General features: G+C 60.8%; 55 protein-coding genes, 1 tRNA gene and 2 riboswitches (1 of these 58 running past the window's edge). Of the genes, 33 read left to right on the top strand and 23 right to left on the bottom strand.

Annotated features, from left to right (window positions below; genetic code table 11):
• Together GFJ39_RS08595 and GFJ39_RS08590 are read left to right on the top strand one after the other, a co-directional pair.
• Positions 1-870: part of a TonB-dependent receptor coding region (locus tag GFJ39_RS08595; RefSeq protein WP_153430943.1), annotated on the top strand (this coding region is incomplete at its 5' end). The annotated region extends 636 nt beyond the left edge of the window; the window shows 870 of its 1,506 annotated nt.
• Positions 867-2,042 carry a histidine-type phosphatase gene (locus tag GFJ39_RS08590; RefSeq protein ID WP_325062891.1) on the top strand — a complete coding sequence of 392 codons (1,176 nt, stop codon included), beginning with the start codon at positions 867-869 and terminating at the stop codon, positions 2,040-2,042. The genes GFJ39_RS08595 and GFJ39_RS08590, both read left to right, overlap by 4 nt.
• A 78-nt stretch (positions 2,043-2,120) precedes the next feature.
• Here the strand turns inward: GFJ39_RS08590 and GFJ39_RS08585 are convergent, their stop codons facing one another.
• The 3 genes from GFJ39_RS08585 to GFJ39_RS08575 form a co-directional block, all read right to left on the bottom strand.
• Complete coding sequence (locus GFJ39_RS08585; RefSeq protein WP_011252638.1) at positions 2,121-2,513, bottom strand: DUF3597 domain-containing protein; 393 nt, start codon at positions 2,511-2,513, stop codon at positions 2,121-2,123.
• Between the two features lie 76 nt (positions 2,514-2,589).
• Complete coding sequence (gene ahcY, locus GFJ39_RS08580) at positions 2,590-3,885, bottom strand: adenosylhomocysteinase (RefSeq protein WP_153430941.1); 1,296 nt, start codon at positions 3,883-3,885, stop codon at positions 2,590-2,592.
• Positions 3,886-3,979: 94 nt separating this feature from the next.
• Entirely contained in the window at positions 3,980-4,357 is a 378-nt protein-coding gene (locus GFJ39_RS08575) for a hypothetical protein (RefSeq protein ID WP_153430940.1), read from the bottom strand.
• A 241-nt stretch (positions 4,358-4,598) separates the two neighbouring features.
• Between GFJ39_RS08575 and GFJ39_RS08570 the strand changes: the two genes are divergently transcribed.
• Positions 4,599-5,663 (top strand): transporter, encoded by a 1,065-nt coding sequence (locus tag GFJ39_RS08570; protein WP_325062890.1) that lies wholly within the window; start codon positions 4,599-4,601, stop codon positions 5,661-5,663.
• A gap of 102 nt (positions 5,664-5,765) precedes the next feature.
• Here the strand turns inward: GFJ39_RS08570 and GFJ39_RS08565 are convergent, their stop codons facing one another.
• From GFJ39_RS08565 to mutY, 3 genes are all read right to left on the bottom strand, one after another.
• Positions 5,766-7,457: an alpha-keto acid decarboxylase family protein gene (locus tag GFJ39_RS08565; RefSeq protein ID WP_153430939.1), complete on the bottom strand. Its 1,692-nt coding sequence runs from the start codon at positions 7,455-7,457 to the stop codon at positions 5,766-5,768.
• Positions 7,458-8,113: 656 nt separating this feature from the next.
• Positions 8,114-8,758 (bottom strand): hypothetical protein, encoded by a 645-nt coding sequence (locus GFJ39_RS08560; protein ID WP_194285326.1) that lies wholly within the window; start codon positions 8,756-8,758, stop codon positions 8,114-8,116.
• A complete protein-coding gene (gene mutY / locus GFJ39_RS08555; RefSeq protein ID WP_325062889.1) occupies positions 8,758-9,816 on the bottom strand; it encodes an A/G-specific adenine glycosylase in 1,059 nt (352 codons plus the stop codon). The genes GFJ39_RS08560 and mutY overlap by 1 nt, the downstream gene beginning before the upstream one ends.
• A 10-nt stretch (positions 9,817-9,826) precedes the next feature.
• On the opposite strand from mutY, the gene GFJ39_RS08550 reads away from it, so the two are divergent.
• Positions 9,827-10,369, top strand: a complete 543-nt coding sequence (locus GFJ39_RS08550; RefSeq protein WP_153430936.1) for a DUF721 domain-containing protein — start codon at positions 9,827-9,829, stop codon at positions 10,367-10,369.
• A gap of 112 nt (positions 10,370-10,481) precedes the next feature.
• The gene (locus GFJ39_RS08540; protein WP_194285325.1) at positions 10,482-11,081 is read left to right on the top strand and encodes a hypothetical protein; all 600 of its coding nucleotides are present in this window, start codon (positions 10,482-10,484) and stop codon (positions 11,079-11,081) included.
• A 66-nt stretch (positions 11,082-11,147) separates the two neighbouring features.
• Here the strand turns inward: GFJ39_RS08540 and serB are convergent, their stop codons facing one another.
• Positions 11,148-12,041 carry a phosphoserine phosphatase SerB gene (gene serB / locus GFJ39_RS08535; protein WP_153430934.1) on the bottom strand — a complete coding sequence of 298 codons (894 nt, stop codon included), beginning with the start codon at positions 12,039-12,041 and terminating at the stop codon, positions 11,148-11,150.
• 41 nt (positions 12,042-12,082) lie between these two features.
• Between serB and miaA the strand changes: the two genes are divergently transcribed.
• The 6 genes from miaA to speE all read left to right on the top strand — a co-directional run bounded on the left by miaA (position 12,083) and on the right by speE (position 18,204).
• A complete protein-coding gene (miaA, locus tag GFJ39_RS08530) occupies positions 12,083-13,075 on the top strand; it encodes a tRNA (adenosine(37)-N6)-dimethylallyltransferase MiaA (protein WP_153430933.1) in 993 nt (330 codons plus the stop codon).
• Between the two features lie 30 nt (positions 13,076-13,105).
• A complete protein-coding gene (ilvB, locus tag GFJ39_RS08525; protein ID WP_325062888.1) occupies positions 13,106-14,899 on the top strand; it encodes a biosynthetic-type acetolactate synthase large subunit in 1,794 nt (597 codons plus the stop codon).
• The gene (gene ilvN / locus GFJ39_RS08520; protein WP_153430932.1) at positions 14,899-15,426 is read left to right on the top strand and encodes an acetolactate synthase small subunit; all 528 of its coding nucleotides are present in this window, start codon (positions 14,899-14,901) and stop codon (positions 15,424-15,426) included. The genes ilvB and ilvN overlap by 1 nt, the downstream gene beginning before the upstream one ends.
• Entirely contained in the window at positions 15,426-16,445 is a 1,020-nt protein-coding gene (ilvC, locus tag GFJ39_RS08515) for a ketol-acid reductoisomerase (protein ID WP_153430931.1), read from the top strand. The genes ilvN and ilvC overlap by 1 nt, the downstream gene beginning before the upstream one ends.
• A gap of 341 nt (positions 16,446-16,786) precedes the next feature.
• A complete protein-coding gene (gene speD / locus GFJ39_RS08510; RefSeq protein WP_153430951.1) occupies positions 16,787-17,266 on the top strand; it encodes an adenosylmethionine decarboxylase in 480 nt (159 codons plus the stop codon).
• A gap of 65 nt (positions 17,267-17,331) precedes the next feature.
• The gene (speE, locus tag GFJ39_RS08505; RefSeq protein ID WP_153430930.1) at positions 17,332-18,204 is read left to right on the top strand and encodes a polyamine aminopropyltransferase; all 873 of its coding nucleotides are present in this window, start codon (positions 17,332-17,334) and stop codon (positions 18,202-18,204) included.
• A 78-nt stretch (positions 18,205-18,282) separates the two neighbouring features.
• Here speE and GFJ39_RS08500 read toward each other — a convergent pair whose 3' ends face one another.
• Positions 18,283-18,564: a putative hemolysin gene (locus GFJ39_RS08500; RefSeq protein ID WP_153430929.1), complete on the bottom strand. Its 282-nt coding sequence runs from the start codon at positions 18,562-18,564 to the stop codon at positions 18,283-18,285.
• Positions 18,565-18,567: 3 nt separating this feature from the next.
• Positions 18,568-18,870, bottom strand: coding sequence for a putative quinol monooxygenase (locus GFJ39_RS08495; RefSeq protein ID WP_153430928.1), 303 nt, complete (start codon positions 18,868-18,870; stop codon positions 18,568-18,570).
• A 91-nt stretch (positions 18,871-18,961) separates the two neighbouring features.
• Positions 18,962-19,051, top strand: a riboswitch (glycine riboswitch).
• A riboswitch (glycine riboswitch) is annotated at positions 19,052-19,128 on the top strand.
• An 82-nt stretch (positions 19,129-19,210) separates the two neighbouring features.
• Here GFJ39_RS08495 and gcvT point away from each other — a divergent pair.
• The 5 genes from gcvT to GFJ39_RS08470 all read left to right on the top strand — a co-directional run bounded on the left by gcvT (position 19,211) and on the right by GFJ39_RS08470 (position 24,475).
• Positions 19,211-20,344 carry a glycine cleavage system aminomethyltransferase GcvT gene (gene gcvT, locus GFJ39_RS08490; protein WP_153430927.1) on the top strand — a complete coding sequence of 378 codons (1,134 nt, stop codon included), beginning with the start codon at positions 19,211-19,213 and terminating at the stop codon, positions 20,342-20,344.
• A gap of 36 nt (positions 20,345-20,380) precedes the next feature.
• Positions 20,381-20,740 carry a glycine cleavage system protein GcvH gene (gcvH, locus tag GFJ39_RS08485; RefSeq protein ID WP_153430926.1) on the top strand — a complete coding sequence of 120 codons (360 nt, stop codon included), beginning with the start codon at positions 20,381-20,383 and terminating at the stop codon, positions 20,738-20,740.
• A gap of 76 nt (positions 20,741-20,816) precedes the next feature.
• Positions 20,817-23,672, top strand: coding sequence for an aminomethyl-transferring glycine dehydrogenase (gcvP, locus tag GFJ39_RS08480; protein WP_153430950.1), 2,856 nt, complete (start codon positions 20,817-20,819; stop codon positions 23,670-23,672).
• Positions 23,673-23,860: 188 nt separating this feature from the next.
• Complete coding sequence (locus GFJ39_RS08475; RefSeq protein ID WP_153430949.1) at positions 23,861-24,172, top strand: putative quinol monooxygenase; 312 nt, start codon at positions 23,861-23,863, stop codon at positions 24,170-24,172.
• A 90-nt stretch (positions 24,173-24,262) separates the two neighbouring features.
• Positions 24,263-24,475, top strand: coding sequence for a heavy-metal-associated domain-containing protein (locus tag GFJ39_RS08470; protein WP_153430925.1), 213 nt, complete (start codon positions 24,263-24,265; stop codon positions 24,473-24,475).
• Positions 24,476-24,499: 24 nt separating this feature from the next.
• Here GFJ39_RS08470 and GFJ39_RS08465 read toward each other — a convergent pair whose 3' ends face one another.
• Complete coding sequence (locus tag GFJ39_RS08465) at positions 24,500-25,129, bottom strand: trimeric intracellular cation channel family protein (RefSeq protein ID WP_153430924.1); 630 nt, start codon at positions 25,127-25,129, stop codon at positions 24,500-24,502.
• Positions 25,130-25,215: 86 nt separating this feature from the next.
• Positions 25,216-26,598 carry a type I glutamate--ammonia ligase gene (glnA, locus tag GFJ39_RS08460; RefSeq protein ID WP_153430948.1) on the bottom strand — a complete coding sequence of 461 codons (1,383 nt, stop codon included), beginning with the start codon at positions 26,596-26,598 and terminating at the stop codon, positions 25,216-25,218.
• 343 nt (positions 26,599-26,941) lie between these two features.
• On the opposite strand from glnA, the gene GFJ39_RS08455 reads away from it, so the two are divergent.
• From GFJ39_RS08455 to GFJ39_RS08440, 4 genes are all read left to right on the top strand, one after another.
• Positions 26,942-27,568 (top strand): HAAS signaling domain-containing protein, encoded by a 627-nt coding sequence (locus GFJ39_RS08455; protein ID WP_153430923.1) that lies wholly within the window; start codon positions 26,942-26,944, stop codon positions 27,566-27,568.
• Positions 27,569-27,687: 119 nt separating this feature from the next.
• Positions 27,688-28,851, top strand: a complete 1,164-nt coding sequence (locus GFJ39_RS08450; protein ID WP_153430922.1) for an aminotransferase — start codon at positions 27,688-27,690, stop codon at positions 28,849-28,851.
• Between the two features lie 76 nt (positions 28,852-28,927).
• Positions 28,928-30,394, top strand: coding sequence for a metalloprotease TldD (tldD, locus tag GFJ39_RS08445; RefSeq protein WP_153430921.1), 1,467 nt, complete (start codon positions 28,928-28,930; stop codon positions 30,392-30,394).
• Between the two features lie 42 nt (positions 30,395-30,436).
• Complete coding sequence (locus GFJ39_RS08440; RefSeq protein WP_153430947.1) at positions 30,437-30,646, top strand: hypothetical protein; 210 nt, start codon at positions 30,437-30,439, stop codon at positions 30,644-30,646.
• Between the two features lie 7 nt (positions 30,647-30,653).
• On the opposite strand, the gene GFJ39_RS08435 is transcribed toward GFJ39_RS08440, so the two are convergent.
• Complete coding sequence (locus GFJ39_RS08435) at positions 30,654-30,959, bottom strand: YggT family protein (RefSeq protein WP_062494118.1); 306 nt, start codon at positions 30,957-30,959, stop codon at positions 30,654-30,656.
• Between the two features lie 142 nt (positions 30,960-31,101).
• Here GFJ39_RS08435 and GFJ39_RS08430 point away from each other — a divergent pair.
• Positions 31,102-31,177, top strand: a tRNA-Ala gene (locus GFJ39_RS08430).
• Positions 31,178-31,323: 146 nt separating this feature from the next.
• Here the strand turns inward: GFJ39_RS08430 and GFJ39_RS08425 are convergent.
• From GFJ39_RS08425 to GFJ39_RS08385, 9 genes are all read right to left on the bottom strand, one after another.
• Complete coding sequence (locus GFJ39_RS08425; protein WP_325062887.1) at positions 31,324-33,615, bottom strand: glycosyltransferase family 2 protein; 2,292 nt, start codon at positions 33,613-33,615, stop codon at positions 31,324-31,326.
• Between the two features lie 517 nt (positions 33,616-34,132).
• Positions 34,133-35,785, bottom strand: coding sequence for an ArnT family glycosyltransferase (locus GFJ39_RS08420; protein ID WP_153430919.1), 1,653 nt, complete (start codon positions 35,783-35,785; stop codon positions 34,133-34,135).
• A gap of 74 nt (positions 35,786-35,859) precedes the next feature.
• Positions 35,860-36,627, bottom strand: a complete 768-nt coding sequence (locus GFJ39_RS08415; RefSeq protein ID WP_153430918.1) for a glycosyltransferase family 2 protein — start codon at positions 36,625-36,627, stop codon at positions 35,860-35,862.
• Between the two features lie 4 nt (positions 36,628-36,631).
• On the bottom strand, positions 36,632-37,132 hold the full coding sequence (locus GFJ39_RS08410) for a F0F1 ATP synthase subunit B family protein (RefSeq protein ID WP_153430917.1): 501 nt from the start codon (positions 37,130-37,132) through the stop codon (positions 36,632-36,634).
• Between the two features lie 10 nt (positions 37,133-37,142).
• Positions 37,143-37,703, bottom strand: coding sequence for a F0F1 ATP synthase subunit B family protein (locus GFJ39_RS08405; RefSeq protein WP_153430916.1), 561 nt, complete (start codon positions 37,701-37,703; stop codon positions 37,143-37,145).
• 8 nt (positions 37,704-37,711) lie between these two features.
• Complete coding sequence (locus tag GFJ39_RS08400; RefSeq protein WP_024717170.1) at positions 37,712-37,939, bottom strand: ATP synthase subunit C family protein; 228 nt, start codon at positions 37,937-37,939, stop codon at positions 37,712-37,714.
• An 83-nt stretch (positions 37,940-38,022) separates the two neighbouring features.
• The gene (locus GFJ39_RS08395; RefSeq protein ID WP_325062892.1) at positions 38,023-38,772 is read right to left on the bottom strand and encodes a F0F1 ATP synthase subunit A; all 750 of its coding nucleotides are present in this window, start codon (positions 38,770-38,772) and stop codon (positions 38,023-38,025) included.
• Positions 38,750-39,118, bottom strand: a complete 369-nt coding sequence (locus GFJ39_RS08390) for an AtpZ/AtpI family protein (protein ID WP_024717171.1) — start codon at positions 39,116-39,118, stop codon at positions 38,750-38,752. Before GFJ39_RS08390 ends, GFJ39_RS08395 begins: the two co-directional genes overlap by 23 nt.
• Positions 39,119-39,262: 144 nt before the next feature.
• Complete coding sequence (locus tag GFJ39_RS08385) at positions 39,263-40,786, bottom strand: TSCPD domain-containing protein (protein WP_153430914.1); 1,524 nt, start codon at positions 40,784-40,786, stop codon at positions 39,263-39,265.
• 198 nt (positions 40,787-40,984) lie between these two features.
• Between GFJ39_RS08385 and mlaD the strand changes: the two genes are divergently transcribed.
• The 6 genes from mlaD to GFJ39_RS08355 are packed head-to-tail and all read left to right on the top strand — an operon-like array spanning position 40,985 to position 45,049.
• The gene (gene mlaD / locus GFJ39_RS08380) at positions 40,985-41,509 is read left to right on the top strand and encodes an outer membrane lipid asymmetry maintenance protein MlaD (protein WP_153430913.1); all 525 of its coding nucleotides are present in this window, start codon (positions 40,985-40,987) and stop codon (positions 41,507-41,509) included.
• A 3-nt stretch (positions 41,510-41,512) separates the two neighbouring features.
• Positions 41,513-41,755, top strand: a complete 243-nt coding sequence (locus GFJ39_RS08375; protein ID WP_153430912.1) for a hypothetical protein — start codon at positions 41,513-41,515, stop codon at positions 41,753-41,755.
• The gene (locus tag GFJ39_RS08370; RefSeq protein WP_228391858.1) at positions 41,752-42,441 is read left to right on the top strand and encodes a DUF2155 domain-containing protein; all 690 of its coding nucleotides are present in this window, start codon (positions 41,752-41,754) and stop codon (positions 42,439-42,441) included. The genes GFJ39_RS08375 and GFJ39_RS08370 overlap by 4 nt, the downstream gene beginning before the upstream one ends.
• Positions 42,442-42,489: 48 nt before the next feature.
• A complete protein-coding gene (gene otsB / locus GFJ39_RS08365) occupies positions 42,490-43,212 on the top strand; it encodes a trehalose-phosphatase (RefSeq protein WP_153430911.1) in 723 nt (240 codons plus the stop codon).
• Positions 43,200-44,543 (top strand): alpha,alpha-trehalose-phosphate synthase (UDP-forming), encoded by a 1,344-nt coding sequence (locus GFJ39_RS08360; RefSeq protein WP_153430910.1) that lies wholly within the window; start codon positions 43,200-43,202, stop codon positions 44,541-44,543. The genes otsB and GFJ39_RS08360 overlap by 13 nt, the downstream gene beginning before the upstream one ends.
• Positions 44,534-45,049, top strand: coding sequence for a disulfide bond formation protein B (locus GFJ39_RS08355; protein WP_325062886.1), 516 nt, complete (start codon positions 44,534-44,536; stop codon positions 45,047-45,049). Before GFJ39_RS08360 ends, GFJ39_RS08355 begins: the two co-directional genes overlap by 10 nt.
• Positions 45,050-45,058: 9 nt before the next feature.
• On the opposite strand, the gene GFJ39_RS08350 is transcribed toward GFJ39_RS08355, so the two are convergent.
• A complete protein-coding gene (locus GFJ39_RS08350) occupies positions 45,059-45,235 on the bottom strand; it encodes a DUF1328 domain-containing protein (protein WP_024717175.1) in 177 nt (58 codons plus the stop codon).
• Between the two features lie 192 nt (positions 45,236-45,427).
• Between GFJ39_RS08350 and GFJ39_RS08345 the strand changes: the two genes are divergently transcribed.
• A complete protein-coding gene (locus GFJ39_RS08345) occupies positions 45,428-47,461 on the top strand; it encodes an NAD(+) synthase (protein WP_153430909.1) in 2,034 nt (677 codons plus the stop codon).
• A 92-nt stretch (positions 47,462-47,553) separates the two neighbouring features.
• Positions 47,554-48,945: an NAD-dependent succinate-semialdehyde dehydrogenase gene (locus GFJ39_RS08340; RefSeq protein ID WP_153430908.1), complete on the top strand. Its 1,392-nt coding sequence runs from the start codon at positions 47,554-47,556 to the stop codon at positions 48,943-48,945.
• A gap of 116 nt (positions 48,946-49,061) precedes the next feature.
• Here GFJ39_RS08340 and GFJ39_RS08335 read toward each other — a convergent pair whose 3' ends face one another.
• A complete protein-coding gene (locus tag GFJ39_RS08335; protein ID WP_228391857.1) occupies positions 49,062-51,329 on the bottom strand; it encodes a glycosyltransferase in 2,268 nt (755 codons plus the stop codon).
• A gap of 258 nt (positions 51,330-51,587) precedes the next feature.
• Between GFJ39_RS08335 and GFJ39_RS14220 the strand changes: the two genes are divergently transcribed.
• The 4 genes from GFJ39_RS14220 to GFJ39_RS08320 form a co-directional block, all read left to right on the top strand.
• Positions 51,588-51,890 (top strand): hypothetical protein, encoded by a 303-nt coding sequence (locus GFJ39_RS14220; protein ID WP_228391856.1) that lies wholly within the window; start codon positions 51,588-51,590, stop codon positions 51,888-51,890.
• Between the two features lie 8 nt (positions 51,891-51,898).
• Entirely contained in the window at positions 51,899-52,162 is a 264-nt protein-coding gene (locus GFJ39_RS08330; protein ID WP_153430907.1) for a hypothetical protein, read from the top strand.
• A 187-nt stretch (positions 52,163-52,349) separates the two neighbouring features.
• Complete coding sequence (locus GFJ39_RS08325) at positions 52,350-53,729, top strand: beta strand repeat-containing protein (protein ID WP_153430906.1); 1,380 nt, start codon at positions 52,350-52,352, stop codon at positions 53,727-53,729.
• Positions 53,730-53,845: 116 nt separating this feature from the next.
• A partial coding sequence (locus tag GFJ39_RS08320) for a glycosyltransferase (protein ID WP_153430905.1) occupies positions 53,846-56,540 on the top strand: 2,695 nt, incomplete at its 3' end.

Here is a 56,540-nt window from a genome sequence, read left to right as displayed (position 1 = left end):
GGTGTAAAATATTCAATGTTTACCAGGGACTATAATGCGGCAATCAACAAATCCACGAAGGTGCCACTAAAAGATACCCAGCATTATGGGTCCTGGCAGCCATCCGTTGCGATCAATCAACGTATTATGAAAAACTGGAGTGCGTACGCGCAGATCGCGCGTGGCTTTCTGGCCCCTCCCATGTCGGTTTTTCAGGTTAAATCGGTTGGGAATGTGAAGCCCGAAACGACGCTGAATTATCAGATCGGGTCGGTTTATCACGGCAAGAACTGGATGTTGTCGTTGGATGGATATTACATCGATTTTTCCAATTATATCGCATCTGCACAGATCAAGGTCGATGGAATCGGGACGACTTCGACATATGTGAACAGCGGTGGCGCGATTTATAGGGGCATCGAGCTTGAGGGACAGTATGTCATCGGATACGGCTTCTCGCTTTACGGCAATTACAGCGTGAATGATGCGCGCTACAAACACAGCACGGTGCGTGTTGCGACGACGCCGGATTCTCTGGCATCGTTCGGCCTGCTTTATGAAAATCCGAAGGGGCCTTATTTTTCGTTGATGGGGAAATATGTCGGGCATCACTGGGGGTTGGACAGCACCACCAATTCGGCTGGTCATACAGTGTTTGAAAACCAGTACAGAATCCACGGCAATGTGACGGCGGATCTGGCTCTGGGCTGGCGTATTCACAACATCGGTGGCTTCATGCGTGATGTGACGCCGAGCCTCAAGATTTCCAACCTCTTTAATAATCGCTCCATCAGCGATTTTGCGGGCAATCAGTCTTATGGTGATGCGCCGCTTTACTGGCGGCTGGCCGGACGGAGTGTGTTCTTCAACATGACGGCGACTTTCCCGTGAAAAAGACGCCTTCTGTCCTTCTGCTGCTCCTGTCCCTGACGGGATGTTCGGACGGTGCCTCTGTGCCGTCGGGGGCAGTTCTGGAAAAAGTCGTGCTTCTGTCGCGGCACGGGATCCGGAGCCCGACGGCATCTGCGACGGTTTTGCGGGAGAAGACCGGTTTCGATTGGCCGGAATGGTCTGTTGCTCCCGGGGAGATGACGCCGCACGGGGCCGTTGCGCTGGCAGCCATGGTTCAGGCTGTCCGAACGCATTATGTGGATCTCGGATTTGATCCGTTACGATCATGTTCCGATGGCGTACGGATCTGGGCGGATGGCGCGGATCATCGGACGCAGCAGACCGGCCAGGTCTGGGCGCGGAATCTGGCGCTGAATTGTCATGTTTCTGCGCAATGGCAGGAGCATGGGCCGGACCCTGTGTTCAATGCCATTGCGGCAGGACGCGCGGTGCCTTCGAAGCAGGATACGGAGCAGGCGTTTGTCTCCATGCTGCCCGTTTCAAAGAGTTCGGACGTTCGGCGTGGTTTGCAGGCTTTGCAGACATTAATGGCGCCCGGCGCGTGTGATGGTGTTGCGCATACGGCGTGGTGTCTGCGCGATGATGCGGTGCTTGAATGGAAGAAAGGCGCGCCGCATCTCTCGGGAGGGGTGGCAAGGGGTGGCATGGCGGCGGAAAATCTGCTGCTGCTGTATTCCGAGGGCTTTGGGATGGATGTTTTCGGGTCTGCGAAAGCGGATGTTCCGGGGCTTCTGAAAGCCGTTCTGCCGGTTCATGAGGCGGAGAGCCGGATGTTGCGGCGTCTGCCTGTTGTGGCTGCGGCGCGTAACGGGGTGATGGCTGAGGGCATTCAGGCGTTTCTGGCGGACCTTCCGGTGACGGAGATTCCGGGTGTGACGGGGTCCACGCGGCTTCTGGTGCTGGCGGGGCATGATACCAATCAGGATGCCGTGGCGGCGATTTTCGGGCTGTCCTGGGCGTTTGAGGATCAGCCGGACAGTACGGCGCCGGATACGGTTCTGGCGTTCGAGCGGTGGCGTTATCCGGACCGGCATGTGGAAGTCAAAGTGCGGATTTTCCATCAGTCGCTTGAGGAACTGCGTGCGGGGCAGGCATCCGGTGTGGAGCGGTCGATGCAGACGCTGGAGCCGGGGAATGCGATCCTTCCCTGAGGTCAGCGTTTCATAAAAAAAGCCCGGCTGTCACCAGCCGGGCTTTTTTTTATGGTGTCCGTGCGGACGGGACGCGGATCAGTGCGTCCAGTCAGCCGGGACCTTGCCGCCATTCTTGGCCAGCTCGGCATAGACCTGCTTGATGAGCCAGACGTTCATCGTCGCGGTGTCGTCCGTGCTGCCCGAATAATGCAGTTCGCCGGCCAGTTCTTTGCGGGACTGGAGCGAGCTGTCGAGACCGAGCAGCTTCAGGAGATCCACGATGGAGGTCTTGTAGTTCAGCGGCTGGCCGGCCTTGGATGCCAGATCGGACAGGACGGCGTCCACGTCCACCGGAGCTGCGGCAGGCGCTGCTGCGGGAGCAGCCGGAGCGGCGGCAGGTGCAGTGGCGGCCGGGGCTGCACTGGTGGACGGCGTTGCGGCTTCGGCATGTCCGAAGATCTTGGACATGATGGTGCTGAAAAGACCCATGGGTGTAACTCCTGTTGGTTAAGGAAATCCGGAAAAGGGCGTCACCGGGGTTTCGCCCTTCCTGATCCGCCTTGTCTTAGTAGCGGTATTCTTCGTGCTTGAACGGACCATTGACGGGAACGTCGATGTAGTCGGCCTGTTTCTGTGACATTTTGGAAAGTTCCGCGCCGACCTTTGCGAGGTGCAGGGCGGCGACTTTCTCGTCCAGAGACTTCGGCAGGGTGTAGACCTTGACTTCGTACTGGCCCGGCTTTGCCGTCCACAGTTCGATCTGCGCCAGGGTCTGGTTGGTGAAGGACGCGGACATCACGAAGGACGGGTGGCCTGTCGCGTTGCCCAGGTTCACCAGACGGCCTTCGGACAGAAGGATGATGCGGCGGTTCGGAGCCAGTTCGATCTCGTCAACCTGCGGCTTGATGTTGTTCCAGCGGTAATTGCGCAAGGCTTCGACCTGGATTTCGCTGTCGAAGTGACCGATGTTGCAGACGATCGCACGGTCCTTCATCTCACGCACATGGTCGATCGTGATGATGTCCACGTTGCCCGTGCAGGTGACGAAGATGTCGCCGCGCGGGGCCGCGTTTTCCATCGTGACGACTTCATAGCCTTCCATGGCGGCCTGAAGGGCGCAGATCGGATCGACTTCGGTCACGAGCACGCGGCAGCCTGCGTTGCGCAGGGAGGCAGCGGAGCCCTTGCCCACGTCACCGTAACCGGCAACCACGGCGACCTTGCCGGCCATCATGACGTCCGTGCCGCGACGGATCGCGTCCACGAGGCTCTCGCGGCAGCCATACAGGTTGTCGAACTTGGACTTGGTGACGCTGTCGTTCACGTTGATGGCCGGAACCTTCAGCGTGCCCTTCTTGGACATTTCCCACAGACGATGCACGCCCGTCGTCGTCTCTTCGGAGATGCCGCGCACGTCCTTGAGCATTTCGGGGTACTTGTCGTGCATCATGATGGTGAGGTCGCCACCATCATCGAGGATCATGTTCGGTGTCCAGCCATCGGGAGCATGGATGGTCTGCTCGATGCACCAGTTGAACTCGTCTTCCGTCAGGCCCTTCCAGGCGAAGACGGGGATACCAGCGGCCGCGATGGCTGCTGCGGCGTGATCCTGCGTGGAGAAGATGTTGCACGAAGACCAGCGGACCGTGGCGCCAAGAGCGATCAGCGTCTCGATCAGCACTGCGGTCTGGATGGTCATGTGCAGACAGCCGGCGATGCGTGCGCCCTTGAGCGGCTGTGAGTCCTTGTACTCTTCGCGAAGAGCCATCAGGCCCGGCATTTCGCCTTCGGCGATGGAGATTTCCTTGCGGCCCCAGTCTGCCAGAGTAATGTCGCGAACCTTGTAATCCTGCGTCGTCATGAAATGGCCCTTGCTGCCCATCTTTGGATGGCTGCCTGTATAAAGGCTTGGCGGACCCGCGGAAAGGGCGGGCCCGGCAATAGGTCCGTGCGTCTTATTGCGGAGATGTGGTCTGCGGCGTCGTGTCGGTCGCAGCAGACGTTTTCCTGTGCGAGCGGTGATGCTTGCCGGAGAGTTTGTGCACGTTCTTCTGGTCTGACGGGACAGGACCGGTTTCGTTCGTGGTGCGGCTCATGGCGCCGGGGGCGGCCGGCGCTGGCTGGTCCGGCTGTTCCGTTATCGTGCGCGGATTGGTCGGCAGACTGTTGTTCGGCTGGCTGATCGTGGAGTTCTGGGCCTTCTGGATGGCCGAAGTCGAGGTCTGCGTCTGGTCGTTGCTGGGTGCGCTGACGGCCTGGGCCATGACGGCCGGAGTGGCGGCGGCAGTGCCCAGCAGAAGGCTGGCAACGAAAAATGACGTGCGGATGGACATGAACATTCCTTTCCGGAGGGGAGTTCCCCTGCGTCAGGGGCTGACTCATCAGGGAGTGTGGGAATAACCGCTGCAACCCGTCGGAGTTGCATCGCGGAGGGCTCTGTTTGCGGAAAGAGGGGTATATTGCGTCGATCTGCGGACCATGCGAGAAGCCGGACTGGATTACTGTCCTATCGTTTCTGTTGAACCTGCATGCCGGTTCTGCCGGTCCTGAACCCCCTGAGAACAGGAGGATGTCGTGTCAGACAGCACTGCCTACAACTTCCCCTTCACGGTTCTGGACCCGGAACATCAGGAAACCGGCGCGCCCGCTTTTGCAAACGGTCTCGTCTGGGCGGTTCATGCCGTGCCGGGGCAGGAGCTGCGCACGCTTGGATCGGCGGAAGTGGAAATGCTTCTGGCGCCGGAGCGGCCGCTTGAGACCGATGGCTGGTACTGGCTGCATTTCGATACGGTACATAGTTCGGCGCGGGGCTATGTCGCGCATCTGCCGGATCTGCCCGAAGACGTCTGCGCCATGCTGGCCGAGACGGAATATGGCATTGCGCTCGAGGCGTTCGGGGATCTGATCTGGGGTGCGCTGCCGGCGTTTGACGATGCCCTGTCCGAAGAAGACCGGGACATCTGCGCCTGGCGTTTTGCGATGCGGCCCGATCTGCTGCTCACGACGCGCCGCAACCCCATTCCGGTTCTGGGCGCGGCGTATCGTTCGCTTAAGCCGGATCAGATTCCGAAGACACCTGCGGGAATCATCGACCGCGCCTTGCGTGAGTTCACGGGGACGGTACGGCGGCAGCTCGGACATCTGGATGACGAGCTGGACCGGGCGGAAGACGTGCTCCTGCTGATCGAGCATCGCTCCGATCTGGGGCATCTGGGTAGCATTGTCGGCAAGGTGCGCCGTCGTGCAACTGAATTGCGGCGGGTGGTGACGCCGATCGATCGTGTTCTGAAAGACGAGGATCTGGATCTTCCGGACTGGGCCGAGGACGAACTTCGGGACAGGGCCGAGCGGCAGGTTCATGCGGCGCTGGACGATCTGATCGCGCTTCAGGACCGTGCGCGGTCTTTGCAGGACGAGCTGGGGTCCAATCAGGCGGAAGAGACCAACCGGCGGCTGTATATCGTCTCGGTCGGAACCACGTTGATGCTGCCTGCGACCTTCGTGACCGGGTTTTTCGGCATGAATACCGGCGGGATGTTTCTGGCGCAGGGGCAGATGGGGACCGTGGAGGCGGGCATTGTCTGTTTCGTCTTCATGACCGTGACGTTTCTGTTCATGAAGATTGCGCGTCTGCTCTGATTTTTCGGTTGAGAGCCTCTTCAGAAGAAAAACCCCCCGTGCCGGGCACGGGGGGGTTTTTTTATGTCACACGGACGATCCGGGAAGGATCAGACGTTCTGTTCAGACGATCTGCGGCTTGCGGGAGTTGGCAGCGGCCACGGCCTTGCCCCATTCCACGAGGGTCTTGGTGCAGTCCGTGCGATCGAGCTTGCATTCGATGAGCGTCGGGCCGCGGGTGTTTTTCTTGGCCTTTGCGATGGCATCGGCGAGTTCAGCACCCGTCGTGGCATGCAGACCAAGACCGTACTTGCCGCTTTCCTTGCCGGGGACGCCCTGATTGAAGCACTGCATCAGAGCCGCGTAGTCCCAGTTCTGGATATAGTTGTACGGGCCGTCATGGATGGCGATTTCGATGACGTAGCCGTGGTTGTTCACCAGGAAAATGATGACCGGCAGTTCGTAGCGGACCATCTGGGCCACTTCCTGCGCCGTCAGCTGGAAGGAACCGTCACCGACCATCAGGACGTGCTTGCGCTCCGGCGACGCGGTGGCGTTGCCGAACATGGACGGAACGGACCAGCCGATGTGACCCCACTGCATTTCCGTCTCGACCTTCGCACCTTCGGGAAGATGCATGCGCATGGCGTTGAACCATGAGTCGCCGGTCTCGGCGAAGAGGGTGGTGTTGCCGTCGACCAGTTCGTTGATCTGGCGGGTCATTTCGTCGTTGGACAGCGGCTTGGCCGGGTCGGCCTTCGGCAGGATGACGGGCTTGTATTCGCCGGTCAGGGCTGCGGACTTCTTCGGGGCTTTCTCGGTCAGGGCCTTGACGAATTCCTTGAGGCGGAAGCCGTCGAAGGTCTTGCCGTTGACGGTGACGCGGTCGGGATCGACCTCGAGAACCTTTGCGCCTTTGATAACGCTCGTCCAACCTTCCGACGAGTAGTCGTTCCAGACCGGAGCCAGAGAGATCACGGCGTCAGCGCCTTCAATGATGGCCTGTGCGCCCGGGCTGCTGACAGAGCCCCAGTACACGCCACGGAAGGCGGGGTGCGTCTCGGGAAAGTAGCTCTTTGCAGCCGCCATGACCGTGACGGGGCAGCCGAGCTTGTCAGCCAGTTCGACCGTTTCCTTGAGGGCTTCGGCTGCGCGCAGCTTGGTGCCGACCAGGATGGCGACCTTGTTGGCCTTGCTGAGGAAGCTCAGGCTTTCGTCCAGAGCGGCCTTCAGGCTGGCTTCGTCCGGACGCGGATGGGCGTGCAGGGACGAGACCGGACCCGGACGGACGCAGGGTGCGGCCGAGATGTTGCAGGCGATTTCGAGATAGGCCGGCTTTTTCTCGCGCAGCATTGTGCGGATGACGTGGTCAATCTTGGCCGGGGCGGTTTCAGCGGATGTGATGCTCTCGGCGGCACAGGTGACGTGCTTCGCCATTTCCCTCTGATAGCTGTATTCCGTCGTGCCGATCGTGTGGTGCAGGACGTGGCCCGAACCGTGATCGTTGGAGTTCGGCGCGCCCGAAATCACGAGGATCGGCAGGTTTTCGGCATAGGCGCCGCCAAGGCCGTTCATGGCGGAGATGGCGCCGACGCTGAAGGTGACAACGGCAGCGGCCGCACCGTTGGCACGGGCGTAACCTTCCGCGGCGAAGGAGCAGTTCAGCTCGTTGCAGTCATAGATCTGCTTTGTGCCGCCCTGTTCGATCAGCTGGTCGAGCAGAACGAGGTTGTAGTCGCCTGCAACGGCGAAATGATGCTTCAGGCCGATCTGTGTCAGTCGTTCGGCAAGATAATGTCCGACAGTATAAGTCATGATTTCAGTACCTCAGGAGCCATAGGGACGGTCAGATGACTGGATGATCTGCCTCGCTGACAGGACCATGCAGTCATCCGACCGAAGGAAGGCGGGTGACAGGTCACGGGTATCCGGAAGGACCGCATAGCCAGTTGGGACAACAGGTGTGCCGGGAAGGGACCTGTCCGGGAAAAGTGTATGAGGCCAACCGAAGTTCGGGGGCAGGTGTCTGGAGCAGGGTGCTGAAAGGTGACGTGCCGTCAGGGGGGTGGAAAAACCGGGAACTTCAGGTGTGCGATTTTCTGTCGTTAAATATCGGGTAGTATAACAGAAGAGACGGCCCGTTCCGTCATGACGGACCCCAGAAGCGGCAAGAAAAGAACCTCTAGATAACATATCTTCCCATGACAGCCGGAAAACAGACCGGCTTCGTATGAAATACCTGCCTGCTCCAGACACGAGAATATTTAGAACAAAAATCCTATCTGTGAAGGACATCAATCAAACATTACAATTAATTGAAAAAACCCTTTCTCATGAGGGGGAATTTAATACAGAAGGATGGCTTTCACGAAACGGATGAGGACCAGAAAGGTCTGGTTCTTTCATTTCAGGTTGGATATATCGTTGCTGCGTCCCGGAGGGCCCTTTCGGGACTGGCCGCGTCTCCGGTTTTACAGTGTTTCCGGTGCCGGAGTCGGGCCTGCCTGGCGATGCACGACAAGAGGGGTCGGTGCGATGTCGATCTGCCATGTCAGGTCGATCGAGGCATTCGTGCCGGGCATGATGTGGCCGATCCGGGTCAGGACGTCGGTGTTCAAGAACAGGGGGAGGTTCCTGTCGCCGAATCTGAGGATCATATTCTCCTGCAATATTGGTGTTGGCAGGACTGTGTTCGTGTCGTCTTCCAGTTTCAGGGCGTCAGGAGTCACGAGCAGGGAGAGGCCCCGCAGCATTTCCAGAGTCAGGGGCAAGAAGGTTTCCCACTCCTTCTGCGCCGGGGAATGGTAATCCACGAAACCGGACCCAAAAGGGACGCTGATCAGGTAGGTCTCAGACTTCGGCAGGAAGAAGGCGACCCGGTTATGGGGCAGCTCCTGCATTTCCATGTCTGGAAAAGCCCGGGGCATGGACACGCGTTTTTCCATGAACGGCCGATAGGGGAACTGGAAGGTTTCCGGGACAATGGCGCAGAGTCCGGGCAGGCGGCCTGGCTGGAAAAGGGTGCGGGTCGGAGCATCTTTCAGCGGATCGTGGTCAAGCATCCAGCCATGCCAGTCCATGAACCACAGGCGCAGTGTCGGGGATGTGTCAGTCATCATGTCTCCGGAGTCTGCCTGGTGAGGGCCAGGCATTTCTTCATGACGCCGGGCAGGGCGGCGCGCTTTGCTGAACGGAACGTGCCGAAAGAGGAATCGATCCCTGCATTATGGCTCTGCGGAAGGCAAGCCTCGTACACCGTGAGGTACAGGGTGAAATGGGTGAAGACATGGCGGATCTCGCCTCTGCGCATCCAGTGGGTCAGGCAGGGGGCGTGGATGAGGGCTTCTTCGTCCGTCCAGGGCGTGCTGCGCCAGTCGGTTCCGGGGAGTTCGTCCATGCTGCCGAGCAGACCGGTGGGGGGGCGTGTGCGCAGGAGGATCTGGCCGTCGTTGTCATGCAGGAGGAAATGCGCACCGTAGCGGATGGGGCGGGCCTGTCTGGGCTGTTTGGCCGGGAGCTGTGCTGCGATGCCGCGGGCATGGGCGATGCAGGATGTCTGCCAGGGGCAGGTCAGGCAGGCAGGACTGCGCGGGGTGCAGATCGTGGCGCCGAGATCGAACAGGGCCTGTGCGAAATCGGAAGGGCGGTTCTGGGCGACAGGATCGTCGTTCAGGAGTGCTGCCTGTTTTGCCAGAAGGGGGCGTGAGGTCGGAAGGGGATCTTCGATGGCGTTCAGGCGGGCGGTGACGCGCTCGACATTGCCGTCCACGGGGACGACGGGGCGTCCGAAGGCGATGGCGGCGATGGCGCGGGCTGTGTAAGCGCCAATTCCGGGAAGGGTCAGCAACTCTGCAACCGTATCGGGGAAACCGCCACGTTCGGAGACGCGTTTCGCACAGGCATGGAGATTGCGGGCACGGGCATAATAGCCAAGGCCGGCCCAGAGGTGCAGGACGTCTTCGAGCGGGGCCGCCGCGAGGTCCTGCACCGTCGGGTAATGCGTGAGGAAGCGCTCGTAATAGGCTATGACGGCTTTGACGGTTGTCTGCTGGAGCATGATTTCGCTCAGCCAGACGGCGTACGGGTCCGGACGATGGCCGGGGAGGCTGCGCCATGGCAGAATGCGGCGGTGGTGGTCGTACCAGCGCAGCAGGGCGGATGCATCAGGAGTCACGGGAACGGATATGACGAAGGATCGCGGTTCGGACAAGCGCCCCACACGAAACACGGCCCGAAAGAAGGCCGCTCCCGAGCCTGATGGCTGGGTGCCGTCAGAACGGAACTGGACACCGCGTCGCTCGGGGGCGAAGCAGATCGGGTCTTTCGTACAGGCATTGACGCAGCCTGTCTTCAAGAAGAAGCCGCCGGTTCTGGCGCGTCTGATGATGGACTGGGCAGATTTTGTCGGACCGCGTCTGGCGAAACAGACCGAGCCGAGACGTCTTTCCGCGGGGACGCTGACGCTGGCCTGTGCGGGGCCGATCGCCATGGAGCTTCAGCATCGGGCGCCCCAGATCATCGAACGTATCAACGTCGCCTGCGGGTTGCGGGGGGAATACGGAATCGAGCGTCTGAAGATTGTTCAGGATCTGGTCGCGTTCGAGCGGCCGACGCCGAAGCGTCCGAAACCGGTGCAGATCGAGGTGCCGGATATCGAGGATGAGGAGCTTCGGCTGGCGCTTGAAAACCTGGGTGGACATCTGGGCGCGCGGCGCCGGAGAAGGTGACGGAAATGTTTCACGTGAAACAAGTTGTTTCGTCATGGGAAAGCCACCTTCTCACGCGATCTGATAATGCCGATATGGGAAAATGATCAGGCTTTCCCACAGGAGACTTGCCATGACCTTTGCACACAGACCCGCTGCCGCACTGATGCTGGCCCTGCTGGCGTCCTCGATTTCTCTTCCTGCCTTTGCCCAGCATGGCGGCGGCGGAGGTGGCGGGCATGGCGGTGGTGGAGGCGGTGGCTTCCATGGCGGCGGTGGCATGGGTGGTGGCGGTTTCCATGGAGGTGGCATGGGGCCCGGCGGCATGGGCGGCGGCGGATTCCGTGGTGGTCCCGGCGGCGGTTATCGTGGTGGCTGGGGAGGCGGTTATGGCGGGGGCCGTCCTGGCTGGGGTTTCCGTGGCGGCGGCTGGGGCGGTGGCTGGGGTGGCCCGCGCTTTGGTGGCTGGGGTTATCCGGGCTGGGGTGGCTGGAACGGCTGGGGCGGTCCAGGCTGGTTCGGTTACGGCTGGGGCATGCCGGGCTGGGGCGGCGGCTGGGGCTGGGGCGGCTGGGGCCTTGGCGTCGGTCTTGGCATGGCGGCCGGAATGGCTGTGGCCTCGCCTTATGGCTATGGCGGCTACAGCGGTTATGGATATGCGCCGGGCTATGCTCCCGGTTATTACGCCGCCCCGTCCTATTCGGGTGTGCCGCCCTACACCTGGGGATACTGATCGAAAAAAGCCGCCGGAGTTCAGGACTTCGGCGGCTTTTTCGTTTCTGGTGCTGCGGATGTCCGGTTAGTCGGTGACAAAGTCCCGCGCGTGATAACCCTGTGCGAAGAGATGCGCGCGCAGGCTGGCGAAGTTGATCTGTGTGGAAATGATGCGGCGGACATTCGGCTTGGCGTGGAAGGCCAGACCGAGGCCGGCACTGGCGAGCATCGGGATGTCGTTGGCGCCGTCGCCTGTCGTCAGTGCCGCACGAAGCTGCACGCCGCGCTCGGCCGTCAGGCGTTCGAGATGGTCGCGTTTGGCGTCGGGGCCGAGGATCGGGCCAGCGAGATGGCCGGTGATTCTGCCGTCTGCGATTTCCAGTTCATTGCCGTAATTCTCGTCGAATCCGCAGAGTTCGGCCACGCGCTGGGTGAACCATGTGAACCCGCCCGATACGAGGGCCGTGCGACCGTTGTGTTTGCGCATGGTCTGCACGAGTTCGCGCGCGCCTTCCGTCAGGGTGACGGACTCCCAGACCTGTTCGAGAACCGAAGCCGGTTTTCCGGCCAGAAGGGCCACGCGCTGTTCGAGCGCGGTTTCGAAATCGAGTTCACCGTTCATCGAGGCGCGGGTGATGGCCGCGACCTCTTCGCCGCAGCCCAGAAGGTCCGCCAGTTCGTCCAGCGTCTCGCCGGTGACGATGGTGCTGTCCATGTCCGCGACGAGGATGGCCCGGCGGCGGCCGCGTGTCTTGAGAAGCAGCGCATCGACGCGGTAGGGCGCAAGCGTTGCGCGGATCGTAGTGATGTTGGCCGATCCGGGGCGTGGCGGTGGGCAGGGAATGTCGACCGCTTCGCCCGGAGACAGGACGATGGGCGCGTTGCCCTTGACGAGCGCGCGGGCCATGTCGATGGCCTCGGGTTTGAGGGGACCGGATTCCCGGTCGGCGATAAGGGTCAGGACGGCAGGAAGGGACATGGGCTCTCGTAACGGTCCGGCGCGTGTGGCAGGAGGGGAGAATGAACGCCCCGAAGATAATAAAAACCGCGCTCATTGTGGCTGGCCCGACGTGCTCCGGCAAGTCGGCACTGGCGCTCGACCTTGCCCGGACCTTTGGCGGCACGGTCATCAATGCGGATTCCATGCAGGTCTATCGTGATCTGCGGATTCTGACGGCCCGGCCCGACGAGGCTGACGAAGCCGCTGTGCCACACCGGCTTTATGGCGTGCTGGATGCGGCCGTGCCGGGCAGTGTGGCCTGGTGGCGGTCCGAGGCGCTGCGGGAGATGGACGAGGCTTGGGCCGTGGGGCGTCTGCCGATCCTGTGTGGCGGGACGGGGATGTATCTGCGGGCGCTGACAGATGGTCTGGTGGAGGTGCCGGACCCCGGCGATGCGGCGCGGACCAAAGCGCGGACTCTGGCGGAGGAGATCGGGCCGGAGGCGCTGCATGCGCGGCTGATGCAGGTTGATCCCGAGACGGCGTCTGGTCTGCGTCCGAACGACACGCAGCGGATTTCGCGGGCCTGGGAGGTCTGGACGGGGACGGGGCATGGGCTGGCCTGGTGGCGGTCGCAGCCGGGGCTGCCGCCTGCTTCCTGTCGGTTCGTATCCGTTCGGCTGGACCCGGAGAGGGATGGTCTGCGCCGGGCAATCGATTCCAGATTCGGGCAGATGCTGGAGGCCGGGGCTCTGGACGAAGTGTCGCATCTGCTGGAGCGGGGGCTCGATCCGGTTCTGCCTGCCATGCGTGCGCATGGCGTGCCCGAACTGGCGGCCGTTCTGCGAGGGGATGTGACGTTTGAGGAGGCACGGAAATCCGCGGTCCTTGCCATTGGGCGCTATACGCGGCGGCAGGCGACATGGTTCCGGCATCATGCGCTGGGAAAGGGTGAGGATGCGATGATTTTGTTGCGTAGATATACCAATTCTGCGCAAGATTCGGAAAGTCAGTATGAAAAAATAGAGAACTTTATATCGGAACGAGTTGACGTCGCTGCGCGGGCGTCCTAAATCCCGCCGCTCATACCTTGGGAGGAAACGGTGACGGCTGCTGAAAGAGACGCAGGAACAGGCAATGAGGCGCTGAATGGCGCGGAGGTGCTTCTGCGCGTTCTCGATGAAGAGGGTGTGGAGGTCATATTCGGATATCCGGGTGGGGCTGTCCTTCCGATTTACGATGCTCTTTTCAGGCAGGACCGGATTCGACACATTCTTGTGCGTCACGAGCAGGCCGCCGTTCATGCTGCCGAAGCTTATGCGCGCTCGACGGGCAAGGTTGGCGTGGTTCTGGTGACGTCGGGGCCGGGTGCGACCAATGCCGTGACCGGGCTGATGGATGCGCTGATGGATTCCATCCCGCTCGTCTGCCTGTCGGGTCAGGTGCCGACCAAGCTGATCGGCAATGATGCGTTTCAGGAAGCCGATACGACGGGCATCACGCGTCCTGCGACCAAGCACAACTACCTCGTGCGGGAGCCGGGGGCGCTGGCGCAGACCGTGCGTGAGGCGTTCGAAGTCGCGCGTTCTGGCCGTCCGGGGCCGGTTCTGGTGGATCTCCCCAAGGACATCACGGTCGGCAAGGCGCCACTGACGAAGCCTGCGCTGTCGCGGTTGCGGCGTCTGAGCCATCAGGGTGGGCCGGATGCGGAGGCGATCGCGCGGACCGTCGAGGCGATAAAGACGGCCAAGCGCCCGCTTTTCTATACGGGTGGTGGCATCATCAATTCCGGGCCGGAAGCGTCGGAGCTGCTGCGTCGTCTGGCGCGCAAGACCGGTTTCCCGGTGACGTCCACGCTGATGGGGCTGGGCGCGTTTCCGTCTCCCGATCCGCAGTTTCTGGGCATGCTGGGGATGCACGGATCGGTCGAGGCGAACATGGCCACGCATGGCTGTGATCTGCTGATTGCGCTGGGGTCGCGTTTCGATGACCGCGTGACGGGGCGTGTGGATGCGTTCTCGCCCAATTCGTTCAAGGTTCATGCCGATATCGACCCCAGCCAGATCGACAAGATCGTGCCGGTGGATGTGCGGATCGAAGGCGATGTGCGCGATACGCTCGAAGCCCTGCTGGAAGCCTGGGGCGATACGCCTGCGCCGGATCTGTCCACCTGGTGGAACCAGATTGCGTCCTGGCGGAGTGTGGACGGGTTCGGCTTCACGCAGGACATGACGCCGTCCGCCATCATCCGTCCGCAGCATGCTGTTCGTCGTCTGTATGAACTGGCGAAGGAGACGGGACGGGATACGTTCGTGTCCACCGAGGTCGGACAGCACCAGATGTGGGCGGCCCAGCACTTCCAGTTCGACAGGCCGAACCGCTGGCTGACGTCGGGTGGGCTGGGGACGATGGGCTATGGTCTGCCGGCGGCCGTGGGCGCGCAGGTGGCGCATCCGGATGCGCTGGTGATCGACATCGCCGGTGAGGCGTCCACGCTCATGAACATTCAGGAACTGGGGACGATCGCGCAGTATCGCCTGCCGGTGAAGATCTTCATCCTGAACAACCATTATATGGGCATGGTCCGTCAGTGGCAGGAACTGCTTCACGGGTCGCGCTATTCACAGTCCTACAGCGAGGCGCTGCCGGACTTCGTGAAGCTGGCCGAAGCGTTCCACGCGACCGGGATGCGGGCGACGCATGTGGGTGAGCTGGATGACGTGATCCGCCGGATGCTGGCGCATGACGGGCCGGTCGTGGCCGATATCTGCGTGGCCGAAGGCGAGAACTGCTATCCGATGATCCCGTCGGGTGCGGCGCATAACCAGATGCTGCTGGGTCCGGATCAGGATTCCGAAGCGGCGGGACTGACCGAAGAAGGGAAGATGCTGGTCTGATGACGGAGACGATCCAGAATTCGGTCATTTCAGTCCTGATCGAGGACGAAAGTGGCGCGCTAGCCCGCGTGGTGGGCCTGTTTTCCGGCCGTGGCTACAACATCGAGAGCCTGACGGTGGCGCTGGTGGATGCGGAGCAGAAGCTCTCGCGCATCACGGTGCTGACGTCGGGCACGCCGATGGTGATCCGGCAGATCAAGGCGCAGCTCAAGCGCCTGATCCCGGTGCATGATGTCTGCGACCTGACGGAAGAAGGCCCTTATGTGGGGCGTGAGCTTGCGCTGGTGAAGGTCGTTTCGTCGGGCGAGCGCCGGACGGAGGCCCTGCGCATTGCGGATTCGTTCCGTGCGCGGCCGGTGGATACGACGGCCACGAGTTTCGTGTTCGAGCTGACGGGGTCTCCCGAGAAGATCGACGCGTTCATCGAGTTGATGCGCCCCCTTGGCCTGGCCGAGGTTTCGCGCACCGGGATTGCCGCCATCGGGCGCGGTCCTTCAGTGTTTCATCTTAAAAAGGAGCCTGTCTGATGCGGGTGTATTACGATCGCGATGCCGATCTGAATCTGATCAAGAGCAAGAAAGTCGCGATCATTGGCTATGGCAGCCAGGGTCACTCCCATGCCAACAACCTCAAGGACAGCGGCGTTTCCGACATCGTCATCGGCCTGCGTCCGACGTCCTCCGCCGTCAAGAAGGCTGAGGAAGCCGGTTTCAAGGTCATGTCCCCGGAAGACGCCGCTGCCTGGGCCGATGTGGTCATGGTCCTGACGCCGGATGAAGGCCAGGGCGCGCTGTATAAGGACAGCCTTGAGAAGAACCTGAAGCCGGGCGCTGCCCTGGCTTTCGCTCATGGTCTGTCCATCCATTTCCGCATCATCGAAGCCCGTCCGGACCTGGACGTGTTCCTGATCGCGCCGAAGGGCCCGGGCCATACGGTCCGTTCCGAATATCTGCGTGGTGGTGGTGTGCCGTCCCTCGTGGCCGTGGCGCAGAACGCTTCGGGCAATGCGCTCGAGATCGCCCTGTCCTACGCCTCCGCAAATGGTGGTGGCCGTGCGGGCATCATCGAGACGACCTTCAAGGAAGAAGTCGAAACCGATCTGTTCGGTGAGCAGGCTGTCCTGTGCGGTGGTCTCGTCGACCTGATCCGCGCCGGATTCGAGACGCTGGTCGAGGGCGGTTATGCGCCGGAGATGGCCTATTTCGAGTGCCTGCACGAAATGAAGCTGATCGTGGACCTGATCTACGAAGGCGGCATTGCGAACATGAACTACTCCATCTCCAACACCGCCGAATACGGCGAGTATGTCACGGGTCCGCGCATCATCACGCCGGAAACGAAGGCCGAGATGAAGCGCGTTCTGACGGACATCCAGGACGGTACGTTCGTGCGTAACTTCATCCTTGAGAACCAGTCCGGCGGTGTTGGCTTCAAGGCCATCCGCGCCCGCAACGACGCTCACCCGATCGAGAAGACCGGTGAAAAGCTGCGTGCGATGATGCCGTGGATTGCCAAGGGCAAGCTGGTCGACAAGGCCAAGAACTGATCGGACTAATTCTGAGGGGCCGGATTCGGCCCTTTGGAACGGGGAAGCCTCGGCTTCTTTCGGGCGTCGGGATTTCCGGGATTCGTTTCCCGGCGATCCGGCGCCCGAACTGTATTTGCCGTGGGATATTCAGGAAAGTTCCGTGTCTCAGCCCTGTGTACAGGAAAGGGAAAACCCGTTTCTCATGCAGTGGGAACATGAGATGACGGAGATATGTGACATATTGGGGAATTACCCCATAAAGTGCTTGCATCGGGGGGGAGGGGCCGCTAACTAGCGCGCTTCTTGGCCCAAGGGGGCAATTTTGCCCAACAGGCTGTCTACTGGTTTGGGGGTACGTGATGAACGCACTTGCTCAACTGGGGATGGTATCGGAACTCCCGAGAGATATCCAGAACAGCGCCGCTCACTTCGTCGAGGATGAGCGCAAGGATTACTTCATTGAGCGTGATGGCGAGCGTTTTGCCGGCAATCACCTGCTGATCGATTTCTGGGATGCCCGGAATCTCGACGACCCGATGCGGATTGACGAGACGCTGTGTGAAGCTGCCGTGGCGGCTGGTGCCACGATCCTGCACAGCCATTTTCATCACTTCACGCCCAATGGTGGTGTGTCCGGCGTGATCGTGCTGGCGGAAAGCCATATCTCGATCCATACGTGGCCGGAACGGAATTATGCGGCTGTGGACGTGTTCATGTGCGGTGTGTGTGATCCGAACCTGTCGATTCCGGTGATGCAGCGCCTGTTCCAGGCCGGCCGGGTCGAGGTCGACGCCGTACGGCGCGGTCGCGTGCAGGAGAAGGCCGCACAGGCTGCCTGAACTGACGAAAGGGCCGGGTGAAACCGGTCCTTTTTCAATATCATCCCACAAGGAAACGATGATCCATGGCTGAAACATGGCTCAACGAGACCCTGTACCCGGACTGGGGACAGCGTTTTCTCGTTACGCGCGAACTCGCACGGGTAAAATCCGATTTTCAGGACGTCGTGGTGTTCGAAAGCTCCAGCCACGGCCGCGTGCTGGTGCTGGATGGTGTCATCCAGATCACCGAGCGTGACGAGTTCGTCTATCAGGAAATGCTGACGCACGTCCCGCTGCTGGCGCATCCCTGTGCAAAACGTGTGCTGATCATCGGTGCGGGCGACGGTGGCGTCCTGCGTCGCGTGTTGCAGCATCAGACGGTCGAGCAGGCTGTGATGGTCGAGATCGACGGTGCGGTGATCGATCTCTCCAAGCAGTATCTGCCGGATATCGCCGGAGATGCGTGGAACGACCCACGGGCCGAGGTTATCGTGGGCGATGGGATCGATTATGTGGCGAATGCGGCTGATGGCTCGTTCGATGTGATTATCGTCGACAGCACCGATCCGATCGGTGTGGGCGAAGTGCTGTTCACGGACGAGTTCTACAGCAACTGCGCACGTATCCTGTCAGCCGAAGGACTGATCGTGAACCAGTGTGGCGTTCCGTTCATGCAGGCCGATGAACTGCATGAGACGAGCCTGCGTCGTGCGAAGTTCTTTCCGCATGTGGGCGCGTATGTGGCGGCTGTCCCGACCTATGTCGGCGGATTCATGACGCTGGGCGTGGCGTCGAAGGGTCAGGCGCCAAGCACCCAGACGGTGGAGCAGATCCGGACCCGTGCGGAGGCTGCGAAGATCTTGGGGACGACACGCTATTGGACGCCGGAGATCCATGTCGGGTCGTTCAATCTGCCGCCCTATATCGCCGAGCATCTTCCGAAAACGGCCTCCTGAGGGGGCCCTGGTTCCGGGGACGTCTGAAGAGCCGGGCAGGATTTTTTCCTGCCCGGTTTTTTTGTCGCCAGGCCGTGGTCAGGGTTCCATCTTCGCCAGTGGCGCCACGCAGCGCTTTTCGCGGAACAGGACCCATTCATCACAGACCTGATTGGGCGGCAGGAGGCAGACACCCGTCTCGCCGCCGGCACTCCGCACATCGCTGTGTCGGCCACCATGCTGGGTGCAATAGACGCTGGCAGGATTGGGGATACCGATCAGATGGGCTTCGGGATTGTGCTGCGGATGGGAAGCGCAGGCGGAAACCGTGCCGCACAGGAGGGTGATGGCGAGGAGGCGTTTCGTGCTTGAAAGACGCATTGCTCAGGGAGCCCTTTTCTTCAGGAAGCGGACGCTGCGTTCCTTGATGTCCAGTTCTTTTACAGCGTTTGCGAAGACCCCGAAATGCGGGGTTTTGAGATGGGCTTCGAAAGCGGCGCGGTCGGTATAGACTTCCACGAGGATGACCGTGTCGGCTTCCGTCTCGGGAGAGAGGACCGTGAAGCTGTGGCAGCCGGATTCGTCGGCGACCGAGCGTTCGCTGTCATAGGCGCAGGCTTCGAGAAACTTCTCGTAGGTCGCGGGTGTGGTCTCGAATTCGGCAATAACCGTCAGTTCGCCAGCCATGGGATTTTCCTTCATGCATTTAAGGTCAGAAGAGACAACGCATGAGCGATCGTAACGATTGCGGAGTTTTCCGGAAACTGGCAGGATCGGGGCGACCGACACGGGAGAGACCGGCCGAGAGGCTGGCGCCGAAGGAGCAACCGCCCCGGAAACTCTCAGGCCAAAGGACCGAGGCGGTCAGGACATTCTGGAGAGAGGTGCGCGCGCCGCATCCGCCGACGGGATAGCGATCTCAGGCGAAAGGACAGAAGGGGCGACGTTTTTTCCGGCCGCGTTCCGCGTGGTGCCGGGGGCGTCTGCATCTTCACGTCTTTAGAGAGAATGGACCGGGCTTTTTCGTATGAGCGATTCCCTCCAGCGTACTCCCCTTTACGATCTGAATCTGGAACTTGGCGCGAAAATGGTGCCGTTCGCAGGCTTTGAAATGCCGATCCAGTTCCCTGCGGGGCTGATGGCGGAGCATCTGCATACGCGCGAGAAGGCCGGTCTGTTCGATGTGTCCCATATGGGGCAGATCCGCATTGCCGCGAAAAGCGGCGACGTGAAGGACGCGGCTGCGGCGCTTGAGACGCTGGTCCCTGCCGATTATGTCGGGCTTGCCGCCGGGCGTCAGCGTTATGGCCTGCTGACCAATGACGAGGGTGGCATTCTGGACGATCTGATGGTCGCGAATATGGGCCATGACCTGCTGGTGGTCGTGAATGCGGGCTGTAAGGTTCAGGACGCGGACCGGATCGAGAAGGCGCTGTCTGATCGGTGTGTGGTGACGCGCCAGTTTGATCGGGGGCTCATGGCGCTTCAGGGGCCTGCTGCGGAAGCGGCTCTGGCGCCGCTTTGCCCGGCCGTGAAGGACATGCGCTTCATGGATGTGATCGAGACGGAACTCGCGGGTGTGAAGGTGACGGTGTCGCGGTCCGGCTATACGGGCGAGGACGGGTTCGAGATTGGCTGTGCGGGCGCGGATTCGGAGAAAGTCGCGCGTGCGATTCTGGGGCAGCCGGATGTGTTGCCGATCGGGCTTGGCGCGCGGGACTCGCTGCGTCTTGAGGCCGGGCTGTGCCTGTATGGCAATGACATCGATGTCACGACCACGCCGGTTGAGGCGTCGCTGGGCTGGGCGATCCAGAAGGCGCGTCGTGAGGGCGGTTCCCGCGAGGGGGGCTATCCAGGTGCGGAAGTCGTGCTGAAGCAGACACGCGATGGCGTAGAGCGTAAGCGCGTCGGGCTGCTGGCGGAAGGTCGGGCTCCGGTGCGGGCGGGGGCGAAGCTCTTTGCCGATGCCGAGGGGCAAAAGGAAATCGGGGTGGTCACGTCCGGAGCGTTTGGCCCGAGCGTGAAGGCTCCTGTTGCGATGGGCTATGTCGCGTCGGATCACGCGGCGGTGGATACGCCCGTCTTTGCGGAACTGCGGGGCAGGTATGTGCCGCTGCATGTGCGGGCGATGCCGTTCGTGGCTCCCGGCTTCAAGCGCTGAACTTACAGTCGAACTTCAGATCAGGAAAAAGCAGCAATGACGACCTATTACACGAAGTCCCATGAATGGATCCGCGTCGATGGCGATCAGGCCACTGTCGGCATCACGGCTCATGCCTCCGAAGAGCTGGGCGAACTGGTGTTCGTCGAAGCCAAGGACGAAGGCACGGAAGTCGCCGCCGGGGATGCGGCGGCGGTCGTCGAGTCCGTGAAGGCGGCGTCCGACATCTATGCGCCGGTCGCGGGCACGCTGGCTGGCTTCAATGACGCGCTGTCCGATGATCCGACGCTGGTGGGCAAGGATCCGGAAGGCGAGGGCTGGATCTTCCGCATGACGGTTGCCAACCCGGACGACCTCAAGGGCCTGCTGACGGCCGAACAGTACAAGAGCCTCTGAGGGCTTGCGGGGTCTGCGCTGGCAGGCCCCGTTTTTCTTTCAGCCTGCTCCCGATTTCCGCCACTGCTTTCATGAAATGCCAGAGAACCTGCCTGTGACGACCTTGTGGCCTGCCCAGACCGAAGATTTCAGCTCCCGCCATATCGGCCCGCGTCCTTCCGAAATCGGGGAGATGCTGCGGGTCGTTGGCGCGTCCAGTCTCGATGACCTGATCGACCGGACCATTCCGGCCGCCATTCTCGATCGCGGGGATCACGGGATCGGCGCGGCCCTGACCGAGCAGGATGCGCTCGTGCGTCTGCGGCAGATCGCCTCGCGCAATCAGGTTCTGACATCCATGATCGGGCAGGGCTATTACGATACGGTTCTGCCGCCGGTCATCCAGCGGAACATTCTCGAAAATCCGGCTTGGTATACGGCCTATACGCCGTATCAGCCCGAAATCAGCCAGGGGCGTCTTGAGGCGCTGCTGAACTTCCAGACGCTGGTGGCGGATCTGACGGGGCTGGACATCGCCAATGCGTCCCTGCTGGACGAGGGCACGGCCTGTGCGGAAGCCATGGCACTGGCGCAGCGTGTGGGTAAATCGAAGGCGACGGCGTTCTTTGTGGATGCCGACACGCATCCGCAGACGGTTGCCGTAATCCGCACACGCGCTGAGCCGCTGGGCTGGGATGTTGTGGTGGGCGATCCGGAGACGGATCTGGATGCGTCTTCCGTTTTTGGCGCGCTGCTGTCCTATCCGGGGTCTTCGGGGCAGGTGCGGGATCTGCGCGGCGTGATCGCGGCGCTGCATGAAAAGGGTGCGATCGCGGCTCTGGCCTGTGATCCGCTGGCGTTGGTGCTGCTGGAAAGCCCGGGCGCGCTGGGTGCGGATATCGCGATCGGCTCGATGCAGCGTTATGGCGTGCCGATGGGGGCTGGTGGCCCGCATGCGGCGTTCATGGCGACGCGCGATGCGTTCAAGCGGCACATGCCGGGGCGTCTGGTCGGGGTGTCGCGCGACAGTGCGGGCAAGCCCGCCTATCGTCTGGCGCTTCAGACGCGCGAGCAGCATATCCGCCGCGAAAAGGCGACATCCAACATCTGCACGGCGCAGGCGCTGCTGGCGATCATCGCCTCCATGTACGCGGTTTATCACGGGCCGGAAGGTCTGAAGGCCATTGCCGCACGCACGCACCGGATGGCGGCGATCCTGTCCGCCGGGCTGAAGACTCTGGGTGCGAGCGTCGAGACGGAGGTGTTTTTCGATACCATCACCGTTCAGGCTGGCGAGTCCGCACCGCAGGTTCTGGCGCGGGCCGTGGCATCCGGCATCAATCTGCGCGATGCGGGCGATGGTCGGATCGGTGTGTCCTGTGACGAGACCACGACGCCGGAGACGATCCGTGCGGTCTGGGCGGCGTTCGCGGGTGAGGGCGCGGATCTGGCCTCTGTCGAGCAGGCGCTGGATGTGACGGATGCGCTGCCGGAGGGGCTGTCGCGGACGGCTCCGCTGCTGACGCATCCTGTGTTCCATGCACACCGTTCCGAAACGGATCTGCTGCGCTATATGCGGGCGCTGGCGGACAAGGATCTGGCGCTGGATCGCACGATGATCCCGCTGGGTTCCTGCACCATGAAGCTCAATGCGACGGCGGAGATGATCCCCATCACCTGGCCAGAATTTTCGCGGATTCATCCGTTCGCGCCCGCCGATCAGGTTCAGGGTTATGCCGAACTGTTCGCGTATCTGGAGCGTGCGCTCTGTGCGATTTCGGGGTATGACGCCGTGTCGCTTCAGCCGAACTCCGGCGCGCAGGGTGAGTATGCCGGACTTCTGGCGATCCGTGGCTATCACCGCGCGCGTGGGGACGAAAATCGCGACGTCTGCCTGATTCCGGCTTCCGCACATGGGACCAACCCGGCTTCGGCGCAGATGGTCGGGATGCGGGTTGTCGTTGTGGCCTGTGACGAGAACGGCAATGTCGATGTCGAGGATCTGAAGACCAGGATCGCGCAGCATGACGGGCGCGTGGCGGCTATCATGATTACGTATCCGTCCACGCATGGCGTGTTCGAGGAGCGGATCGTCGAGATCTGCGAGCTTGTCCATGAGGCGGGTGGTCAGGTCTATCTGGATGGCGCGAACCTCAATGCGCAGGTTGGGCTGGCACGTCCGGGTCTGTATGGCGCGGATGTCTCGCATTTCAACCTGCACAAGACGTTCTGCATTCCGCATGGTGGCGGCGGCCCGGGCATGGGGCCGATCGGTGTGGGCAAGCACTTGGCACCCTATCTGCCGGGGCAGCATGGGGTTGCAGTGTCCGCGGCGCCTTATGGGTCGGCGTCCATTCTGCCGATTTCCGCGGCTTACATCATGATGATGGGCGATGCGGGGCTGCGTCAGGCGACGACGATGGCGATCCTGAATGCGAACTACATCGCGTCGCGTCTGGAAGGGCATTATCCGGTTCTGTATCGCGGCACGAACGGCTTTACGGCGCATGAATGCATCGTGGATCTGCGGCCGCTGAAGGACACGGTTGGCGTGACGGTGGACGATATCGCCAAGCGTCTGATCGACCACGGGTTCCACGCGCCAACGGTCAGTTTCCCGGTGGCGGGGACATTCATGATCGAGCCGACGGAATCCGAGGGCAAGGGTGAGCTGGATCGCTTCTGCGATGCGATGATCGCCATTCGCGCGGAAATTGCCGAAGTCGAAGCCGGGCGCGTGGCGATGGAGGCCAGCCCTCTGCGGTTTGCGCCGCATACCACGGCGGATCTGGCCGGCGCGTGGGACCGCTCCTACAGCCGCGAGGCAGGGTGTTTCCCCGGCGGTGTGGACACGTCCAAATACTGGTCGCCGGTCGGGCGTCTGGACAATGCCTGGGGGGACCGGAACCTCGTCTGTTCCTGCCCGGATATTTCGACTTACGCGGAAGGCTGAGCGGCTTTTTCAGCCTGGCATTTAGGAAAGGCGTCTTCCTTTGGGGGGCGCCTTTTTTCTGTGCGGGCTCCCGATACCGGGCATGGGTTCTTTATCACAAGGGAGTGAGGTATGGTTTCACATGAAACGCTGCCCCCGTCTGCACGACCATTGAGGGGGCGGCTCTATTGAAGATGAGGAGTTTTATGATGAGCCAGACGGTTCACATCACGGCCGTTGTTACGGTGAGCGCTGAACATGCGGTCGCTGCCGAGCGGGCTTTTGCTGCCTGTGTCGTTGCGTCACGCAAGGAAGAAGCCTGCCTTCAGTATGTTGTCAGCAGGGATGTGGAGAAAGCGGGCCGGTTCGTGGCGAACGAAATCTGGACTTCGGAAGCCGGATTTCAGGCGCATCTGGCGTCCCCGCATTTCAAGGTTCTGGGTGATGTGCTTGCGAAATGCGGTGCGCAGGCCGAGGTCATGAAGATCCGGCCGCTGGACGAGGCCGCGGACGCAGTCTGAAAAAGCAGTTTGCTTTTTGGGCGGAATATATGCCCCATTCGGGGATCGACTGCTTTGCGGAGCAGCCTCTGAAAGACGGGAGAGTCTCTTATGGTATCGATGGTGACGTTCAGGGTTGACGGAATGTCGTGCAACGGATGTTCGGGCAAATTGCAGTCTGCGCTGTCCAATGTTCCGGGTGTGTCGTCCGCACAGGTGACACTCGATCCGGGGCAGGCTGCCATTCAGTATGACGAGCAGAAAGTGACGCCAGTGGCGTTGCAGCATGTCGTGGAAGATGTCGGGTTTGACGTTATCGTTTGAGAGGCGTCTGAACGGGCCTGCCGCCTAGCGTCTGTAATGCGGCAGGCCGAGTCCTTTTATGAGGGCGACGGCGCGCAGGCTGAAGCCAGCCACGACGGCAATCATGGCCGCAAAGCTTGTATTGAGACCCAATGCCGTCAGGGAGACATAGCTTCCTGACGCCAGGGCAACGGCTGTGACGTAAAGCTCCGGCCGGATGATGATAGAGGGTACGCCTGCCAGCACATCCCGGAAAATACCGCCCATGCAGGCGCTGACGATCCCCATGAGAGCCGCCGGGACCAGTGGAATGCCATAGGCCAGAGCCTTGGCTGAGCCGAATACGCCATAGGCTGCGATCCCGAGGCCGTCGAACCATTCCACGGCGCGTGCGGGCCAGAAGCGGGCCGGGGTAAACCAGACCGCGATCGCTGAAAGCAGGCAGGCGGCAATCGGGACGGAGGTGTGCATCCAGAAGACGGGGGCGCCGATCAGCAGATCCCGCACGGTGCCGCCGCCGACGCCCGTGATGGCGGCAAAAAACATGAAGGTCACGATGGTCAGGCGCGCGCGAGCGGCTTCGATCGCACCGGAAATCGCGAAGACGATCGTGCCGGCAATGTCGAGGACGGGCAGGGCGGAGGAGGAGAAGGCCTGAAGGGTGGGAGGGATCATCGGGCCGTCTTGGAAGTGGTGGGGTGAAAACAGAAAAGCCCGGCACGAAGGCCGGGCTTTCCGTTGAGGTGATGTTCTGACCCGGATCAGACCGAGTAGTACATCTCGAACTCTGCCGGATGCGGCGTGTGTTCGAACTTGTAGACTTCCGGCCACTTGATGTCGATGTAGCTTTCGATCTGGTCCTTGGTGAAGACGCCGCCTTCGAGCAGGAAGGCATGGTCTTCCTTGAGGGCTTCGAGAGCTTCACGGAGCGAACCGCAGACCGTCGGGATCTGGGCCAGCTCTTCCTTCGGCAGCTCGTACAGATCCTTGTCCATGGCGTCGCCCGGATGGATCTTGTTGCGGATGCCGTCGAGGCCGGCCATCAGCATGGCGGCGAAGGCCAGATACGGGTTGGCGGTCGGGTCCGGGAAGCGGACTTCAACGCGCTTGGCCTTCGGGTTGGTCGCATGCGGGATACGGCAGGAGGCCGAACGGTTCGCAGCGGAGTAAGCCAGAAGCACGGGGGCTTCGAAGCCCGGAATCAGGCGCTTGTAGGAGTTGGTGGACGGGTTCGTGAAGGCATTCAGGGCCTTCGCGTGCTTGATGATGCCACCGATGTAGTACAGCGCGTCTTCGGACAGATCAGCGTACTTGTCGCCAGCGAAAGTCGGCTTGCCGTCTTTCCAGATGGACTGGTGGACATGCATGCCCGAGCCATTGTCGCCCGCAATCGGCTTCGGCATGAACGTGGCCGTCTTGCCGTAGGAATGGGCGACGTTGTGTACGCAGTACTTGTAGATCTGCATGAAGTCGGCGGACTTCACGAGCGTGTCGAACTTCGTGCCGAGCTCGTGCTGCGACTGGGCGACTTCGTGGTGATGCTTTTCGATCGGCAGGCCCATTTCGCCCATCGTGGAGAGCATTTCGGCGCGCAGGTCGTTCTCGCTGTCCACGGGCGGGACCGGGAAGTAGCCACCCTTGACGACAGGGCGATGGCCCATGTTGCCTTCCGGATAGGCCTTCAGGGAGGCGCCGGGGCCTTCGATGCTGTCGAGCTGGTACATGCCGAAGTTCGGGCCTGTGCCGAACTGCACGTTGTCGAAGATGAAGAACTCGGCTTCCGGACCAAAGAACGCCGTGTCACCGAAGCCGGCTTCCTTGAGGTAGGCTTCTGCGAGCTTGGCGGTCGAGCGCGGGTCGCGGTTGTAGAAGTTGCCCGTCTTCGGATCGATGATGTCGCAGAACAGGATCAGCTGCGGCTTGGCGGAGAACGGGTCCATGACGGCCGTTTCCGGATCCGGAAGCAGAACCATGTCGGACTCGTTGATGGCCTTCCAGCCCTGGATGGAAGAGCCGTCGAACATGAAGCCTTCAACAAAGGTACCGTCTTCGATGGTCGAGACCGTCTGGGTCGTGTGGTGCCACTTGCCCTTGGGGTCCGTAAAGCGCAGATCGACGAATTCCGCCGCGTGCTCCTGGATCATCTCGAAGACGCGGGCGACGGCCTGCGGGTTCGGGGCGGGCGGCTTGCCAGCGGCTGCGGGAGCAGCCTTGGAGGCTGCGGCCTTCGAGGGACGGCGCGCGGGAGCGGCCTTCGGTTTCACGGTAGAGGAAGTGGGGGCTTTCTTGGCCATCGATCTGTCGCCTTGCATCGTGTAAACGGCTGCAAAACGATTAAGCGACAAATGCCCGTCTGTCGAGTATGGGAAATTACGCCATTTGGCGGATTCATGATTGAATCTTTCGGAAGCGAACCGGAGTTTTCCACATCTGGTCCGGAACTTGCATGCAAAGAGAGCAGCGAGACTCTTTTTGGGAAATATCCTCATGATGCCTGCTTCCTCATCCCCGGACGGCCTGAAAGACAGCGATCTGCTTTCCCTGCCGCTCGAACGGTACCTGCACGAGTTCCGGGGCGGTCTGCTCAGCCTGCCTGAAAGCGAACGCGATGTGATCGTCGCTGAAGTGCGGGCTCAGGTCGCGGCGCAGGCCCGGCTGGGGGAAGGGGCGGCGCTGGCGCTACTGGAAAGACTGGGAAAGCCGGACAGGCTCGCCGCACGCTTTACGATCCGGCATGAGCTGTCCGTTGGTGTGCAGCAGTCGAATCCCTTTGGTCTGTTCTGGGTTCTTCTGCGGCTGGCGGCGGGGAGTCTGCTGGCGTTTGTGGGCGGATTTGTCGTGATCGTGCTTGGGCTGACGGGGCTTCTTTTGGCAGCGATGCCCGTGCTGCGGCTCTTTGTTCCGCAGGATCTTTTCGTGGTGGACGACAACCCGTTCTCGATCACTGTCACCACGGATGGTGTGCCCGGGAATGGTATCCCGCTTTCCTGGGGATATGCGATCCTCTGCTGCGGTATCGGAATCGTCCTCGTCGTGCTGGCGATGCTTCTTTTGCGGGGGCTGGGGCAGCTCCTGTTGCGGGATATGCGCCGCAAAACGCAGGGGCTGGACTGAGGGGCGGGAGACGGGATTTCCATTATGGAACGGAAGGGGAGTGCGAAAGGCTTTTCAGCGCTCCTTCAGCCTGCGATGGTGCAGGGCTTTATGTTTTCCGTCAGTTCTGGAATCCGTTGATGAAAACGCCCAATCAGTATCTTGCGAGCCTTCCGACGACCATTTTCACGATTATGTCACAGCTTGCCGTGAAGCATGGGGCGATCAATCTCGGGCAGGGATTCCCGGATACGGAAGGGCCGCAGGACATCATCCAGGTCGCGGCGGATGCGTTGCGCGACGGGCGCAACCAGTATGCGCCGCTGACGGGCCTGCCGGAACTGCGTGAGGCTGTGGCGGCGTCCAGCCGGCGTTTCTATGGGCTTGAGGTCGATCCTGCGGCGGAAGTTGTCGTGACGTCCGGCGCGACGGAAGCTCTGGCGGCTTGTCTGATGGCGGTCGTGGAGCCGGGGGATGAGGTGGTGGTGATCGAGCCGCTTTATGACACCTATCTGCCGGCTCTGAAGCTTCTGGGGGCGGTGCCACGCTGTGTGCGGCTTGCACCGCCACACTGGTCCGTGCCGGAGGCGGAGCTTCGGGCCGCGTTTGGTCCGAAGACCAAGGCGATCATGCTCAATTCACCGATGAACCCGTCCGGGAAGGTGTTTGTCCGCGAGGAGCTGGAGCTGATTGCGGAACTGGTGCGGGAGCATGATGTCTATGCGATCTGTGACGAGGTTTACGAGCATCTGACGTTTCACGTGAAACACATCCCGCTGATGACCCTGCCAGGGATGCGCGAGCGATGCATGCGGATCGGGAGCGCTGGCAAGAGCTTCTCCCTGACGGGATGGAAAGTCGGGTATGTGACGGCACCGGCGGCGCTGGCGTCCGTGGTGGCGAAGGCGCATCAGGTTCTGGTGTTCGCAACTGCTCCGAACCTTCAGCGGGCCGTGGCTTACGGGCTGAACAAGGATGACAGCTATTACGAAGGGCTGTCGGCGCAGATGGAAACACGGCGGGATCTGCTGCGGGATGGTCTGCACCGGCTGGGTTTTGAGACGCTGCCTGCGGATGGCAGTTATTTTATCGTGGCGGATATTTCGCGTCATGCGGCCGGACGGGGCGATGTTGAATTCGCGCGCTGGCTGGTGGAACATGCGGGTGTGGCCACGATCCCGGTTTCGGCTTTCTATGACCCGCAGGGTGATGTCGCGCCGCGGAACCTGATCCGGTTCGCGTTCTGCAAAAAGCCGGAGATCCTGCGGGAGGCCTTGAAACGGCTGGAAAAGGCCCTTTCTTAAAAGCCCTGTGCTGTGATCCGCTCTGTGTTCAATCTGTCTGCCGGAAAAGCCGGTCTGTTCTGTCTGGAGATTTCTCATGTCTGTTGCTGCTGATGATGCTCTGGGCGCTCTTGCGACGACCGACGCCCTGTTTTTCGGGCGACCCGATTCAAAGCTGACCCGTGACGATGCCCGGGCGCTCGTTAATCGGGGGCTTGATGGCGTGGATGATGGCGAGCTGTTCCTGGAATACCGGGAGAACGAAAGCATCAGCCTGGATGACGGGACGATCCGTTCGGCGAGCTTCAACACGTCCTCGGGGTTCGGGCTGCGGGCTGTCCTGGGAACGGAGACGGCTTTTGCGCATGCGGACGATATCAGCCGGGATGCTCTGGAGCGGGCTGTCAGTACGGTGGGTGCCGTGCGGCAGGGACGCAGCGGCATCATGGCGCCGGGACCGCAAGCGACGAACCAGCGGCTTTATGGCGACTCCCGCCCGCTTGAAGGAACGGATTTTGCAGCGCGTGCAGCAGTTCTGAGTGAGATCGATGCCTATGCGCGGGGGCTGGATTCCCGGGTGGTGCAGGTCAGTGCCGTACTGAGTTCCGAATGGCAGGCCGTGCAGATCATGCGGCGCGCGGACTCCGGCGGCGATGTGGCGGACCTGCGTCCGCTGGTGCGCATGAACGTGTCTGTCGTTGTGGAAAAGAACGGTCAGCGTGAGAGCGGAAGCTGTGGTCTGGGGGGGCGCTATGAACTGGACCGTCTGCTGGCGCCGGAAACGTGGCGGGATGCCGTCGATAAGGCCCTGAAACAGGCTCTGATTACGCTGGAAGCCGCACCGGCGCCCGCAGGGGAAATGGATGTGGTGCTTGGTCCGGGATGGCCGGGCATTCTGCTGCATGAGGCCGTCGGGCACGGGCTGGAAGGCGATTTCAACCGCAAGGGGACCTCGTCCTTCTCGGGGATGATCGGTAAGCGTGTGGCGTCTCCAGGCGTGACTGTGGTGGATGATGGAACGCTTCCGGAGCGTCGTGGCTCGCTGAGTGTTGATGATGAAGGAACGCCGACGTCCCGGACCGTTCTGATCGAGGACGGGATTCTGACCGGATACCTTCAGGACCGGCTGAATGCCCGTCTGATGGGCACGAAATCCACCGGGAACGGACGCCGGGAATCCTATGCACATGCTCCGATGCCGCGCATGACCAATACGCTCATGCTGGAAGGAAGTGCGACCACCGATGAGATGATCCGCTCGATGAAGCGCGGGCTTTATGCCGTGAACTTCGGGGGCGGTCAGGTGGATATCACGTCGGGCAAGTTCGTGTTTGCGGCTTCGGAAGCCTATCTGGTCGAGGACGGTAAAATCATCCGTCCGGTGAAGGGCGCCACGCTGATCGGCAATGGGGCGGATGCGATGAACCAGATTTCCATGATCGGCTCCGATGTGGCGCTGGATCCTGGTATTGGAACCTGCGGCAAGGCCGGTCAGGGCGTGCCGGTGGGTGTCGGTCAGCCGACCCTGAAGATTTCGGGTCTGACGGTGGGTGGTACGGCCTGATCCGGAAACGCCGGGCCGTTCGAGAGACGAAAGCTATTCGTGATGGGTCATAATTACGCCAAGCCCCTGACGGCGGAAGCCCGGATGGAGCGGGTTTTTTCCCGTTTACCCGTGGACTGGGCAGTAAAAATGGAGCGTCAGCAGGGGACGGGATGGTCGGTCTGGATGCAGCGCCCGGATGGGACGCTGCATCAGGAGACGCGCGATACGCTGGTCGAAGCGCTGGAAGAGGTGTGGCGCGCCCTGAGATAGGTCGTTTTCAGAAGCTGTTATGCGTCGCGAGCATGAAGAAGATCCTGTTGACCGCCGGGTAGACCAGAAACTGGATCAGCAGCAGGACGACCATTGGCGCAAAATCCATGCCGCCCGTGTTGGGAAGGATGCTGCGGATCGGAGCCATGACAGGTTCGACGATCCGGGCCAGCGTGTTGAAAATGGAATAGAAAAACCGGTTGCGGATATCCAGGATCCCGAAACCCAGCAGCATCGACAGGATGCAGTACGCCAGTAGAATCCACACAAAAGCCTGGATCAGCATCAGGATAATGGAATGCAGGGCAACCATATAAAACCTCGTCGAATGTCGGGAAGGGCAGCCGAAAGGCTGGTTTAGGAACGCTTGTAGCCATAGCGATAGCACAGAACAATGTCTTGCGTGCAGGGCTGCTTGACAGTCTGCGAGAAGAAGAGAACTATTGTCCTGTCGTGGGGCTGTAGCTCAGATGGGAGAGCGCCTCGTTCGCAATGAGGAGGTCAGGGGTTCGATTCCCCTCAGCTCCACCACGGCAATTCTAATTTTCAGCGATGACCAGGCAGGCGGCAACATCCGGCATGCTGACTGTCCGCCCCTGTTGGAACAGGGGTTAGAAGGGCGACTGCGGATGTTCGGCGCTCATTTGAAGATCCGATGAGTTAAAACGGATACCCGATCAATCGATCTGAGGAGTACGGCCTGAAGACGATGATTTTTTCTGTCGGATTTCGGATGCTATGTTCTTGGGCGTATGTTTTTCAAGTGCTTTTTTCGCCGGGGTTGTGAAAGTCGGAATGGGCCAGAGAGGACGCATTTTCGTTCTTGTTGATGCGAGAGGGGGATAGCGTGTTTCATCAACTCCCGGAATCGTCAGATCAAAAAAGACCTGCCGGTCGAGCGTGAAATGTGGGTTGTAGAACGGGTCCGTACGGAGCGTGTTGCCCCATTTTTCAATCATGAATTGCGTTTCGTGGAAGAAGCGGCGTTCCGTTGAGGGACGGTCGTCGCTGCCGCGGCTGAGGCTTTCATGGTGCTCGGCGCAGAAATCGGGAGTCCATACAACTTTGTAGCCCGCGTCCCTGACCTTGAGGCACAGGTCAATGTCGTTGAAGGCGACTTTCAGATTTTCTTCGTCAAAACCACCGACCAGTTCAAAGGCCGGGCGGCGAATCAGCATTCCGGCGGCTGTGACGGCCGAAATTTCCTGGGGGAAATAGGCGCGGCCCGCATAGCCGCCTTCATCGCGTGGAATGCCGACATGCGCATGGCCGGCAACATCGCCGATTCCGAGAAGGACGCCAGCATGCTGAACGGTCTGGTTCGGATAAACGAATTTACCCCCAACGATGGCGACGAGCGGATCCGCAAGGGCTTCATTGACCAGGATTCCCAGCCAGTTTTCCTGCTCGACAAAGACATCATTATTCAGGAACAGCAGAAAGTCGGAGGTTTCGTCTTTTGCTGCCAGATTGTTGATGCGGGAATAATTAAACGGTTCCTTGATGGTCAGGATTTCGACATTGGGAATTTTGTCGATTTTTCGGGCAAAAGCCTCGGCTTCCTTTGTAATGGACCAGTTGTTAACCAGAATGACCTTGTAATTGGGGTAACGGGTATATTTCTGGATGGCGTCCAGGCAGCGCGCTGTTGTCGCGATCTCATCTTTGTAAGGGATGATGATCGTAACCGACGGGAACTGATTGAAGTCCCAGTTTACGGTATAGAGTGTCATTCCCATCTGGGAGTCTACTTTGGCTGGCAGGTTACGACGGACGAGGTGGTCATGGACGGCCTTGATGCCAGCCTCAATGGCATAGCGCTTGTTCCCGATGTCGGAAGCCGTTGAGTTTGCCGTGATGCGCCAGTGATACAGGATTTCCGGAACGTGGTGGATCTTTTCTGCCGGGATGTGTTCGGAAGCACGGAGAAGGAAATCATGGTCCTGTGCGCCATCATATTCCTTGTTCAGCCCACCGATGTTCTGCAACGCGGATTGATGGATCATCACGAAGTGACAGACGTAGTTCACACCAAGGAGAAGTCTGTAATTCCAGTCCGTCTTGAAGGCGGGTTCCCTGTAATACCCTCTTGCGTCAATTTTGTCCTCGTCGGAATAAATGAGATCGGCCTGACTTCTTGTGGCCTCTCTCAGCATGTATTCGATGGCCACGTCCGCGAGTAGATCGTCGTGATCGAAGAAAGCGATCCACTCTCCTTTGGCGACTGCCAGTCCTGCGTTGGTGGCGATGCTGATTCCGCCGTTCTTTTCCTGGAAGACCGGCTTTATGCGGGCGTCGGTTTCGGCAAAATTTTCTATGACGGCGCGTAGTTTGGGGTTTTTGCTGCAATCATCGACAAGGATGAGTTCCCAGTTCTGCCATGTCTGGGCCAGAACGCTCTGGATGGCTGCCTTGAAGTCCGTCAGGTCAGGATTCCATACCGGGCAGATAATGCTGACCAGCGGATTCCCGTCGATGGCGGCCTCATCGCGCGTACGATCGACATATTTGCGCAGTACCGGGAAATAGGCTGTCGCCCAGGCGTGATAGTCAGCGATTGTGAAGCCGGGCTGTGGCAGGATTTCCCGTACCCGACGGCGCAGGCGGGTTAGTTCTACATGCAGGGCGTCGATCTGATCGATCACGTCGATGATAAGCGATTCATGTTCATTGGTGACGAAGCTGGTCAGGCAGGGGCTGTTCGTGACCTCGATCATGTCAGGCAGAACGTAAAAGCGGAATTCCTGTTGATAGGGTTTACGATACAGTTCTGGCGGTGAGAACTGGAAACCGCAATAGGGGTCGCAGGAGAGGGTTTTTCCGACATCCCCCCGATATCGGTTGGCTTCAAGCTGACCAATTTTCTGGCCATTACAGGTCACGAGGATCTGCTGGTTTCCTTTCCAGCCTTCGATATCATTGCCGCGGACGACCCAGCCGCTCAGGACGCCCTGTTTCAGGCCATCCACGAAAGAACGTGTTTCTATGGGAAATTTTCCAGAAAAGGAGATGTATTCCAGCTTTTGATTCTGTGAATAGATTTCGATCGGCTTCAGACGATTTTTGAAGGTGATATTGTGTTTTTTACCGTCAAGCAGACTGGGGGGGATGGGGATGTGGAAACCAGTATTTCTGGATTGAATTCCTGCAGCGTGGACATCTTCACGCAGGTCCGAGCATTGAAACTGGAGGAATTCCTGACCGTCTGCCAGAGCATGCAGGAAGACAGGCTCTGAGGGATTTTCAGTGTCTGTGGCCCAGCCCCGGATACCATTAACGAAAAATCCATCTATATGGCATATTATCATTAATCATCTCCTCAGGAAGTATTGATTATTTAATTTCATGTAGTATTTAAAGTGTAGGATAAAAACTGGTTTATTCAAAGATTTTCTGTTGAGGGTTTCAAGTCATGGAAATTTCTAAAAATTAGCGGGTGGAACTGTACTTTCGTGGTATTCGCGGGAAATAGATGGATTTCCAGGCTTATCGTGGAGCAAAAAGTCCAAGGTCGAGATGATGGCCGTTTGAATAATTAAGCCCTTCAAGGCGACCGTATTCCACGACATCCAGACCGTAATCAAGAAGTGTATGCCTAAAAACAGCTTCGTCCCGGCGGTCAATCAGCGCCAGACTGCATTGAGGGTGATCGTGCAGATATGTTGCGGCGGCGGCAGGGCCAATGAGTTGGGTATCGGGGCCGACGAGAAAGACAAGGCTCGGTTCGGAATAGGAGGAGGATATCAAAATACTCTTATCGCAAGGTCGGACATTTTCGAAGAGGTCGGCAATTCGGGGGCTGAGACGCAGGGTCTGGAGGTTGGGGATGACGCTCAGAAACAGGCCGGCATGAGCGATGACGGCTGCGCCCATGGCGCAGAAGGCTGCCTGCTGCCGCTGCTGCTTCAGAAGCATCATGATGGCACCGAGTATCAGGGGTAAGGACCCCCCCAATGCGATCAGGGCAGAGAGTGAGAAGGTGTGCTCAAGTCTGTAGAGTGCGATGCTGCCGGCGAGACAGAAAGCGATGCCGATGACGGCCCACAGAACGCCATAAATACCGAGAAGAGCCTTTGCCCATCGTGAGAGTGCGGGAGGGCGCCATGCCATGAGGCTTGCGGCGGTAAGGATGGCAATCGCCGGATAGGTTGGCAGGACGTAATGCGGGAGTTTGGTGGCGATCAGTTCGAATACCAGCCAGTGCGGGATGATCCAGCTGAGGAGGAAGCGAACCTGCGGGAGTTTGCGGTTTTTCCAGACTGCCGGAATGGCCATGGCGGCGAAAAGCGAGCCAGGCCAGAAGGCCAGTCCGAAAACCAGCAGGTGAAAGCCGGGGGGAAGGCCGTGAGCTTCCTGACCATGGGCTACTTTCCCCAGGAAGTTGCGCCCGACCGCGCGGGCGAAGAAGTCCCCGCCGCTGATGATTTCGATGGCGACGCACCAGGGAACGACGACGGCAAGCATGAGCAGCCAGCCCCAGCGCGGGCGCAGGCGCGACCACCATGAGCGGTCCTTTTCCAGAAACCACAGGGCCAAAGGCGTGCCAAAGCCTGGAATGAGGACGACCGGTCCCTTGAGCATCAGGCCAACGCCTAGGGCGAGCCAGTAGGCAACGGCGACGCGCGGATGAGTGGGGAGGTTTTTCTGACGGTCGGTAAGAGTACACAGAAGGGCGGCTTCGATGCACAGGATGTCCAGCAGCAGGACCGTGTCGATGGTCGCCATGCGACTTTCGGCGACGAACAGGGTCGAGACCATCAGCAGGCCTGCTGCCATCAGGCCCGTCGCACCCCCGAAGAGAGTTGCGCCGATCCAAGCGGTCAGGGGGACGATGACGGTTGCGGCGAGGAGACTTGGAATCCGGTAGGGCCAGGTTTTGCGCAGGACCGAGGGGCCGAAGATTTTTTCGGCAATGGCTGTTGAAGCCGCTTCCAGCCAGTAGATTTCGGCGGGTTGCAGATAGCGCGGTTTGTCCTGAAAGCGGACGTCGATGAAGTTATGGGAGAGAAGCATCTGTTCGGATGCTTCCATATAGCGGGGCTCGTCCCGATCGAGCGGTGGGAGCGTCATGCGGCCGGGGAGCGCGAGCAGAAAGGCCAGCAGCCCGAGAAGAGCATAATGCCGGAGGTTCAGGGTCATGGGGGACTCTCCGCGCCGTTCTGTCAGGCCGGGCATGCGGCAGGATCCCGGAAGGTCCGGATCCGGTGACGGCTTCAGTGTTCGGTCAGATGATCGGGCAGGTGCGTGCGGTTCTGAAGCCACATGACGCCCAGAAGGTCACGGATTCCCACGAGGGCCCGGTTGAAATTCGTATATTTCGAGCTGCCGTGCAGTCGGGCCCGGTGCTGGACCTCGATGCAGATCAGTGGTGCGCCGTAATGTCCCAGAAGGGCAGGCAGAAAGCGGTGGACGCCTTCGAATTGCGGGATCTTCAGGAAGAGATCGCGGGAGAACAGTTTGAGCGGTGCGCCGGTATCGGGGCAGCCGTCGTTCAGAAGGCGGCGACGCAGGCCGTTGGCAAGGCGTGTGGCGATCCGGCGGGACAGGCGGTCATTGCGCTTGCGCCGGACACCGACAACGAGGGGCGTTGTATCAGGAGCCGATGTCGCGTGGTCCAGCATTTTCAGGATGGCGGAGGGGTCGTCCTGCCCGTCACCGTCGATGGTAGCAATCCATGGTCCCCTCGCGGCTGTAATGCCGGTGCGGAGTGCGGCGGATTTTCCAAGACGCTTTGGATGGCTGATGATGCGCAGGCGGGGCAGGAGCGTCTGCCGGGCTTCCAGAAGCTTTTTGACGGTGGTGTCCGTGCTTCCGTCATCGATCGCGAGAATTTCTACGGAAGGATCGGCGCCGAAGGTGTCCGCCAGTTCCTGACAGACTGGCAGAATGTTTTCTGCCTCGTTCAGAACGGCCATGACAACGGAGAGCCTTGTGGGCTGTCCGTCGTCATGGGAGGAATCTTGCACCGTGGAGGTGGGCATCGGATCAGGCAGCGGAGCGCCGAAGAGCTTCCGGCAGGCTGTTGATGCTCTGGTCGAGCAGGTTTGAGGCGATGTCGGGGCTTTCCGTCAGGCGGGTCGACACGACGTCACGGGCTGCGGCGACTGCGATCTGGGCAGCGCGATCCTGAATTTCACGGATGGCCGAACGCTCGGCTGCGTGAATACGATCCTGCGCCATCTTTTCGTAACGGGCTGCGGCGGCTTCGGCGTCCTGACGGGCGCGTTCCGCCAGACCGGCGGCCTCGGCTTCGGAGCGGGCAAGCATGGCCTGTGTTTCGGCCAGGGTCTTTTCACGCTCGCGGGTGGCGTCTTCCAGCATCTGCTCGGCTTCGCGACGCAGGCGGGCTGCTTCGTCGAGGTCGTGGCGGACGCTGTCGGCGCGGGCATCCAGATGGCCGGTGATGGCCACCCAGAGCTTGCGTCCGAAAATGACGAAGAACAGGACGAAGGCGAGGGCGGTCCAGAACCGGGGATCGTGGAACATCTTCGTCTCCTCAGGCACTGACGCGTTTGACGGCGCTGGCGACAGTCTGTTCGTCCTGCGTGCCGATCAGACGCGAAACCAGATCCTGGGTGGTGCTGGTGGCGATCTCGGACAGGCTGGACAGGGCCTGTTCACGGGACTGGGTGATTCGGGTTTCGGCGTTTGCGATCTCGGCTTCGAGACGCTTGGCCGTTTCCGCAGCGTGAGCATCCGCGCTGGCGCGGGCTTCGTTCTGGATCCGCTCCACATGGGCGCGGGCCTGCTCGGCTGCTTCATGACGGGCGCTGAGGAGTTCCGCGCTGGCGCGGTCAGCCTCGGCTTTAGCCTTGCGGGCAATATCCAGATCGCTCTGGATCCGGGTCCGACGGCTGGTCAGCACCCGCTCGACACGCGGCAGTGCGAAGCGGCTCAGGGCGAGATAGAAGCCGCCGAAAATGACGGCTCCCCACACGACCTGTCCGATCAGCAGCGGATCGTGGAAGTTCAGCTGTGGCATGCCCGCAGCCACGGCACGGCCCGGCACGGCCGCAAGCGGAGCGGCGAACAGGAAGAGGCGTGGCGTACGGTACATGTTCGACCTCAGGCGAACAGGATCAGGAAGGCGATCAGCAGGGCGAACAGCGCGACGGCTTCCGTCAGCGCGAAGCCCAGCATGCCGATGCCGAAGACATGCGGACGCGAAGCCGGGTTGCGGGCAACCGAGCTGATCAGCGTGGAGAAGATGTTGCCGAGACCCATGCCGACACCGGCGAGGGCGAAAACGGCGATACCGGCACCGAGGTCACGGGCGGCCTGGGCGATGCTGATGCCGAATTCGTGAGCGGCTTGAACGTCCATTGTCAGGTTCCTTGTTGGGTCGATTAAAAGGGTTAGTGCGAAGCTGGTGTGGCTCAGTGAGCGACGGCCTCACGCAGATAGATGCAGGTGAGGATGGCGAACACATAGGCCTGCAGCACACCCACCAGCAGTTCGAGGGCCGTCAGCGCGATGTTGATCGCGATCGGGGCGATAGCCAGGACATGGCCGAATGCGCCCAGACCGGCGAGCATGATCGTGAAGCCGGCAAACACTTCCAGAAGCACGTGACCCGCTACCATATTGGCGAAAAGTCGGATCGACAGGCTGACCGGACGCGAAAGGAAAGAGATGAACTCGATCGGCACCAGCAGCGGAGCAAGCCAGACAGGCGTTCCAGCGGGCAGGAAGTGCTTGAGGAAGCCGACACCCTGAAAACGGATGGAAGCAAGGATCGAGATGATGAACACCATGATGGCCAGACCGAAGGTCACGGCGATATGGCTGGTGTACGTGAAGGAGAAGGGCAGCAGACCGAGATAGTTGCCGGCCAGGATGAAGAAGAAGATCGCGAAGACGAACGGGAAGAATGTCGCACCGTTCTCACCGATCGTGCTGACGGCAAGGTCATGCACGAAATCGTAGCTGATCTCGGCGGCGGCCTGAAGGCGGCCCGGCACAACGGCGGCGGGGCGCATTCCGACATACAGGAAGACCAGAACGACGGCGGCGGCGATCAGCATGAACAGTGGCGACTGCGAGAACCGCAGGGCTTCTCCCAGATGTCCAAGAACCGGATGGAGCTCGAACTGTCCGAGCGCGTCAATCGTCGATCCGGCTGCCACGCTGGCTTCTCCCGTCATCTTTCGGTCCGGACACCATGTCCGAATCCTTCAAAACCCGCCAGACATTCAACATGCCGGCACCACATCCCGCCAGGGCGAAAACGGACAGGAACAGAGCCCTGTACCCGAACCAGTGACCCAGCGCGTAGCCTATGGCTACACCGACCGCGAGCCCGGCTACAAGGTCCGTCCCCACGCGGATCGCCAGTCCAAGGGATGACATGGAACTGTCACCATTACCCTCGTCGGTTACGGCGAATTCCCCTGAACGGGGATCGAGCTTCTGACGGGCACGCCTGAGGCGTTCGTCGAAGTTTCCGTCGTCACCGGCAGGGGCGTGTCCCATGAGATCTGATCCCTTACCCTGTACGCATCCTTCTTGTCCGGTCATTTTAACCGGATTCCTTCTCAGCGCAGGCGCTAGCTACCGGCGAGTCCGTTGACTGTCAATGTATTCTGCTCGCCGGAGCTGCCGAAACCCGTTTTCGGCCTAGCTGACCAGTTTCAGACGGCGTCCGCGGTTCTTCCATTCCGGGCTTTCGCCGGAGTTGCGTCCGAAAGGCAGCATGGGGGCGGGGTCTTCCGAACTCGGTTCGATCCGGGGGGCATCCGGCATGTGCTCGCCCAGATAGGCTTCCGACAGGGTGCGGAAGGCATAATCGAGCATGGAGGTCGCGTAAGCCGTGGACGGATCGCCTTCGACGGTGCCAGCGGGGCCGAAGCGCGTATAGGCGAATCGCTCCACAAAGGCTTCCAGCGGCGCGCCATATTGCAGGCCGATGCTGACGGCGTGGCCGAGGCAGTCCATCAGGCCGCGCGCCATGGGGCTCTCGCGGGGCGGGGTGAGGCTGATCTCGCCGAGCGACCCGTCTTCGAACTCGCTGGTGCGCATAAAAAGACTGTGACCGCCGACGGCTGCCCGCTGGGTGAAACCGGTCTGGCGCATGGGAAGCGGGCGGCGCACGCCACGGGCCAGTTTGGCCTGAAGGTCGGCCAGATCGGGTTCTGGTACGGCGGGCAGGAAGTCCACGGCGGTCTTTACGGCAGTATGCATGGCCGCCTGGGCCTGCGGACGAACGGGGGGAAGCGGGGTCTCGCCAGCCAGAGCGAGCGCCAGAGCGGATTCGGGAGTCAGGCCGCGGCAGGCCAGTCGGGCCAGCGTGGAGGCGCGCAGATGTCCATCTTCGCGCAGGGGCGAGAAGGCCGGGGCGAGGCCGCAGGTTTCGACACCCAGCAGGCCTTCGGTGGGGGCCGGGGCGGAAAATCCGGTTTCGATCCGGCAGAAATGCCGTCCCTCTTCGGCAGCGCAGACCGAGGAGGCGATGGTTCGCAGTCCCGGCAGGGGTGATTCCGGAATGGAAGGCGGGGACAGCTTCGTTCCGGCGCGGGCTACGGTGGTGGCGAGCGCGGCCATGGCGCAGGCCGCGTTGCGGGCGTCGTCACTGTCATAGTCCAGACCGAGTGCTGCCAGGCAGGCATCGAGATCGGTCAGGAGAATGAGGCCTGCGGCTTCGTCCTCAGGCTGGGCGGGTAGATCGAACAGGGGCAGCTCACCTGTGCGTTCGATCCGGGTCGCGGCGTGAAGGCGTCGCAGGGCATCGCAGGCCAGACGGAGGCAGGCGACGAAATGCTCGGCGGCGAATCCGGTCTCCTGCACGAAGCTGGACAGGCGGATGGTGAAGCCGGGCGTCTGGTCGGGCTGGCACTGCCACAGCGCGGTATTGGGAGCCATCTGCTGCATCAGCAGAAGATAGGACAGGCTCCGGCCCGGCGACGGAGTGTTGGCCGGAGTGCCGGGAAGGGGTGGGCACGCATCGATCGTGTCCACCCAGCGGGCTGCTTCCGCGGCAAGTCTGACCGGCCCACCGTTCAGGGTGATCTGCGAGAGGGCCTGCGCGGCCTCGTCATCCCAGGCGGCAGGAAGGGTGACGGAGCGCAGGGCGCTGTCGTCGGGGTCGGTCATGACCTGAAGCGTCCTCATGCGAACGCCGGTCCAGTGAAGGCGAGCTGTCATGGAATGAATCTACGCTCTGCGCCCACCGCCCCGTAAGCCGGAAAAGGGTCTTCGGAAGGCCGCTAATGGGTGGGAACATGGGGATATGGGGGATAACATTTTTCCGGGGTCCGCCGGGGGACGATTTCTGTAGGAGGATTGGACGCGCGAAGCGGAGTCGGGTAGTGCTGGAACGATGATTTTCACGAGGGTATCGTCATGAGCGCTGTCACGGTCCGCCATGACCGGCTGGAGCTTCTGGCCGGGTTCGCAGTCCTGGCCTGTCTTGCGGCTCTTCTGGTCGCGGCAATGGTCGGGCACCATCAGAGCGATGACGGGGGCTACCCTGTCCATGCGTCCTTCAGCCAGATCGACGGCCTGACGGTCGGTTCCGATGTGCGGCTTGCGGGCATTACCGTGGGGCATGTGACCGGCGCCGTGGTCGATCCCAAGAGTTTTCAGGCCCAGGTAACCTTTACGCTTGCCCCCGATGTAAAGCTGCCAACGGATTCCGCTGCGATCGTGACGTCTGACAGTCTGCTGGGCGGAAAATATATCGCGTTGTCGCCGGGTGGAGCGGATTCGGTGGTGAAGCCGGGCGGTGTCATGACCGAGACGCAGGGCTCCATCAGTCTGGAGCAGCTTCTGAGCAAGTTCATTTTCTCCGTGACGGATTCGCTGCAGAAGAGCCAGAAGGCCGCTGCGGGAAAGCCTGCGGCGGGTAGTCTTGCGGATGAGCCCTGAGACATGACGGATGCGCAGAAAAGTGCGTTTCTGTGGGTCGACCACGAGGGCAATCCTGTGTCCTGTGTGGAGAAGGTCCAGATCCTGCGGGAAAACGATGCCGAGCTGCGTCAGGCCCTTCAGGATGCATTTGATGATGGGGTTCTGATGGGTGTTGCGCCTCAGGCGATGATGCAGACGTTTCAGGCCATGCTGTCCGATCTGAAGAGCCCTTTGCAGGGTGAGGCTCAGGAGAAAGAGTCATGATGACACTCTGGTCGGACCGGGTTCTGTGGTGCGGGGCTGCCGGAATGATTCTGCTGGGCGGGATTTCGGGCGCGTGGGCCGCGACAGGTGTGGCGCCTCCGGCGATGTATCCGGCTGCGACCTGGCAGGGGCAGTCGCAGGCCGTGGTGCGTGTGCTGGACCGGCTGGACGCCCATCTGGAGCTTCTCACGATTCCCGTGGGCGGGAGCGCGACCTATCACGGTCTTTCCGTGGGTGTCGAAGCCTGTGTCAGCCGGCCGCAGACGCTGGCAGCGGATGCCGGAGCCCTGCTGCATCTGAAGGACAGCAGCGATCCGCAGCGTCCGCCTTTCGATGGCTGGATGCTGGCTCAGGAACCTTCTGTCGCAACTTATGGCAGCCCTTTGTATGATGTGCGCGTTGTCTCCTGCGCGGGAGCGCCGACGGCACCTCAGGCGGGGCCTCTGCCTGAGGTGAAGGCGCCCGTGCTCGCCAGTGCGGAGGTTCCGGTGGAAGAAGGCGGCGATGCTCCGGCATCCCAGCCCGGTTCTGCCTCAGGCGGTCCTGTACCGCTTGCTCCGGACAGTCATAATCCCATTCCGCTCGCGCCTCCCAGCGGTGCGGCGCCGTCCCTTGCTCCGGCCATGCCAGCGCAGCCTTCGGGGCAGCCCCTGTCACCTCCCGAGGCTGATCCCGGCCTCGAATAAGGTGGGATGGGGCGGAATGACCCAGAAACAGGAAGAAATGACAGCTTCATGATTCAGGTTCCCTTTCCCCCGTCCCGGGCAGCTCTGCTGCTTGATTTCGATGGAACGCTTGTCGACATCGCGCCTACCCCGGAAAGCGTCCGGGTGCCGGAAGGGCTCGCCGCGGATCTGGTGCGTCTTCGGGACATGCTCGATGGCGCGCTTGCGATCATTACCGGCCGGCCCATCGCACAGATCGATCATTTCCTGCCGGATATTCCCCATGCCGTGGCCGGCGAGCACGGCGTGATGATGCGTCACGCGCCCGGTCAGGCGTTACGGGAGCGGGAACTGCCCGTTGTGCCCGGGGAATGGGTGCGGGCTGTTGAAAAGGCCGCGGCAGATCATCCGGGCGCCAGTGTTGAACACAAAAAAGCTGGAATGGTGCTGCATTACCGTCGTGCGCCTGAGGCTGAAGCCGCTTTTCGGGCGCTGGCGTCGGCCTGGCCCGCAGAAAGTCACGGCTTTCATCTCCAGGATGCCCAGATGGCCATCGAACTCCGGCCAGTGGGGATCGACAAGGGCAAGGCGTTGCGGGAGCTGATGGCGGAACCGCCTTTTGAGGGGCGGCTTCCGGTTTTTGCGGGTGACGACGTCACGGACCGCGACGGGGTGAGGGCTGCGCGCCAGATGGGGGGCGCAGGCTGGCTCATTCCCGATGATTTTCCAGATGCGGCCACGTTCCGGCGCTGGCTGCATGATCTGTCGGAGGGACGCGGATGGGGCGCCTGATCATTGTTTCCAACCGGACGCCTGCCCCTGGGGAGCGGACGCAGCCTGCCGGAGGGCTGACGGTTGGTCTGTATGATGCGGTACAGACGCAGGAGACCCTGTGGTTCGGGTGGTCGGGCCATCAGCATGCGGATGCGGCCGACCGGCCTGTCCAGAGCGAGCAGGTGGGGAACGTCAATTACGTGACGTTCGACCTGACCCAGAGGCAGTATGACCGGTTCTATCTGAACTTTTCCAACGGTGTCCTGTGGCCTCTGTGCCATTACAGGACCAACCTGATCCGCTACACCCGTGAGGACTGTGACGCCTATTATGAGGCGAACGAGGTCTTCGCGGATCGTCTGGTCGGGCTTCTGGAGCCGGATGATACGGTCTGGATCCATGACTATCACCTGTTTCCGCTGGGCAAGATGCTGCGGGACCGGGGCGTGACGGGGCGGATCGGGTTCTTCCTGCATATTCCGTTTCCGCCCTGGAGCGTGGCGCGTCTGCTGCCCAGGCTCGACATGCTGCTGACCGGACTGGCGGCCTGTGATCTGATCGGGGTGCAGACGCCGGAAGACGAGGCCAATCTCAGCGGATGTTTCAGGGCCTATGGGCTGAAGGTGGCGGTCGAGGCCGTGCCGATCGGGATTGATCCTGTCAGTTTCCGCCAGCAGGCGATTGAAAGCGCCGCCTCCGACGAGGTGGTGAAGATCATGGATACGCTGGAGGGAACGCGCCTGATCATGGGGGTGGACCGGCTGGATTATTCCAAGGGTCTGCCGGAGCGGATGAAAGGATTCGAGGCTCTGCTGAAGAACTACCCCGAGCATCGGGGGCAGGTGACGTTTCTTCAGGTCACACCGGTGTCCCGGGGGGGGGTGGAGAGCTATCGTCTGCTCAAGGAAGAGCTGGACGGGCTGGTCGGGACGATCAACGGTGCCTACGGTACGCCGGACTGGGTGCCGATCCGGTACACGACCTGGCCGATCGGACGCGATATTCTGGCCGGGCTGTACCGGATGGCGGATGTGGGGTTTGTCACGCCGCTGAGGGATGGCATGAATCTCGTCGCCAAGGAGTTCATCGCGGCTCAGGACGAGGAGGATCCAGGCGTGCTGGTGCTGTCGCGCTTTGCGGGGGCGGCTCCGGAAATGCCCGAGGCGCTTCTGATCAATCCGCTGGACGCGGAAGGGATGGCCGATGCGCTTCATATCGGCCTGACCATGGACGTGCAGGCCCGTCATGCGGCATGGTCCGCGATGTATGACGAGGTTTCCCGCAATACGGCGGGGAGCTGGTCCAAGCAGTTTCTTGATAGTCTGGAGGCGATCCGTCCGTGTCACTGAACAGAACATACCGCCCCGTTTCAACGTCTGCGCTGGGTGGTCTGTATGTTCTGGCGGGACTGGTGGCGCTCGGGGTCGTCTGGTTTGCCGAGCACTGGCTGAAGCTTGCGCCCTGTGAGCTGTGCCTGTGGGAAAGGCGCCCTTGGTGGGTGCTGATCGGGCTCGGGATCATCACGATCGTGCTGCCGAAGCGCTATGCCCGGTATGGGGTTTTCTTCGGGCTTCTGTGCCTGATGACCAGTATCGGGCTGGCGGTGCTGCATGCGGGTGTGGAGCACAGGTTCTGGCCCAGCCCGGCGCCGGAATGCAGGGCCCCGGTCTTTCACGGGGGCAACTTCAAGGACTGGATGTCGGCGATGCCCGCACGGCCGAACAAACCGTGTGATTCGCCGGATTACCTGTTCGGTCTGCCCGTCTCCATGACGGAACTGGGTGGTCTGTATGCGGTTGTGGTGTTCGTGGTAGCTCTGATCGGGAGCTTCCGCATGGGCCGCTCCCGACGTTGAGGGGTGGGATCAGAGGCGCGTGCCGCGTCCGCGCCCGAAGACGAGGCTGATAATCAGCAGCACCAGGAAGATGAAGAAAAGGATCTTGCCGATATAGGCAAAATCTGCCGAAATTCCGCCAAAGCCCAGCACCGCGGCACATAAGGCGAGGATAAGGAAGGCAATGGTCCAGCGTAGCAGGTCCATGGGACTGTCTCCTTTGTCAGTAGCACCCTCTGAGGGAGAGGCGGGGTGTGAAAAGGCTGAACGGCGGCGGAGTGAACAGGTTCATTTTCGCAACATCCGTTTTATGCGGGGGCTGTGCCTGGGAAGCCCTTTGTCGATATTTCCATGGGTCGGATTCCTGTGTTCGGACATCCTGCCTGCCGGAGGACCAACATGACCCTGTTCCGTTCCCTGTATCACCAGGGGTTCGCCCGGATCGCGGCCTGTACGCTGCCGGTGACGCTTGCCGATCCGCTGAAGAATGGCGAGCGGGTTCTGGGGGTTCTGCGCGATTGTGACCGGCAGGGCGTAGCGGCGGTGGTGTTTCCGGAACTGGGGCTGACGGGCTACACGCTGGATGATCTGCGGTTTCAGGATGTGGTGCTCGACGGGGCGGTCGAGGCGCTCCGGCAGGTTGTCGCGGGGTCTCGGGAACTGCTGTCCGTCGCGGTTGTGGGGCTGCCACTGGTGCGGGGGGATCTGCTTTATAACTGTGCGGCGGCCGTGCATCGCGGACGGGTTCTGGGTGTGGTGCCGAAATCGCATCTGCCGCGCTACCGGGAATTCTACGAGCCACGGTATTTCACGTCCGGGCTTCAGACGTCCGGGACGATCCGGCTGTTTGGTGAAGAGGTGCCGTTCGGGACGGATCTTCTGTTCCAGGCCGAGGATATGCGCGGGCTGACGCTGGGCGTGGAGATCTGTGAGGATCTGTGGGTGGCGTCTCCGCCAAGCGGGAAGCTGGCGGAGGCGGGGGCGACGGTCATTCTCAATCCGTCCGCGTCGCCTGTGACGATCGGGCGGACGGATGACCGGTCGCTTCTGTGTCAGGCGCAGTCCATGCGGACGCTGACGGCCTATACCTATGCGGCGGCGGGCGAAGGGGAGTCCACGACCGATTTGGCCTGGGACGGGCAGGTCTCGATCCATGAGGCCGGGCGGCTTCTGGCCCAGTCGGACCGTTTTCCGCAGGGCGAGCGTCTGGTCGTGGCGGATGTGGATCTGGATCTTCTGCGGCAGGAGCGGATGCGGACGGGCCAGTTCGGGCAGCCGGGCCAAGCGTTCCGGACCGTTGGGTTCACGCTTGCGCCGCCCATGACGGATCTGGGGCTGAAGCGGGAGGTCGTGCGGTTTCCGTTCGTGCCGTCCGATGCGCGGACGCTGGCGCGGGACTGCTATGAAGGCTGGACCATTCAGGTCAGCGCCCTGCGTCGCCGTTTGCAGGCGAGCGGGGCGCGGCGGGCTGTGATCGGCGTTTCAGGCGGCCTGGACAGTACGCTGGCGCTCCTTGTAGCGGTGCGGGCGGCGGATGAGCTTGGCTGGCCGCGGACGCATGTTCTCGCCTACACCATGCCCGGTTTTGCGACGGGAACGGAGAGCCGCTCGCTGGCTCATGCGCTCATGGAGGCGCTGGGCGTTGAGGTGAACGAACTGGATATCCGGCCGACGGCTCAGACGATGCTGGCGGGGATCGGCCATCCTTTCGCCGGGGGGCAGCCTGTTCATGACATTACGTTCGAGAACGTGCAGGCGGGTCTGCGGACGGATTTCCTGTTCAGGATCGCCAACTACCGCAACGGGATCGTCATCGGGACGGGGGATCTGTCGGAACTGGCGCTGGGCTGGTGTACCTATGGCGTGGGGGACCAGATGTCCCATTACAACGTCAATGCCGGGATGCCGAAGACGCTGATCCAGCACGTTATCCGCTGGCTGGCGCGTGAGGGAAAACTGGGTGAGGGCGTGAGGCCGGTTCTGGAACGGATCGTCAGCGCTGAGATCACACCGGAACTTGTGCCCGATATGGGACAGGGCGTTCAGAGTACGGAACAGACGATCGGGCCGTATCCGCTTCAGGATTTCACACTTTATCATATTCTGCGTCACGGCTTCAGACCGTCACGGATCGCGTTCCTGGCGGAGGTGGCCTGGAGCGACGCATCCCGCGGAACATGGCCCGAGCATTATCCGCAGGACCGGAAGATTGCCTACGATCTGGGCGAGATCAGGCACTGGCTGGAGGTGTTTCTGCGGCGGTTTTTCGGGACAAGCCAGTTCAAACGCTCGGCCATGCCCAATGGTCCGAAGCTGGTTGCCGGTGGGTCTCTCTCCCCACGGGGCGATTGGCGGGCGCCGTCCGATGGCATGGCAACGGCATGGCTTGCGGAACTTTGTGATAATGTACCTAAAACGAACACACATTCGTGAAGTTTTGATGTGCAGGAGGGTGGGGGGTTTTGTCTGGCCGTATCCGTGCCAATATGTTGGAAACCCGCCACCACATAGGAACATGACTCGTCATGGCTTACGCTACGATCAACCCTTATACCGGTGAGACGCTCAAGACCTTCCCGGATGCAACCGACCAGGAAGTCCAGACCGCGCTGACGGAAGCCTATGATGCGTTCAAGAGCTGGCGTCATGCGCCGTTCGCCGAGCGCGCAAAGATCATGACGGCAGCCGCGAACATCCTTCGCCGTGATATCGACAAGTATTCCAGGCTTCTGACGCTTGAGATGGGCAAGATCTATGCCGAGGCCAAGGCCGAGACGATCCTGTCCGCCGAGATCTTCGAATATTACGCCAAGAACGCCGAAGATCTGCTGAAGGCCGAGAAGCTGCCGGTTGCGGATCCGAAAGAAGGCGAGGCCGTCCTGATCCACCAGCCGCAGGGCATCGTGTTCGCGATCGAGCCGTGGAACTTCCCGTTCTACCAGATTGCCCGCATCATTGCGCCGCAGCTTTCCGCCGGTAACACGGTCATTCTCAAGCACGCTTCCAACGTGCCGCAGTGTGCTGCCGCGTTCGATGACCTGATGAAGGAAGCCGGTCTGCCGAAGGGTGGGTTCCGCAATCTGTATGCTGCCCGTCATCACACCGAGACGATCCTCAAGGATCCGCGCGTCTGTGGCGTGGCGCTCACGGGGTCCGAAGGGGCAGGCGCCGTTGTTGCAGGCATTGCCGCACAGGCGCTGAAGAAGTCCACGATGGAACTGGGTGGTTCTGACGCATTCCTCGTTCTGGACGACGCGGATCTGGAAAAGACCGCGAAGTGGGCTGCTTTCGGCCGTCACTGGAATGCCGGTCAGGTCTGCGTTTCCGCCAAGCGTCTTATCGTGGCGGATGCCGTGTATGACCGCTTTCTGGAGCTTTACAAGGCTGAAGTCGCCAAGCTGATCCCGGGCGATCCGATGGACCCGAAGACCACGCTGGCGCCGCTGTCCTCGCAGAAGGCGGCGGACGATCTGAAGGCTCAGGTCGAGGAAGCCAAGAAGCATGGTGCGGTTGTGGAGGCCATTGGCCCGTCCGTGCCGGCGAAGGGCGCTTTCTTCCAGCCGCTGCTGATGACCAATCTGCACGAGAACAATGAAGCCCGTCTGTGGGAGTTCTTTGGCCCGGTGACGCAGCTCTATCGTGCCAAGGACGATGCGGATGCCATCCGTATTGCCAATGACTCGCCGTTCGGTCTGGGTGGTTCGGTCTTTACGAAGGACACGAAGCGCGGCGTGAAGGTTGCCGAGCAGATCTATACGGGCATGGTCTATATCAACCATCCGACGATGGTGAAGGCTGATCTGCCGTTCGGTGGTGTGGCCCGTTCGGGTTATGGCCGTGAGCTGATCGGTCTGGGCATCAAGGAATTCGTCAATCACAAGCTGATCGACGTCGTTGATATCGATGCACCGTTCTGATTGAGGCGTATCGGGCTTCTTTGTGAAGCCCGGTTCGACCTTTTCAGGCCATGAAAAACCCGCTTCCGGATCTGTCCGGAAGCGGGTTTTTTCTTGGACGGTCTGGGAAAGAGGTCTCAGCTTTTCCGGGGTTTGGCCCGTTCGGCGCTAAGGCGGATCCAGGGGTGTCTGGCCTGAACAAATGCCACGACGTGGGCCTTGTGGGCTTCCTTTTCGGTCGAGGCGTTCGTCATGGATGTCTCATGCTGGCGGTAATCGGCCAGGATCCGCGGGACGTGATGGCCGGGGAGGCCGCGTTCCGCCAGTGAGCACCACAGATCGAAATCCTCCCAGCCCATTGCTTCACGTGAAACATAGTAGCCACCCACGGCGGCCCAGGCCCATTTGGTGACCATGGCCATCGCATCGATGCGGTTTCCGGAAACGAGGGAAAGCGGGTTGAACGGCAGGTCTCCCAGGAGTTCTGGCGCGCCGGGCTGATGGTGGATGTCGGCACTCATATCCATCAGGACAGGGCCGTTTTCGTTGAAGCAGGCGATGAGCGGATAGGCATAGGCTGTGCCGTCATCCATGGAGGCCAGAAGTGTTTCGCAGGCTTCGGGGCGCAGGGTATTGTCGGCGTCCAGTTGCATGACATGGACAGTTTCGGCTGCATCCATTCCGATATTCCGTGCGCCGCCCAGTCCTGCGTTTGTCATGGATTGGCGCAGGATCAGGCGGTTGAAGCGGTCGCAATGCCGTTCCATCCACGTGCGGGCCAGAACAACCGAGCCGTCGGAGGACCCATCATCCACGACAATCAGATCCAGAATGGGGAGGGTCTGTGCTGCGACGGATTCCAGCGCGTCGAGGAGATGCGCCTCATAATTATAGGACGTGATGACGACGGTGACGGACGCTTCTCCCAGCGCGTCATGATGGAAAAGGGTACGGCTGGCCGGGATGACGGGAAGGGCGGAGGGAGCGAGACGGTCTCTGGCGAGACGTGTTTCCCCGGCAAGGGCTGCGGCTTCGTCTCCGGACATGGACGTCAGGGCGAGCTTCATGCGCCGGGCCTGCGCCTGTGGGCCGAAGGGCCACAGGACGGAATGATAGGCGTCCCGTGCCATGCGGACGCGGCGTTCCGGATTGTCGATCAGTGCGACCAGGGCGTCGTACCAGTCCGTTGGACTGTCAGCCAGAAATCCTGTTTCGCCGTGGCGGATGACGCGCTGGAACGGTCCGGTCGGTGAGGCGACTGTCGCCGCGCCGGAGAGGGCGGCCTCGAAGAACTTGATCTCGCTTTTGGCTTCACAGAAGACGTTTCCCGTCTCCAGGGGAGCGATAGAGATGTCGAAGCGTGCGAACTCGTCCTGCAGTTCTTCAAGGGGAACCATGTCACGCCATTCGATCTGGCCCTGCACGGGGATCAGGCTGGGAAATTCTTCCATCAGCAGAACCGGGCGATGGGTGACGGGCTCGCGGAACAGGACGAGACGTGCTTCGGGACGCTGGCGCAGGACTTCCGCGATGGTGGGACAGATGGGGGCGAAGTCTCGCTGATGGGTCCGGGAGCCTGTGGCGTAACCGATCCGGACCAGGCCGTCGCCGGCGTTGACGCAGCCGGGCTCGCCACGCATGCGCAGCGCCATGCGCGCCCGTTTCAGGGAGAGTGTGTCATAGACGTTTGGAAGCAGGTGAACGACGGGACGCAGGCTGTGCATGGCGAAGAGTAGCTCGGCGGTGGTCGTCGATCCCTGATCGCAGCGCAGGAAGGTGCGGCGCATTTCCGAGAAGCAGCGTTCGATCCGCTCTTCCGTGGCGCCAATCGAACGGATGCCGTCGATCATGTCCACGCGGGCATAATGGGGAACGAAGACAATATCGTCCGCATCGAAGACGGTCAGTACGTTTTCCGCTTCAGCGAGATCGAAAATCGTACTGACATGGCCACTGTATTCGACGCGCCAGAATACCATGACGTCCGCCCAGTGGATGTCGTCGTAACTGACTGCGGCGCAGGACTGGACCCTGGCGTCGAAGCCGGCATCCCGTGCGGCTGCGGCATTCCGGTAGCAACGGTATAGAACGCCAGGCGTGTCGGGTTCTCCCGCGACGAACAGCACACGGCGTACGAAGAAAGGTACAGGCTTTGCTCCTGCCTCTGCCTCTGCCTCTGCCTCTGGGGCCGTGACCGGAGAGAATGGGGCGCTGTTCTCGTCCGGATCGGTTTTCTCCTGAACCGGGGGGAGGGAACGGGGAGGACAAAGAATGCGTTTGAGGCGGCGGCCAGCCCGGAACCAGAGCGGAGGTATCGAAACCGCGTCAGGAACCGGCGGTTTGGAATGGGGAGAGGCGATCGGTGGCGGTTCTGTCTGCTCGGGCGGTCGTGTCCGGCGCGGCAAAGGCGTAGTCCTTGCGGAGAGCATCCGCAGAGAGACCCGGAGTTCCTGGATGGTCTGTGTTTTTTCGAGTGATGTCTTCTGTATCGTTTGTACCCGGGATCTCAGAAGGTGGGTTTTCCGACTGTCATCAAGCAGCAGCCTGATATTGCGACGGAGGGTGAGGCTTTCTGGTGTTTCAGATATCAGGAATCCCAGAAAGGGTGAATCGCCTGCGTCAATCAGGGCGCTTTCGGGGGTCAAGGTGACGGACCCTGCGGGATGACTGGGGCCGATCTGGAGAACTGGCCGAGCAGAAGGGCTGTGCGTCGAAACTTCGGTAATGTGGTACAGCAGCGGCAGGCAGGTTCCGTCGTTCCGGCCGCTGGGGGGAACGATCCGGATATCGCTGTGGGGAAAATGTATTTCCAGCATTGTGCGAAGTGCAGGACGTATCTGGGCCTCAAGGCGAGGAGCGCATTCGATCCGGCCGCCGGAAAGCTCTCTTTCCCCGGCCAGGATTATAGCCAGCCAGACAGTCAAAAAAATGTGATCCTGAGGATGAGAGAAGGTTTCGGCCTCTGACTTTCCGGATGCCAGCAGAAGCGCAAGCTGTGCCAGATGATGATCAGCCCCTGGAAACGACAGTGAAGCGGGGTTGGAGAAATTCACAGATGAACCTGTCAGGATTGATGGGCGTGTTAAGGGCGGCTTGTTTCGCGAAAAATGTAGTCCGGTCTGCGGCAGTATTCCCGATATTTATTTCTCATAAAGTTAACATTAACGAAAAATTTTTGTCTGAAAGCTTTTTGTTAAAAGCGCTGGATGGCCTGCTCTTTTTCTCTGTCGCAACATGAAACGCGAAATTCTTTGTCGGGACGGCTTTATTAAACCCTTAAATAAGAGATAACGGAACTCTGTATCATGCGCAAAGTTAATTGCTTTTGATAGTCTTGCTCTGATATATGCGAGACTCGTCGCTCGATCACTTGGGTGGTCCGAGGGCCGCCGGTGCGAGGCAACCTTTTTTAGGAGTGCATGGTAATGGCTGGCATTACTACAGTAGTTGGCGCCTCCGGACAGACCTTTGTGGTCACGGTCAGTGGAGGACAGACCCAATTGATGGCGCAGCAGTATCAGACTGCTGTTTCCACCCTCCACACGAGTGGTGGGCTTGCTTCTTACGATCTGGTTCCGGGCATTAATGGCGCTACGGGTACTACGACGGGTCAGGGTCTGATCAGCCAGGGTGGTGATTACACCGTTTCTGGCGGTACCACACAGTATATCGCTGTTGGCAGCTATTCCACGACCGGTGAAGACTCTCTGAATTCTGCTGTCAGCCTGGATCTCTCTGGCAGCACGGTCAAGAACGTCAGTGTTCTTGCTGGTGACTTCGCCGGTGTGTCCGTGACGGCCGGTAACCAGGACGGCACCTTCATTGGCGGCGTTGGCAACAACACGTTCAATGGCGCCAATTCCACCGGGAACTGGACCATCGCCACAGGTGACGGCAACGACACCGTGACGGGCACCAATGGTAACGACACCATCAGCACGGGTGACGGCAATAATCTCATCAAGCTGGGAAGCGGTACGAATGTTGTCCGTTCCGAAGGTCAGGACACCATCGACGGCACGACTGGTACCGACACTGTCACGCTGCTCGGTGGCAGTTCCATGGTTACGCTGGGCGCAGACGCAACGGTTTACAACAAGACGTCGCACAACACCGTTTCGGGTGGCAACAACAGTTTCATCACGGGCGGCAGTTCCAGCACCTATTTCTCAACCGGTGCGCTCAGTACGGTTTCGGGCGGTCTGAACGACACCATCTCGGCTTCCGCCGATCTCTGGCAGATCCGCGGCACGGGCAACTCGATCACTGCTTCGGGGGCGCTGACGTTCCTGAACGGGACGGGTGCGACGACCGTTTCCGCCGGGACGTCCACGCTGTTTGGTGCTTCGGGTCTGGACCTGATGCTGGTCGGTGGCTCCGCAAGCTCCACCAATCTGTTCGTTGGTAACGAGGGCGACGAGACCGTTTCGGCGGCGTCTTCCAATGGCACGCTGCATGCCTTCGCGGGGACGGGCGACGAGACCATCATCGGTGGTTCCTCTGCCGATACGCTGGTTGGCGGTTCGGGCGCGGCTACTCTTACGGGTGGTTCGGGCGCGGCAAACCTGTTCGCGCTGATCAAGGGTTCTGCGGGCGGTGACTACACGATCACCGACTTCGGAAGCGCAGCCGGTAACCTGATGGCTCTGTACAAGTACGGCCTTGAGAACAACAATGGTCTGGCAAGTGTTCTGTCGAATGCTACGGTTGCTGGTGGTAACACCACGATCGAGCTTTCCGACAACTCGAAGATCACGTTCGTTGGTATCACCGACCTGAACGCTTCTAACTTTACCCTGAGCTAATGATGGCATCTGTCTTCGGACAGGCCGGCATTGTTCAGGAAGGCCGGATCCGGAAGGGTCCGGCCTTTCGTGTTTCTGAAGTACTTTTTTATCTCCTTTTGTGAAAGCCTGACAGAATGCGGGACGACCCGCGCGAAATCCTGACTGAAAGCTATCGCAGCGCTGCCCGCCTGAATGGTTTGAGAGCTGAACATCTACAGAAGGAAAACCAGAAGCTTCGGCTTCAGTTGTCCCTGATTCAGATGTCCCTGTCCTGGCGTGTGACGCTTCCGCTGCGTGCTGTCCGGGCTCTGATGTTTGGCAGACTGCTTTCTGGCCGACCTGTGAGTGAGCTTCCGGGACGGTTTCTGCGTCTTTGGAGGCGGGACGGGCTGCTGGGGATCAGGAAAGCCGTTATTCACCGTATCTCCCGCCTGAAGCGGATCCATGGAGGCCGGAAGAAGGTGGTTCCCGGTGATACGGATCTTCCTCATCCTTACAGTGCTCCTTCCACATTTGGAACCGTGAGACTGAAACCGCAGATTCTCATCATTGCGGAACTCAGCCTTAAGCAGTGTGCCAAGTATCGTGTCTGGCAGAAGCGGGATTTCCTGAAGACGCTGGGCTGGTCGGTTCACGTGGTGGACTGGCGGGATCTTGCCGAAGCCCAGTCTGCCCTTCAGCTTTGCACGCATGTCATTTTCTATCGGGTTCCGGGCTTCGACGATGTCATGAAGCTGGTGCGGGAAGCGCATCGGCTGGGACTGGCTCCGCGCTGGGAAGTGGATGACCTCATCTTCGATGAAGGGGAGTATCGGCAGAACGGGAATATCGACACGCTTCCGGCGGCCGAGCGTGATCTCCTGCTCTCGGGGGTGGCGTTGTTCCGCCGGTGTATGCTGGCCTGTGGTCGGGGCATTGCCTCGACGGCGGCTCTTGCGGGCGCCATGCGAGAGGCGGGGCTGACGGATGTCGCTGTTCTGGAAAATGCCCTGGACGAACAGACGCTTGGAATTGCAGAAGCTCTTCCTGCTCCTGTGCCATCAGGTCGGATCTGGATTTCGTATGGGTCGGGAACCAATACTCATGATGCCGATTTCAGGCAGGCCGAGGCGGGACTGCTGGCAGCGATGGATGAAGAACCCCGGCTTTGCCTGAGGGTTATCGGGCAGTTGCAGCTGTCTTCGGCTTTCAACCGGTTCGGGGACCGGATTGAGCGTCTTACGGAGCTGACTTATCCGGAATATCTGAAGGCCCTGTCCCAGACGGATATCGCGATTGCTCCGCTGGAAAAGACGCTGTTCAACGACTGTAAAAGCAACATCAAGTTTCTTGAGGCGGCCATTGTCCGGGTCGCCGCCATCTGTTCTCCCAGTGCCGCGTTCCTGACAGTTGTGCGCGACGGGAAGAACGGCCTCCTTGCCGCGGATACCGCAGCATGGCGGAACGGATTCCTGACCCTGGCGCGGGATGGGGATTACCGGAAACGTCTGGCGGAAACGGCTTATAAGGACGTGATGGCGCGGTATGCGCCCGAGGCGATGGCGCAGACACAGGCCCGGGCGTTGTTTGGTCTTCCGTCCCGTCGGGAAGCGGAAGGCCTCAGGGTCCTGATGGCGAATGTCTATTTCGCGCCACGCTCTTTTGGCGGTGCCACGATTGTGGCCGAGGAGATGGGGCGTCGGCTGGTCCGGCAAGGGGCTCAGGTCAGCGTCATGACGTCCAGACCACCGGCTGTGGATATTCCTGATGGGGACGTCCGTTACGACGTGGATGGCATGATGGTCTTTGCTTCCGTGCTGTCTGACGGTCTGGACGGGGTGGGGCATCTGGATAATCCGGCAATGGCTTCCCGGTTTGCGGAGGTGCTTGAAGCCTGTCAGCCGGATGTCGTGCATGTTCATGCTGCGCAGGGGCTGGGAACGGGGATCCTGCGGATCTGTCAGGAGAGGGGGATTCCTTACGTCCTCACGCTGCACGATGCCTGGTGGCTTTGCGAGCGGCAGTTCATGGTCCGGGGAGACGGACGGTACTGTTTCCAGACGACCATTGACCCTGCGGTCTGTCAGGTCTGTGTGCCGGGTGTGCGGCATCTTGCGGATCGGGCTGTCGTAATGCGGCAGGCCCTGGCGGGTGCGGCCCTTCTGATCAGTCCGTCGCAGGCACATCGAGAGCTTTATCTTGCGAACGGGATTGCGCCTGAACGGATCGTGGTCAATCGCAACGGTTTCTGCTGGCCGAAACGTGCGCGCAGGCCGCGGCTTCCCGGAACGCCGCTGCGATTTGGATTTGTTGGCGGGACGGAAGCTGTCAAGGGATATGGTCTGCTGAAAGAGGCCATGCAGTCCCTGTCGCGGAGTGACTGGGAGCTTGTCGTTGTCGATAACAAGCTCAACCTCGGGTTTCAGTCGATCTTTCCGGAGGACTGGACCGTTCGTGGGACGCTCCGGGTTGTGCCGGCCTATACACAGGCCGGACTCGATGACTTCTATGACCAGATCGATGTTCTGCTGTTTCCGTCGCAGTGGAAGGAAAGCTACGGCCTGACGGTGCGGGAAGCGCTGGCGCGGGATGTCTGGGTCGTCACGACGTCTCCGGGGGGGCAATCAGAAGACGTTGTGGACGGGGTAAACGGGACGTGGCTGCCGCTGGATGGTAAACCACAGACGCTTGTTCAGGCTGTCTCCGCGCTTCTGGATGCGCCGGAACGCTTTGAGGGGTACGTCAATCCGTGCAAGGAGCAGCTTGCGACATACGACATGCAGGCGGAAGAACTGTACGGCTTCCTGAAGCAGGCCGCAGGGCCGTCTAGAGCGGTTCCACTGAACCTTG

The sequence above is a fragment of the Gluconobacter aidae genome (genome assembly GCF_009547075.1).
In the GTDB taxonomy this organism is placed as follows: domain Bacteria; phylum Pseudomonadota; class Alphaproteobacteria; order Acetobacterales; family Acetobacteraceae; genus Gluconobacter; species Gluconobacter aidae.
Note: the sequence above shows the minus strand (reverse complement) of the source record. Positions and strands in the feature narration are given on the sequence as shown.

Coding starts and splice junctions, on each gene's coding strand:
- GFJ39_RS08585 (WP_011252638.1), bottom strand. CDS start 2,513: ATGGGTCTTTTCAGCACCATCATGTCCAAGATCTTCGGACATGCCGAA.
- ahcY (WP_153430941.1), bottom strand. CDS start 3,885: ATGACGACGCAGGATTACAAGGTTCGCGACATTACTCTGGCAGACTGG.
- GFJ39_RS08575 (WP_153430940.1), bottom strand. CDS start 4,357: ATGTCCATCCGCACGTCATTTTTCGTTGCCAGCCTTCTGCTGGGCACT.
- GFJ39_RS08565 (WP_153430939.1), bottom strand. CDS start 7,457: ATGACTTATACTGTCGGACATTATCTTGCCGAACGACTGACACAGATC.
- GFJ39_RS08560 (WP_194285326.1), bottom strand. CDS start 8,758: ATGACTGACACATCCCCGACACTGCGCCTGTGGTTCATGGACTGGCAT.
- GFJ39_RS08550 (WP_153430936.1), top strand. CDS start 9,827: ATGACGAAGGATCGCGGTTCGGACAAGCGCCCCACACGAAACACGGCC.
- GFJ39_RS08540 (WP_194285325.1), top strand. CDS start 10,482: ATGACCTTTGCACACAGACCCGCTGCCGCACTGATGCTGGCCCTGCTG.
- serB (WP_153430934.1), bottom strand. CDS start 12,041: ATGTCCCTTCCTGCCGTCCTGACCCTTATCGCCGACCGGGAATCCGGT.
- miaA (WP_153430933.1), top strand. CDS start 12,083: ATGAACGCCCCGAAGATAATAAAAACCGCGCTCATTGTGGCTGGCCCG.
- ilvN (WP_153430932.1), top strand. CDS start 14,899: ATGACGGAGACGATCCAGAATTCGGTCATTTCAGTCCTGATCGAGGAC.
- ilvC (WP_153430931.1), top strand. CDS start 15,426: ATGCGGGTGTATTACGATCGCGATGCCGATCTGAATCTGATCAAGAGC.
- speD (WP_153430951.1), top strand. CDS start 16,787: ATGAACGCACTTGCTCAACTGGGGATGGTATCGGAACTCCCGAGAGAT.
- speE (WP_153430930.1), top strand. CDS start 17,332: ATGGCTGAAACATGGCTCAACGAGACCCTGTACCCGGACTGGGGACAG.
- GFJ39_RS08500 (WP_153430929.1), bottom strand. CDS start 18,564: ATGCGTCTTTCAAGCACGAAACGCCTCCTCGCCATCACCCTCCTGTGC.
- GFJ39_RS08495 (WP_153430928.1), bottom strand. CDS start 18,870: ATGGCTGGCGAACTGACGGTTATTGCCGAATTCGAGACCACACCCGCG.
- gcvT (WP_153430927.1), top strand. CDS start 19,211: ATGAGCGATTCCCTCCAGCGTACTCCCCTTTACGATCTGAATCTGGAA.
- gcvH (WP_153430926.1), top strand. CDS start 20,381: ATGACGACCTATTACACGAAGTCCCATGAATGGATCCGCGTCGATGGC.
- gcvP (WP_153430950.1), top strand. CDS start 20,817: ATGCCAGAGAACCTGCCTGTGACGACCTTGTGGCCTGCCCAGACCGAA.
- GFJ39_RS08475 (WP_153430949.1), top strand. CDS start 23,861: ATGAGCCAGACGGTTCACATCACGGCCGTTGTTACGGTGAGCGCTGAA.
- GFJ39_RS08470 (WP_153430925.1), top strand. CDS start 24,263: ATGGTATCGATGGTGACGTTCAGGGTTGACGGAATGTCGTGCAACGGA.
- GFJ39_RS08465 (WP_153430924.1), bottom strand. CDS start 25,129: ATGATCCCTCCCACCCTTCAGGCCTTCTCCTCCTCCGCCCTGCCCGTC.
- glnA (WP_153430948.1), bottom strand. CDS start 26,598: ATGATCCAGGAGCACGCGGCGGAATTCGTCGATCTGCGCTTTACGGAC.
- GFJ39_RS08455 (WP_153430923.1), top strand. CDS start 26,942: ATGATGCCTGCTTCCTCATCCCCGGACGGCCTGAAAGACAGCGATCTG.
- GFJ39_RS08450 (WP_153430922.1), top strand. CDS start 27,688: ATGAAAACGCCCAATCAGTATCTTGCGAGCCTTCCGACGACCATTTTC.
- tldD (WP_153430921.1), top strand. CDS start 28,928: ATGTCTGTTGCTGCTGATGATGCTCTGGGCGCTCTTGCGACGACCGAC.
- GFJ39_RS08440 (WP_153430947.1), top strand. CDS start 30,437: ATGGGTCATAATTACGCCAAGCCCCTGACGGCGGAAGCCCGGATGGAG.
- GFJ39_RS08435 (WP_062494118.1), bottom strand. CDS start 30,959: ATGGTTGCCCTGCATTCCATTATCCTGATGCTGATCCAGGCTTTTGTG.
- GFJ39_RS08420 (WP_153430919.1), bottom strand. CDS start 35,785: ATGACCCTGAACCTCCGGCATTATGCTCTTCTCGGGCTGCTGGCCTTT.
- GFJ39_RS08415 (WP_153430918.1), bottom strand. CDS start 36,627: ATGCCCACCTCCACGGTGCAAGATTCCTCCCATGACGACGGACAGCCC.
- GFJ39_RS08410 (WP_153430917.1), bottom strand. CDS start 37,132: ATGTTCCACGATCCCCGGTTCTGGACCGCCCTCGCCTTCGTCCTGTTC.
- GFJ39_RS08405 (WP_153430916.1), bottom strand. CDS start 37,703: ATGTACCGTACGCCACGCCTCTTCCTGTTCGCCGCTCCGCTTGCGGCC.
- GFJ39_RS08390 (WP_024717171.1), bottom strand. CDS start 39,118: ATGGGACACGCCCCTGCCGGTGACGACGGAAACTTCGACGAACGCCTC.
- GFJ39_RS08385 (WP_153430914.1), bottom strand. CDS start 40,786: ATGACAGCTCGCCTTCACTGGACCGGCGTTCGCATGAGGACGCTTCAG.
- mlaD (WP_153430913.1), top strand. CDS start 40,985: ATGAGCGCTGTCACGGTCCGCCATGACCGGCTGGAGCTTCTGGCCGGG.
- GFJ39_RS08375 (WP_153430912.1), top strand. CDS start 41,513: ATGACGGATGCGCAGAAAAGTGCGTTTCTGTGGGTCGACCACGAGGGC.
- GFJ39_RS08370 (WP_228391858.1), top strand. CDS start 41,752: ATGATGACACTCTGGTCGGACCGGGTTCTGTGGTGCGGGGCTGCCGGA.
- otsB (WP_153430911.1), top strand. CDS start 42,490: ATGATTCAGGTTCCCTTTCCCCCGTCCCGGGCAGCTCTGCTGCTTGAT.
- GFJ39_RS08360 (WP_153430910.1), top strand. CDS start 43,200: ATGGGGCGCCTGATCATTGTTTCCAACCGGACGCCTGCCCCTGGGGAG.
- GFJ39_RS08350 (WP_024717175.1), bottom strand. CDS start 45,235: ATGGACCTGCTACGCTGGACCATTGCCTTCCTTATCCTCGCCTTATGT.
- GFJ39_RS08345 (WP_153430909.1), top strand. CDS start 45,428: ATGACCCTGTTCCGTTCCCTGTATCACCAGGGGTTCGCCCGGATCGCG.
- GFJ39_RS08340 (WP_153430908.1), top strand. CDS start 47,554: ATGGCTTACGCTACGATCAACCCTTATACCGGTGAGACGCTCAAGACC.
- GFJ39_RS14220 (WP_228391856.1), top strand. CDS start 51,588: ATGACTGGGGCCGATCTGGAGAACTGGCCGAGCAGAAGGGCTGTGCGT.
- GFJ39_RS08330 (WP_153430907.1), top strand. CDS start 51,899: ATGCCAGCAGAAGCGCAAGCTGTGCCAGATGATGATCAGCCCCTGGAA.
- GFJ39_RS08325 (WP_153430906.1), top strand. CDS start 52,350: ATGGCTGGCATTACTACAGTAGTTGGCGCCTCCGGACAGACCTTTGTG.